Source organism: Pseudomonas sp. 008 (assembly GCF_016861935.1).
Lineage (GTDB): Bacteria > Pseudomonadota > Gammaproteobacteria > Pseudomonadales > Pseudomonadaceae > Aquipseudomonas.
Window position 1 is genome coordinate 169,418 of the sequence record NZ_BOMA01000007.1, and the last position, 57,245, is coordinate 226,662.

The 57,245-nt window shown below is 59.0% G+C and carries 54 protein-coding genes (2 of these 54 running past the window's edge); 31 read left to right on the forward strand and 23 right to left on the reverse strand.

Annotated elements, in window-relative coordinates; translation table 11 throughout:
• Positions 1–704, reverse strand: the start of a protein-coding gene (locus tag JUI81_RS16420; RefSeq protein ID WP_028939435.1) for an aldehyde dehydrogenase family protein. Its footprint begins 745 nt before the window's first position; the window shows 704 of its 1,449 coding nt (coding positions 1–704); the start codon lies at positions 702–704; its stop codon lies off the left edge, out of view.
• Positions 701–2,338 (reverse strand): 5-guanidino-2-oxopentanoate decarboxylase, encoded by a 1,638-nt coding sequence (locus JUI81_RS16425; RefSeq protein WP_019581524.1) that lies wholly within the window; start codon positions 2,336–2,338, stop codon positions 701–703. The genes JUI81_RS16420 and JUI81_RS16425 overlap by 4 nt, the downstream gene beginning before the upstream one ends.
• Positions 2,339–2,497: 159 nt before the next feature.
• Between JUI81_RS16425 and JUI81_RS16430 the strand changes: the two genes are divergently transcribed.
• A complete protein-coding gene (locus JUI81_RS16430) occupies positions 2,498–3,382 on the forward strand; it encodes a LysR substrate-binding domain-containing protein (RefSeq protein WP_204124668.1) in 885 nt (294 codons plus the stop codon).
• A gap of 12 nt (positions 3,383–3,394) precedes the next feature.
• On the opposite strand, the gene JUI81_RS16435 is transcribed toward JUI81_RS16430, so the two are convergent.
• From JUI81_RS16435 to JUI81_RS16450, 4 genes are all read right to left on the reverse strand, one after another.
• Positions 3,395–4,417: an alpha-xenorhabdolysin family binary toxin subunit B gene (locus JUI81_RS16435; protein WP_169342485.1), complete on the reverse strand. Its 1,023-nt coding sequence runs from the start codon at positions 4,415–4,417 to the stop codon at positions 3,395–3,397.
• A gap of 34 nt (positions 4,418–4,451) precedes the next feature.
• The gene (locus JUI81_RS16440) at positions 4,452–5,750 is read right to left on the reverse strand and encodes an alpha-xenorhabdolysin family binary toxin subunit A (RefSeq protein WP_204124669.1); all 1,299 of its coding nucleotides are present in this window, start codon (positions 5,748–5,750) and stop codon (positions 4,452–4,454) included.
• Positions 5,751–6,063: 313 nt separating this feature from the next.
• Positions 6,064–6,678, reverse strand: coding sequence for an NAD(P)-dependent oxidoreductase (locus tag JUI81_RS16445; RefSeq protein WP_204124670.1), 615 nt, complete (start codon positions 6,676–6,678; stop codon positions 6,064–6,066).
• A 190-nt stretch (positions 6,679–6,868) separates the two neighbouring features.
• Positions 6,869–7,750 (reverse strand): MBL fold metallo-hydrolase, encoded by an 882-nt coding sequence (locus JUI81_RS16450; RefSeq protein WP_204124671.1) that lies wholly within the window; start codon positions 7,748–7,750, stop codon positions 6,869–6,871.
• Positions 7,751–7,864: 114 nt separating this feature from the next.
• Between JUI81_RS16450 and JUI81_RS16455 the strand changes: the two genes are divergently transcribed.
• Together JUI81_RS16455 and JUI81_RS16460 are read left to right on the forward strand one after the other, a co-directional pair.
• Entirely contained in the window at positions 7,865–8,770 is a 906-nt protein-coding gene (locus JUI81_RS16455) for a LysR family transcriptional regulator (RefSeq protein ID WP_019581528.1), read from the forward strand.
• Positions 8,771–8,864: 94 nt separating this feature from the next.
• Complete coding sequence (locus JUI81_RS16460) at positions 8,865–9,041, forward strand: hypothetical protein (protein WP_167331182.1); 177 nt, start codon at positions 8,865–8,867, stop codon at positions 9,039–9,041.
• 148 nt (positions 9,042–9,189) lie between these two features.
• Here JUI81_RS16460 and JUI81_RS16465 read toward each other — a convergent pair whose 3' ends face one another.
• A complete protein-coding gene (locus JUI81_RS16465) occupies positions 9,190–10,101 on the reverse strand; it encodes a helix-turn-helix domain-containing protein (RefSeq protein WP_019581529.1) in 912 nt (303 codons plus the stop codon).
• A 179-nt stretch (positions 10,102–10,280) separates the two neighbouring features.
• Here JUI81_RS16465 and pobA point away from each other — a divergent pair, with 179 nt between their 5' ends.
• Both pobA and JUI81_RS16475 read left to right on the forward strand, forming a co-directional pair.
• Complete coding sequence (gene pobA / locus JUI81_RS16470) at positions 10,281–11,474, forward strand: 4-hydroxybenzoate 3-monooxygenase (protein ID WP_204124672.1); 1,194 nt, start codon at positions 10,281–10,283, stop codon at positions 11,472–11,474.
• Between the two features lie 78 nt (positions 11,475–11,552).
• Positions 11,553–13,070, forward strand: a complete 1,518-nt coding sequence (locus JUI81_RS16475) for an MDR family MFS transporter (RefSeq protein WP_204124673.1) — start codon at positions 11,553–11,555, stop codon at positions 13,068–13,070.
• A 277-nt stretch (positions 13,071–13,347) separates the two neighbouring features.
• Here the strand turns inward: JUI81_RS16475 and JUI81_RS16480 are convergent, their stop codons facing one another.
• From JUI81_RS16480 to JUI81_RS16490, 3 genes are all read right to left on the reverse strand, one after another.
• The gene (locus tag JUI81_RS16480) at positions 13,348–14,217 is read right to left on the reverse strand and encodes a hypothetical protein (RefSeq protein WP_019581532.1); all 870 of its coding nucleotides are present in this window, start codon (positions 14,215–14,217) and stop codon (positions 13,348–13,350) included.
• 116 nt (positions 14,218–14,333) lie between these two features.
• Positions 14,334–15,326: an NAD(P)-dependent oxidoreductase gene (locus tag JUI81_RS16485; RefSeq protein WP_204124674.1), complete on the reverse strand. Its 993-nt coding sequence runs from the start codon at positions 15,324–15,326 to the stop codon at positions 14,334–14,336.
• Between the two features lie 61 nt (positions 15,327–15,387).
• Positions 15,388–16,281, reverse strand: coding sequence for a LysR family transcriptional regulator ArgP (locus JUI81_RS16490; protein ID WP_018926572.1), 894 nt, complete (start codon positions 16,279–16,281; stop codon positions 15,388–15,390).
• 96 nt (positions 16,282–16,377) lie between these two features.
• On the opposite strand from JUI81_RS16490, the gene JUI81_RS16495 reads away from it, so the two are divergent.
• The 10 genes from JUI81_RS16495 to JUI81_RS16540 all read left to right on the forward strand — a co-directional run bounded on the left by JUI81_RS16495 (position 16,378) and on the right by JUI81_RS16540 (position 30,399).
• Positions 16,378–16,779, forward strand: coding sequence for an ACT domain-containing protein (locus tag JUI81_RS16495; RefSeq protein ID WP_018926573.1), 402 nt, complete (start codon positions 16,378–16,380; stop codon positions 16,777–16,779).
• Positions 16,780–16,786: 7 nt separating this feature from the next.
• The gene (locus tag JUI81_RS16500; RefSeq protein ID WP_019581534.1) at positions 16,787–17,389 is read left to right on the forward strand and encodes a LysE/ArgO family amino acid transporter; all 603 of its coding nucleotides are present in this window, start codon (positions 16,787–16,789) and stop codon (positions 17,387–17,389) included.
• 176 nt (positions 17,390–17,565) lie between these two features.
• Positions 17,566–18,162 carry a superoxide dismutase gene (locus tag JUI81_RS16505; RefSeq protein ID WP_007938876.1) on the forward strand — a complete coding sequence of 199 codons (597 nt, stop codon included), beginning with the start codon at positions 17,566–17,568 and terminating at the stop codon, positions 18,160–18,162.
• 340 nt (positions 18,163–18,502) lie between these two features.
• The gene (locus JUI81_RS16510) at positions 18,503–20,554 is read left to right on the forward strand and encodes a bifunctional diguanylate cyclase/phosphodiesterase (protein WP_018926575.1); all 2,052 of its coding nucleotides are present in this window, start codon (positions 18,503–18,505) and stop codon (positions 20,552–20,554) included.
• Between the two features lie 204 nt (positions 20,555–20,758).
• The gene (locus tag JUI81_RS16515; RefSeq protein WP_204124675.1) at positions 20,759–22,093 is read left to right on the forward strand and encodes an imelysin family protein; all 1,335 of its coding nucleotides are present in this window, start codon (positions 20,759–20,761) and stop codon (positions 22,091–22,093) included.
• Positions 22,094–22,364: 271 nt separating this feature from the next.
• Positions 22,365–23,792 carry a di-heme oxidoredictase family protein gene (locus JUI81_RS16520; protein WP_028939446.1) on the forward strand — a complete coding sequence of 476 codons (1,428 nt, stop codon included), beginning with the start codon at positions 22,365–22,367 and terminating at the stop codon, positions 23,790–23,792.
• A 27-nt stretch (positions 23,793–23,819) separates the two neighbouring features.
• Positions 23,820–24,884: an imelysin family protein gene (locus JUI81_RS16525; RefSeq protein WP_018926578.1), complete on the forward strand. Its 1,065-nt coding sequence runs from the start codon at positions 23,820–23,822 to the stop codon at positions 24,882–24,884.
• Positions 24,885–24,898: 14 nt separating this feature from the next.
• On the forward strand, positions 24,899–25,996 hold the full coding sequence (locus JUI81_RS16530) for a DUF1513 domain-containing protein (RefSeq protein ID WP_096480987.1): 1,098 nt from the start codon (positions 24,899–24,901) through the stop codon (positions 25,994–25,996).
• Positions 25,997–26,210: 214 nt separating this feature from the next.
• Positions 26,211–27,359, forward strand: a complete 1,149-nt coding sequence (locus tag JUI81_RS16535) for an efflux RND transporter periplasmic adaptor subunit (RefSeq protein WP_204124676.1) — start codon at positions 26,211–26,213, stop codon at positions 27,357–27,359.
• A 13-nt stretch (positions 27,360–27,372) separates the two neighbouring features.
• The gene (locus JUI81_RS16540) at positions 27,373–30,399 is read left to right on the forward strand and encodes a multidrug efflux RND transporter permease subunit (protein ID WP_018926581.1); all 3,027 of its coding nucleotides are present in this window, start codon (positions 27,373–27,375) and stop codon (positions 30,397–30,399) included.
• Between the two features lie 57 nt (positions 30,400–30,456).
• Here JUI81_RS16540 and JUI81_RS16545 read toward each other — a convergent pair whose 3' ends face one another.
• From JUI81_RS16545 to colR, 4 genes are all read right to left on the reverse strand, one after another.
• Entirely contained in the window at positions 30,457–30,684 is a 228-nt protein-coding gene (locus JUI81_RS16545; protein WP_026331876.1) for a hypothetical protein, read from the reverse strand.
• A gap of 141 nt (positions 30,685–30,825) precedes the next feature.
• Positions 30,826–31,494, reverse strand: coding sequence for a class I SAM-dependent methyltransferase (locus JUI81_RS16550; protein WP_019581540.1), 669 nt, complete (start codon positions 31,492–31,494; stop codon positions 30,826–30,828).
• Positions 31,495–31,623: 129 nt separating this feature from the next.
• Positions 31,624–32,904, reverse strand: a complete 1,281-nt coding sequence (locus JUI81_RS16555; RefSeq protein ID WP_028939449.1) for a HAMP domain-containing sensor histidine kinase — start codon at positions 32,902–32,904, stop codon at positions 31,624–31,626.
• Positions 32,894–33,577, reverse strand: coding sequence for a two-component system response regulator ColR (gene colR / locus JUI81_RS16560; RefSeq protein WP_007938890.1), 684 nt, complete (start codon positions 33,575–33,577; stop codon positions 32,894–32,896). The genes JUI81_RS16555 and colR overlap by 11 nt, the downstream gene beginning before the upstream one ends.
• A 199-nt stretch (positions 33,578–33,776) precedes the next feature.
• Between colR and JUI81_RS16565 the strand changes: the two genes are divergently transcribed.
• Together JUI81_RS16565 and JUI81_RS16570 are read left to right on the forward strand one after the other, a co-directional pair.
• A complete protein-coding gene (locus JUI81_RS16565; RefSeq protein ID WP_204124677.1) occupies positions 33,777–35,726 on the forward strand; it encodes an LTA synthase family protein in 1,950 nt (649 codons plus the stop codon).
• A gap of 53 nt (positions 35,727–35,779) precedes the next feature.
• Positions 35,780–36,523 carry a phosphatase PAP2 family protein gene (locus JUI81_RS16570; protein WP_019581543.1) on the forward strand — a complete coding sequence of 248 codons (744 nt, stop codon included), beginning with the start codon at positions 35,780–35,782 and terminating at the stop codon, positions 36,521–36,523.
• Between the two features lie 175 nt (positions 36,524–36,698).
• On the opposite strand, the gene groL is transcribed toward JUI81_RS16570, so the two are convergent.
• From groL to JUI81_RS16590, 4 genes are all read right to left on the reverse strand, one after another.
• The gene (gene groL / locus JUI81_RS16575) at positions 36,699–38,345 is read right to left on the reverse strand and encodes a chaperonin GroEL (RefSeq protein WP_019581544.1); all 1,647 of its coding nucleotides are present in this window, start codon (positions 38,343–38,345) and stop codon (positions 36,699–36,701) included.
• 49 nt (positions 38,346–38,394) lie between these two features.
• Positions 38,395–38,688, reverse strand: a complete 294-nt coding sequence (locus JUI81_RS16580) for a co-chaperone GroES (protein ID WP_018926588.1) — start codon at positions 38,686–38,688, stop codon at positions 38,395–38,397.
• A 245-nt stretch (positions 38,689–38,933) separates the two neighbouring features.
• The gene (locus JUI81_RS16585) at positions 38,934–39,410 is read right to left on the reverse strand and encodes an FxsA family protein (protein ID WP_018926589.1); all 477 of its coding nucleotides are present in this window, start codon (positions 39,408–39,410) and stop codon (positions 38,934–38,936) included.
• Positions 39,411–39,476: 66 nt separating this feature from the next.
• Complete coding sequence (locus JUI81_RS16590) at positions 39,477–40,208, reverse strand: HugZ family protein (RefSeq protein ID WP_026286457.1); 732 nt, start codon at positions 40,206–40,208, stop codon at positions 39,477–39,479.
• A 165-nt stretch (positions 40,209–40,373) separates the two neighbouring features.
• On the opposite strand from JUI81_RS16590, the gene JUI81_RS16595 reads away from it, so the two are divergent.
• Positions 40,374–41,132, forward strand: coding sequence for an SDR family oxidoreductase (locus tag JUI81_RS16595; RefSeq protein WP_018926591.1), 759 nt, complete (start codon positions 40,374–40,376; stop codon positions 41,130–41,132).
• A gap of 110 nt (positions 41,133–41,242) precedes the next feature.
• Here JUI81_RS16595 and apbC read toward each other — a convergent pair whose 3' ends face one another.
• A complete protein-coding gene (gene apbC / locus JUI81_RS16600) occupies positions 41,243–42,337 on the reverse strand; it encodes an iron-sulfur cluster carrier protein ApbC (protein ID WP_204124678.1) in 1,095 nt (364 codons plus the stop codon).
• Positions 42,338–42,535: 198 nt separating this feature from the next.
• On the opposite strand from apbC, the gene metG reads away from it, so the two are divergent.
• The 8 genes from metG to JUI81_RS16640 all read left to right on the forward strand — a co-directional run bounded on the left by metG (position 42,536) and on the right by JUI81_RS16640 (position 49,449).
• Entirely contained in the window at positions 42,536–44,590 is a 2,055-nt protein-coding gene (gene metG, locus JUI81_RS16605) for a methionine--tRNA ligase (protein ID WP_028939451.1), read from the forward strand.
• Positions 44,591–44,762: 172 nt separating this feature from the next.
• Positions 44,763–45,332, forward strand: coding sequence for an electron transport complex protein RnfA (locus tag JUI81_RS16610; RefSeq protein ID WP_028939452.1), 570 nt, complete (start codon positions 44,763–44,765; stop codon positions 45,330–45,332).
• Positions 45,329–46,333 (forward strand): electron transport complex subunit RsxB, encoded by a 1,005-nt coding sequence (gene rsxB / locus JUI81_RS16615; RefSeq protein ID WP_019581550.1) that lies wholly within the window; start codon positions 45,329–45,331, stop codon positions 46,331–46,333. Before JUI81_RS16610 ends, rsxB begins: the two co-directional genes overlap by 4 nt.
• Positions 46,320–47,312, forward strand: coding sequence for an RnfABCDGE type electron transport complex subunit D (locus tag JUI81_RS16620; protein WP_204124679.1), 993 nt, complete (start codon positions 46,320–46,322; stop codon positions 47,310–47,312). Before rsxB ends, JUI81_RS16620 begins: the two co-directional genes overlap by 14 nt.
• Positions 47,309–47,920, forward strand: coding sequence for an RnfABCDGE type electron transport complex subunit G (locus tag JUI81_RS16625; protein WP_019581552.1), 612 nt, complete (start codon positions 47,309–47,311; stop codon positions 47,918–47,920). The genes JUI81_RS16620 and JUI81_RS16625 overlap by 4 nt, the downstream gene beginning before the upstream one ends.
• Positions 47,913–48,527, forward strand: a complete 615-nt coding sequence (locus tag JUI81_RS16630) for an Rnf-Nqr domain containing protein (protein ID WP_019581553.1) — start codon at positions 47,913–47,915, stop codon at positions 48,525–48,527. The genes JUI81_RS16625 and JUI81_RS16630 overlap by 8 nt, the downstream gene beginning before the upstream one ends.
• Entirely contained in the window at positions 48,524–49,162 is a 639-nt protein-coding gene (gene nth / locus JUI81_RS16635; RefSeq protein WP_018926600.1) for an endonuclease III, read from the forward strand. Before JUI81_RS16630 ends, nth begins: the two co-directional genes overlap by 4 nt.
• A 107-nt stretch (positions 49,163–49,269) precedes the next feature.
• The gene (locus tag JUI81_RS16640; RefSeq protein WP_007898493.1) at positions 49,270–49,449 is read left to right on the forward strand and encodes a PA3496 family putative envelope integrity protein; all 180 of its coding nucleotides are present in this window, start codon (positions 49,270–49,272) and stop codon (positions 49,447–49,449) included.
• A gap of 91 nt (positions 49,450–49,540) precedes the next feature.
• Here JUI81_RS16640 and JUI81_RS16645 read toward each other — a convergent pair whose 3' ends face one another.
• Complete coding sequence (locus tag JUI81_RS16645) at positions 49,541–50,167, reverse strand: response regulator transcription factor (protein WP_018926602.1); 627 nt, start codon at positions 50,165–50,167, stop codon at positions 49,541–49,543.
• Between the two features lie 563 nt (positions 50,168–50,730).
• Between JUI81_RS16645 and JUI81_RS16650 the strand changes: the two genes are divergently transcribed.
• Positions 50,731–51,312 carry a hypothetical protein gene (locus JUI81_RS16650; RefSeq protein WP_018926603.1) on the forward strand — a complete coding sequence of 194 codons (582 nt, stop codon included), beginning with the start codon at positions 50,731–50,733 and terminating at the stop codon, positions 51,310–51,312.
• A gap of 174 nt (positions 51,313–51,486) precedes the next feature.
• Here the strand turns inward: JUI81_RS16650 and JUI81_RS16655 are convergent, their stop codons facing one another.
• Entirely contained in the window at positions 51,487–52,704 is a 1,218-nt protein-coding gene (locus JUI81_RS16655; protein ID WP_007938916.1) for an argininosuccinate synthase, read from the reverse strand.
• 129 nt (positions 52,705–52,833) lie between these two features.
• Complete coding sequence (locus JUI81_RS16660; protein ID WP_018926605.1) at positions 52,834–53,742, reverse strand: OmpA family protein; 909 nt, start codon at positions 53,740–53,742, stop codon at positions 52,834–52,836.
• Positions 53,743–53,899: 157 nt separating this feature from the next.
• On the opposite strand from JUI81_RS16660, the gene pyrC reads away from it, so the two are divergent.
• Both pyrC and rnt read left to right on the forward strand, forming a co-directional pair.
• Positions 53,900–54,946, forward strand: coding sequence for a dihydroorotase (pyrC, locus tag JUI81_RS16665; protein WP_018926606.1), 1,047 nt, complete (start codon positions 53,900–53,902; stop codon positions 54,944–54,946).
• Positions 54,943–55,620 (forward strand): ribonuclease T, encoded by a 678-nt coding sequence (rnt, locus tag JUI81_RS16670; protein ID WP_007938919.1) that lies wholly within the window; start codon positions 54,943–54,945, stop codon positions 55,618–55,620. Before pyrC ends, rnt begins: the two co-directional genes overlap by 4 nt.
• Before the next feature lie 72 nt (positions 55,621–55,692).
• Here the strand turns inward: rnt and JUI81_RS16675 are convergent, their stop codons facing one another.
• Positions 55,693–56,295 carry a peroxiredoxin gene (locus JUI81_RS16675; RefSeq protein ID WP_007938920.1) on the reverse strand — a complete coding sequence of 201 codons (603 nt, stop codon included), beginning with the start codon at positions 56,293–56,295 and terminating at the stop codon, positions 55,693–55,695.
• A gap of 314 nt (positions 56,296–56,609) precedes the next feature.
• Between JUI81_RS16675 and JUI81_RS16680 the strand changes: the two genes are divergently transcribed.
• Both JUI81_RS16680 and bfr read left to right on the forward strand, forming a co-directional pair.
• On the forward strand, positions 56,610–56,828 hold the full coding sequence (locus JUI81_RS16680) for a bacterioferritin-associated ferredoxin (protein WP_018926608.1): 219 nt from the start codon (positions 56,610–56,612) through the stop codon (positions 56,826–56,828).
• Between the two features lie 200 nt (positions 56,829–57,028).
• On the forward strand, positions 57,029–57,245 hold the start of the coding sequence (gene bfr / locus JUI81_RS16685; RefSeq protein ID WP_019581554.1) for a bacterioferritin. The gene runs 257 nt beyond the window's last position; only the first 217 of its 474 coding nucleotides appear in the window; it begins with the start codon at positions 57,029–57,031; the stop codon falls past the right edge of the window.

Sequence of the window (57,245 nt, forward strand, 5' to 3'; positions counted from 1 at the left end):
ACCGCGTTGCTGCCGGTGAAGGAAATCTTGGCGATGCGCGGGTCAGCCGACAGCGGTGCGCCGACCGCAAGGCCGGTGCCGCAGACCAGGTTGAACACACCGTTTGGCACACCGGCCTCGGCAATGATCGTCGCCAGTTCCAGCTCCGGCAGCGGCGTCACTTCAGACGGTTTGAGCACCACGCAGCAACCGGCGGCCAGGGCCGGGGCGAGTTTCCAGGCGGTGGTGACCATCGGGAAATTCCACGGCACGATCAGCCCCACCACACCGCACGGTTCGCGGCGCAAACGGGCGCTGAAATCGTCGCTCGGCAATGCCACGGCGCTGTCTTGTTTCGCGTCCAGGCCTTCAGCCAGACCGGCGTAATACTCGAAGGTGGCGATCACGTCGTCGACGTCGATGGCCGCTTCGAACAGCGGTTTGCCGTTGTTGCTCGACTGCAACTTCATCAACTGTTCCCGCCCGGCCTGCACGCCCGCGGCGATTCTGCGCAGGATCGCCCCGCGCTCGGCACCGGTGGTTTTCGACCATTGCTTGAAAGCGTTGGCCGCAGCGGTGACGGCCTGATCGACAGCGCGTGCATCGCCGCCGTTAACGGTGGTTAGCAGGGCTTCGGTCGCCGGGTTGATCACACGCAGATGTTCGTTGCCAGCGGACCATTGGCCGTCGATGAACAGGCCATCAAGAGTGGTAGGAAAACTCATTGCGACACCGCCTTCATCCACTGGGTCTGGTCGACTTCAATCAGGGTCGGGCCCTGACGATCGGTGGCCAGGCGCAACGCATCACGCAATCCGTCAACACTGCTGACCGCTTCGGCCGCACAGCCCAGCGCTTTGGCCACACCGATGAAATCGGGGGTGTAGATGTCCACGCCCACCGGCTCGATGGCGCGGTTGACCATGTATTTCTTGATCTCTTCGTAGCCCTGGTTATTCCACAGCAACACGATCACCGGCGTACGCGCTTCCACCGCACTGGCCAGTTCCGGCAGGGTGAATTGCAGGCCGCCGTCGCCGATCAGGCACACCACCGGCGGACGCGTGCCGCCTTCGACGCTGCCACCGAGCCAGGCGCCAATCGCCGCCGGCAAGGCGTAACCGAGGGTGCCGTAACCGGTGGACGAGTTGAACCAGCGACGCGGACGCTCCGGGTTGAAGGTCAGGTTGCCGGTGTACACCGGTTGGGTCGAATCGCCGACGAACACCGCGTTCGGCAATTCGTACAGCACGGTTTCCAGGAAGCGGGTCTGGGCCAGGGTCGGGGCGTCCCAGGTCGCGGCGAGTTCTTCTCGCAAGCGAGCGGCGCGCACCTGGCCCCAGTCGTTGCGGCGTTCGGCCAGCGACTTGTGGGACAGCGCGCTCAGCAGGGCCTGGGCGGCATTGCGCGAGTCGGCCACCAACGCCACCTTCGGCGGGTAATTACGCACGGTCTGGTCTGGGTCAATGTCCACGCGCAGCAGCACGCCCGGGATTTCGAAGCCGCCGGCAAAGGTGACGTCGTAATCGGTTTCGGCCAGTTCGGTGCCGATGGCCAGCACCACGTCGGCCTCGGCCACCAGCGCGCGGGTGGCCACCAGGCTTTGGGTCGAACCGATCAGCAGCGGATGGCTGGATTCGAGCATGCCTTTGGCATTGATGGTCAAGGCCACTGGCGCATCCAGCAGCTCGGCCAGTTCAGTCAGCTCGGCCGCCGCATCGATGGCGCCGCCACCCGCGAGAATCAATGGGCGTTTGGCACCGGCCAGCAGGTCGGTCATGCGGCTGATCGCGCTGGGCGAGGCACCGGCACGATCGATGTTCACCGGCACGCTGGCGAGCAGATCATCGGCCTCTTCGACCAGTACGTCCAACGGGATTTCGATGTGCACCGGACGCGGGCGACCGGCCTGGAACAGCGCGAAGGCCCGCGCCAACACGCCCGGCAATTCCGCCGCCGACATCAAGGTATGGGAGAACGCCGCCACGCCGCCGACCAGTGCGCTCTGGTTCGGCAGCTCATGCAGCTTGCCGCGCCCACCGCCCAATTGGCTGCGTGTTTGCACGCTAGAGATCACCAGCATCGGGATCGAGTCGGCGTAAGCCTGGCCCATGGCGGTGGTGATGTTGGTCATGCCGGGGCCGGTGATGATGAAGCACACGCCCGGTTTGCCGCTGGTGCGGGCATAACCGTCGGCCATGAAACCGGCGCCCTGTTCGTGACGTGGAGTGACGTGGTTGATGCTCGAACGGGCCAGCCCGCGATACAGCTCCACGGTATGCACCCCGGGAATGCCGAACACCTGCTCGACCCCGTAATCTTCGAGTAACTTGACCAATACTTCGCCGCACGTCGCCATGTGTTTGCCCTTTTTGTTCGTTTGAGACGCCGGGCCTGCGCAGTGTTTATGATGGATTGGCAGGCCCGGGAATGGCCTCATTGGAACGGGCGACACGTAGCCGCAACAATGGATAAAAAGTCATACTAGCCATGTCCTCACGTCATACCTTGGATCCCAATGAAACGACTGCCTCCCCTGCCGGCGCTGCACACTTTTCTGATCACCGCGCAGTGCTGCAACTTCACCCGGGCCGCCGAACAGCTGCACATCACCCAAGGCGCGGTGAGCCGGCAGATCGCCGGGCTGGAAGATCATCTGGGTTATGAGCTGTTCATTCGCCAGGCGCGGGGCTTGAGCCTGACCGCCGAAGGACGTGAGTGGTTGCCACGGGTGCAGCAGATTTTCGGCCTGATCGACGAGGCCGTGGAGCAGATCGGCGAGAAGCGCGAAACCTTGCAACTCAAGGCGCCGACCTGCGTGATGCGCTGGCTGTTGCCGCGCCTGTTGCAGTGGCAAAAGGAACGTCCGGATGTGCCGGTGGAGTTGACCACCACGGTGAAACACGGCGTGGATTTTCATCGCGAGCAGTTCGATGCGGCGGTGATGTACGGCGCGCCGCCGGACAGCTCGCTGGCCTCCCATCATTTGTTCGATGAGCAACTGACGCCGGTTTGCTCCCGTCCTCTGCTGGAAGGTCCCGTGCCACTTTTAACCCCCGATGATCTGGAGCACCATCTGTTGCTGCATCCGACTCGCGATGAAAGGGACTGGAAAGCCTGGCTCAAAACTGCCGACGTTCACTTAAGCAATGTCGGCAAGGGGCAGCATTTCGAAACCCTGGATCTGGCCATGTCGATGGCTTCTCAGGGCACAGGTGTAGCGATCGGAGATTGGTCGTTGATTGGCGATGACTTGCGCGCCGGGCGGTTGGTGATGCCGTTTGCACTGAAAGTACGTACAGGATTGGCCTACTACCTTGTCCACCCTCAACGACCGGCCCCGAGCGCTCCGTTGGCTGAGCTGCTCGATTGGCTGCAAGCTCAGGCGCGTGCTACGTCATAGGCGAGCAGCCACTCAACGCCAGGCAATTGCACCCAGGTAATTCAGCATGGCCGTATAGCGCCCGGCCATTGCCTGAATCGACAGCACATCACGAATCAATTGCGGCTCGTTCGTTTGTAAAAAGTGCTCGTACGCCGTCAATAGTTTTTGTGCTTCTTGCACCCAGTTTCGAGTGACCTGATCGAGCGATGCAATGGCTTCAAGTTTCTGCAGGCGACTGCCCGCATCCTGGATCTGGGCCTCGGTATCTGTCAGCGCCTTTTGCACCTCATCCAGTCGGGTTCGAACACCGTCTCGAGCCTGTGTCAGGTTGGAGTAGCGGCGTCCATTCTCAATCCCTTCCAGATTGCCTTTGAGGCGTGCGAGCACCAGTTCAAGGAATTCACGATCCGGCTTTTTGGTGGTCACCAGTTTGATTGCCGACTCGATTTCCCGTGCACTAGGGATCAGGCTATCAAAAATATCCAGCCAACCCGGGGCCTGGAAATGCTCAATCTGAGCATCAATGGTACGCTTTTCCTCCTGAAGCTTTGCCTGATCTTCCCTGTACCCGGCACCTGCCTGCTCCACGCGTATGCGTCGATCCGTTTCGATCCGGACCAGATCGATACCATCTTCGGCAAAACGGATGGCCTCCAGATTGCCCAATCCCTGATGTAAATACTGGGTGGCAGTCTGTATCGGCCCCCGCGTACTCTCAACACGACGCGCGCAGTATTTCACCAGCTCAATGAGCTTCTCTTCACGCAGGCTGGCCGTTGCGGAGGGATGACTCTGAATCTCTTCAAGGCGCGCCAGCACGCTGGCGAACCCGACGTTACCCAGCGACGCAACGGCCCTTTTTATATGGTCGCCTATGTGCTGATCATCGGTATTGAGCTGAGCACGCAGGCGCAAAGTCTTGTCCATTACCGCCGGCAAAAAGGCAAACGTATTATCGGCCACCAAGGTATTGAAGTGGCTTTGGCTCGCCTTCATCACCTGCCGGTCGGGTGTCGCGTAATCAGGAGCGCCGTTAACAGCATTGTTCATCATGAACATTTCATCCTTGAAATATTAAAAATAGAATTTAACCAACCACTTCATTGAAAACCTTTGACAGGGCTCTGGCATGCCCTTGAATAACATCCCAAGGCTCGACCACCGTCTGCAAGTCCAAAACCAATATATTTAAATCAAATGCATTATCGACTTGAGCCAAACGGATAGCAGACTCCTGAACATTGACCCACAGGATCGCCCATACATCCTCCAGATTCTTCGCGCCTTTCTCTGCATCCACCATCAGCGACTTTATATTACTCAATTGCCCAGCCAGACCGCTCAACAACGTCGAAAGAGTTGCCCCTTCCATTCCTTTCAGCAATTCGGCCCGACGCTCGTTCAAGGTATTTTTCAGACCTCTGACAGTTTCCGCCTTCGATCCGAATATACCTCCGGTAACAGCAACACCGATAGGGCCGAACACCAACCCCGTAAAGGCATACCCGACCAGGCTATCGTACTCCGCGACTTTCTCTGCAATCTGTTGATCCAAGTCTTTAATCTGATCTCTTAGATTTTTAAGCCGCTTGGGCTCTTCGATACCAGCCTTTTCAATATTGCCCAGTTTGGCATCGACTATTGGTATGAGATCTGCTGAAATCTTGCGGGAAAATTCGACGGCCAACGCTTTGACGGCCGTTATGCGGGTATAAAAAACTTCAATATCACTTTTCATTCTCCCGAGATACCTGACCAGACTTTGTACCTTCTCTGTGTCGGAGTTCCCCATCGGGATAGCCATCAATACCGCACGTTCCGCGTCCGATAAGGTATCGATCGTGCCGCTTAAATCCTTGTACCCGCTGAATTTCTCCAGATGACCGATCACCAGCCGTCCGGTGTTGATGAACCCCTTGGCAAAAAGATCCAGCCGTGTCCCCAGGTCTTTGGTATCGCGCTCCAGCGTTGCCCAGGAAAGCGCATGCTGATGAATTTTCTGATGCAAATTCTGAATGTCACGAGGCTCCAGTCCATCCACATTGATCGGGGTATAACCGAGCAGTTTTTCTACGGCGCTCAGGTCAACCGGTTGGAGAAGGCTCTGGCTGACATACTTTCTGATGGCAACGATATTTTCCTTTTTAACAATAAAGGTTCCATCCTGGTAATGAGGTGCATCGTAACCCGCCATAACACCAAAATATTGAACAGGTACATATTTTGCCGCTTCCGTGACCGTATCCACGCCTTGTAGTTCTGCAACCGCTTCTAGCGCAACGCGCGTTAATTTAGTTTCAGTATCTTCTGCCGCATCCGCGCCTTGTAGTTCTACAAACGACTCCAGCGCAGCACGCCTTATCTCACTTCCCTGATCGTGACCCATAGTGCCATCCCTAACAGCTTCAGCTGACCGAGTTATATATCAATAAATTACAGGATTTACATTTCCCACCACGCATCGTGGCAGAACCCACGGTAACCTTCTAAATCCTCCTCATCAACTCTCCACATAAGGGCGCAGACTGTAGGAAATCAAACCCACGACACTGCCGATTTTTAACCTTACGAAAAAACCACAATACGCAAACACCCCACTAACTAACCCAAACTAGAAAAGTTACCGAAAGACACATTTTCAACACGCATAAAAAAGCACAAGTCACCGAAATAACTTGTGCTTCTTGTTTCGCGATATATCAGTAGCCGACGGTGAATCGCTGTCGCGCGTGGGACATACTTTCAACTTCATCCAGCATCGCGATTGCATAATCGGCAAAACTAATCCAGCTTCGCCCTTGTGCACTGACCAGTAAGTCGTTTTTGCCTAGCCGAAACTTGCCCGTACGCTCACCTTCGACAAACTCCGCCGACGGCGACAGGAAGGTCCAGTCCAGCTCCTTTTCCTGATGCAAGGTATTGAGGAACTCGGCACCGGCGCTGGCCTCAGCCTTGTACTCCGGCGGAAAGCCTTCACTGTCGATCACTCGAGTACCGTCCGGCAGCAACAGCGAACCGGCACCGCCCACCACCAGCAGACGTTTGACACCGGCCTTCTTCACCGGCTCGATAACCGCGCTGGCGGGGATGGTAGAGAAATGCGCCGCGCTGATCACCACGTCATGGCCGGCTACTGCCGCTTGCAAAGCCACGGCATCGAGCACGTCGACGTTTTTGCTGACGACACCGGCACGCTGGCCGATTTTCGAGGTGTCGCGGGCGATGGCGGTGACGCTGTGACCGCGACGCAGGGCTTCTTCCAACAGTTGGCTACCGGCACGACCGGTGGCACCGATGATTGCGATTTTGCTCATGACGTTCTCCAGTTGGCTTGGGTGAATCTGTATTGATGTGTATGGCACGGGGCGACGAAAATCCTGTGGTGCGAGGCTTGCCCGCGAAGAAGGCGCCGCGGTTTTTTCAGGGATTACGCGTCATCGTTCTTCGCGGGCAAGCCTCGCTCCTACAGGTTCTGCGTCGCCCCCCTCGCCACTGTTCAGCGGATTACCACTTCATCTCGCCCTTGGCGACTTTGGCACTCAGCTCCAACGAGCTTTCTTCGCCCAGGGTCGGGTAGCGTTTTTTCATCGCGCCGATCAGTTCGGCTGAATCTTTCGCCTTGGCGGTTTCTTCGTCGAAAGCCTTGATGTAATCAGCGGTGAACTGCACAGCCGCCAGAGAGCGAGCGCTCTCACCGAGGTAGTGACCCGGCACGATGGTGTTCGGCTTCAAGGCTTCGATCGTGTGCAACGTCGTCAGCCAATCGGCATGAGACTGCGGGGTCTGGGTATCAGCCATCCACACATGAATGTTCTCGGCGACAACCACGCCACCGACCACTGCCTTGATCGACGGTATCCACACAAAGCTGCGATCCGGTTGCTTGCCATCCAGGCCGAGCACCTGCAGTTTCTGCCCTTCCAGCATCAGGCTATCGCCCTTGAGCACGTGCGGCACGATGGTTTTGTTCGGCACGTCGGCGCCCATTTTCGGACCCCAGAACGCCAGTTTGCCGTCGACGGTTTTCTTGATGTGATCAACGGTCGGTTGCGAGGCCAGCACTTTGGCTTTCGGGAACGCCTGGGTGATGGTGTCGAGGCCGAAGTAGTAATCCGGGTCACCGTGGCTGATGTAGATGGTGGTCAGTTGCTTGCCGCTGGCGCGGATTTTTTCCACCACTTGTTCGGCCTGGGATTTGCCGAATTGTGCGTCCACCAGAATCGCTTCCTTCTCGCCACTGACCAGTACCGAGGTCACCGGGAAGATTGCGTTGGTGCCCGGGTTGTAGACGTCCAGGGTCAGGGTCGACGCCGCAGCGGCATGGGCCGCGAAGCCCAGTGCCGCGGTTGTCAGAAGAATGCGTTTGATTGAAGTGAAGCCGATCATCTGTTGCTCCGTTGTCCGAATGCCGTGCTTGGCGATGGGACAGAGCTTAGTTGCCTGGTTCGATACAAAAAATGCGATGCTTGAACATAGTTTGTTTCTGAAAGCGGGCAAATCATGGATCGTCTACAAGCAATGCGGGTGTTCGTTACGGTGGTGGACCTGGGCAGCCAATCGGCCGCCGCCGATCACCTGGACCTGTCGCGGCCGGTGGTTTCACGGTATCTGGCGGAGCTGGAAGATTGGGTCGGCGCACGCCTGATGCACCGCACCACGCGCAAATTGAGCCTGACCGCCGCCGGCAGCGAAATCCTGCCCCGGTGCCGGCAGATGCTCGATTTATCCAGCGACATGCAAGCCGCCGTCAGCGAGCCGGACGACGCACCGCGCGGCCTGCTGCGGATCAGCGTCAGCACCTCGTTCGGCCAGGCGCAACTGGCGGATGCCATGGCCGCCTACGTCAAACGTTACCCCGGCGTAAGCATCGATCTGCAAATGCTCGACCGCACGGTGAACCTGGTGGATGAGCGCATCGACCTGGCCATCCGCACCAGCAACGACCTGGACCCGAATCTGATCGCCCGGCGCCTGACGGTGTGCCGCTCGGTGATCTGCGCCTCCCCCGCTTACCTGCGCGAGCACCCGGCGCCGCAGCGGGTCGAAGACCTGAGCCTGCACAATTGCCTGACCCACTCCTACTTCGGCAAAAGCCTCTGGCATTTCGAGCAGGATGGCGAACCGGTCTCGGTGCCGGTGCAGGGCAACATCAGCGCCAACGAAGCCAGCACGCTGTTGCGCGCGGCGATGGCCGGGGCCGGCGTGGCGATGCTGCCCAGTTACCTGGCCGGCATGCATATCCACAGCGGCGAACTGATCCGCCTGCTGCCCCAGGCCGAGCCCCGTCAGATGAACATCTATGCGGTGTATGCCTCACGCAAGCACATGCCGGTGGCGTTGCGCAGCATGCTGGATTTTCTGGTGCTCAGATTTCCCGAAGAGCCGGCGTGGGATGTGGGCCTTTAACCGGAGCGAATGTGGGGTGGTTTTGATGGCAACTCACCGGCGCTGACCTATGCTCAAAGCAGTACCCAAGGGTATTCGTTCAGAGGTCAACGCCATGAACATCAAAACAAGAAGATACCTCGCCATTTTCATCACCTGCGCGGCGACGCTGGCGCTGTATGGCACAGCCGCCTGGCGTGTCGAACAGTTGCGCAAAGTGCCCCATGACTTCGCGAGCTGCAACTTCGAGCGCTGCATCCCCCACAGCGCAAGCCTCAACGCCCTCCGGTAACGAACACCTTGTGGTGAGGGGGCTTGTCGGAACGCCGCACCGCCCCGTTCGGCTGCGCAGCAGTCGTAATTCGGTGAATGCGGTGTTCTCATTGAAATGCCGGGGCCGCTTCGCGACCCAACGGGGGCAAGCCCCCTCGCCACAGGGGTCAGGCCTCGCTCTTCTGATCGGCAGCGTCCTGATCGGCCTTCAAGCGGTCGCGAAAAGCCTTGGGCGAGATCCCCACCCGACGTCGGAACAAGCGTGTGAAGTTGGTCGGATCGGAAAACCCCAGCACATCGGACATTTCGTAAATGGTCATGCTGGTGTAGGTCAGCAAGCGCTTGGCCTCCAGCAACTGACGCTCGTGCATGATCTGCAACGCCGGCTGCCCCGCCAGTTCACGGCATGTGCCGTTGAGGTGGGACACGGAGATCCCCAGCCGATGGGCCAGGTCCTCGACCTTGACGTGCTGGCGATAGGTTTCTTCCACCAACTGAATAAAACCGTTGAGGTATTCCCGGGCACGCTGCGGACGCTGATTGGCAGCGCGGCGCTGAATCACCTGACGGCTGACCCACACCATGATCACGCTGACCAGCGAATGCATGAGCATTTCCCGCGCTGGTTGATGGCCGGTGTATTCGCTTTGCAGCGCTGAAAACAGGCTGTTGAGGTACTCGCTGTCCTTGCCCGCCGGGTAGCTTTCGGCTTGGGCCAGGGCATTTACCGAATTGCCCAACTGCGCCTGAAGATGGGCGACCAGCGGCGCGGCCAGGGTGACGACGAACCCTTCGACGTCCTCGGAAAACCGATAACCATGCACCGATAACGGCGGCAGAATGATGATTGCCGGCTCAGCCAATTGTGAGCGTTTCCCTTCGATCTCAAGCTCTGCCTGACCTTTGAAGACGAAGAGCAACTGACACAAATCAGCGTGGCGATGGGGTTTTATTTCCCATTGATGTTCGCGGCTGCGTTTTGAAATGGTTTCACAGTGGAGCAAATCGGGGGTCGGCCAATCCAGGCTTTCACCGTAGAGTTTGAACACCGGAATCGATGGCAGGGCGGGCTTGTTCATCACTTCAATCCAGGCCTCGAAGGTAACGGGGCGATAATCGCACCGATTGGCAGAATGTACAGGTATCGGCTCAGTTTTCACCTTCAATTGACAGACCCGCAAGTGAAAAATGCAAGCACTCGATCCATAAAAATCATCCACCGGCGTTGGTCGCGTGGAGCTTGCGAGTCATAAAAACAATGAAAACACTAAGAACACAAATCGCCATCATCGGCGCCGGCCCCTCTGGTTTGCTACTCGGCCAATTGCTGCATAACGCCGGCATCGACACCCTGATTCTCGAACGCCAGACCCCGGACTATGTGCTGGGACGCATCCGTGCCGGTGTCCTCGAACAAGGCATGGTAGAGCTGTTGCGTCAGGCCGGAGTGGGCCAGCGCATGGACGCCGAAGGGCTGGTCCACACAGGCTTCGAACTGGCCCTGGACGGGCGCCGGGTACACATCGATCTGCAGACCTTGACCGGTGGAAAAACCGTGATGGTGTATGGCCAGACCGAGGTCACCCGCGACCTGATGGCCGCTCGTCGGGACACTGGCGCGCAGACAATTTATTCGGCCGGCAACGTCGTCCCCCACGGCATGAAAAGCGCTGAACCCTATGTGACCTTCGACAAGGACGGCGAAACGTATCGACTCGATTGTGACTACATCGCCGGTTGCGACGGTTTCCATGGCGTGGCGCGGCAGTCGATTCCTGCCGACTGCCTGAAGGTGTTCGAGCGGGTGTATCCGTTCGGCTGGCTGGGGATTCTCGCTGACACTCCGCCAGTTCACGAGGAGTTGGTCTACGCGCGGCATGAACGGGGCTTTGCGTTGTGTAGCATGCGTTCGCCGACACGCACCCGTTATTACCTTCAGGTACCGGCCCAGGATCAGGTCGATGACTGGTCCGACCAACGCTTCTGGGACGAACTCAAATCCCGTCTGCCGGCGGCCCTCGCCGATTTGCTGGTGACCGGCCCGTCGATCGAGAAAAGCATCGCGCCGCTGCGCAGTTTCGTGGTCGAGCCGATGCAGTACGGGCGGATGTTCCTGGTCGGCGACGCCGCGCACATCGTCCCGCCCACCGGTGCCAAAGGCCTGAACCTGGCGGCCAGCGACGTCAGCACGTTGTTCAATATTCTGCTGAAGGTTTACCGCGAAGGCCGTGTTGATTTGCTGGAGAAGTATTCAGAAATCTGCCTGCGGCGGGTGTGGAAAGCCGAACGGTTTTCCTGGTGGATGACCTCGATGTTGCATCGCTTCGACGAGCACGACGCGTTCAGTCAGCGCATCAGCGAATCGGAGCTGGCCTATTTCGTTGACTCCGAGGCGGGCCGAAAAACCATCGCGGAAAACTACGTCGGCCTTCCATACGAGGCTATCGAATAGGCTCCTATCGACTTACACTGGCGAGCACTCCCGCTCGCCTTGCCTCTTGCGGGTCCATCACTGCCCGCAGGTTTTACCGTGACCAATCTCAACCGGCCTGAAACGCCCAAACCGGCCATTCGCAGCGTGCTGATCGCCCTGATGCTGGCGATCTTTCTGGGCGCGCTGGACCAGACCATCGTCGCGGTGTCGATGCCGGCGATTTCCGCGCAGTTCAAGGACGTCAGCCTGCTGGCCTGGGTCATTTCCGGCTACATGGTGGCGATGACCGTGGCGGTGCCGATCTACGGCAAGCTCGGCGATCTGTATGGCCGCCGCCGGTTGATGCTGTTCGGCATGGGCTTGTTCACCCTGGCTTCATTGTTTTGCGGGATGGCGCAAAGCATGGAGCAACTGGTGCTGGCGCGGATCTTTCAAGGCATCGGCGCCGGCGGGATGATTTCGGTGAGCCAGGCGATCATCGGTGACATCGTTCCACCGCGCGAACGCGGTCGCTATCAGGGCTACTTCAGCAGCATGTACGCGGTGGCCAGCGTGGCCGGCCCGGTACTCGGTGGCTACATGACCGAATACCTGTCCTGGCGCTGGGTATTCCTGATCAACCTGCCGTTGGGCCTGGGTGCCTGGTGGGTGGCTTATCGCACGCTGGTAGGGCTGCCGGTGCCGCAGCGCAAGCCGATCATCGACTACCTCGGTACGTTGCTGATGATCATTGGCCTGACGGCGTTGTTGCTGGGCATCACTCAGGTTGGCCAGGGGCATTCGTGGCGCAGTCCCGAAGTGGTGGGTTTGCTCGGTTGTGCGGTGGTGGTGCTGGCCGTGTTCGTCTGGCATGAACGGCGGGCGCGGGAACCGTTGCTGCCGATGCATTTGTTCGCCAACCGCAATGCGATCCTTTGTTGGTGCACGATTTTCTTCACCAGTTTCCAGGCGATTTCCCTGATCGTGCTGATGCCGCTGCGCTTCCAGAGCGTCACCGGCGCCGGGGCCGACAGCGCGGCACTGCACCTGTTGCCGCTGGCCATGGGCTTGCCGATAGGCGCCTTTTTCGCCGGGCGCCGGACCTCGGTGACCGGTCGTTACAAACCGATGATCCTGACCGGCGCGTTGCTCATGCCGTTGGCGATTCTCGGCATGGCGTTCAGTGCGCCGCAGGCGTTTGTGCTGAGCAGCCTGTTCATGTTGCTTTGCGGAATCGCTGGCGGCATGCAGTTCCCGACGTCGTTGGTGGGCACGCAAAACTCGGTGGATCAACGGGACATTGGCGTTGCCACCAGCACCACCAATCTGTTCCGCGCTCTGGGCGGTGCAGTGGGCGTGGCGTTGATGTCGGCACTGTTGCTGGCGTTGTTGCAGGATTCCAGTTTCGCGCACCTGGCCGGCTCGTCGCTGATTGCCGAGGGTCGTTCGGGGAATGTCTTGCTCGATGGTTTGAACGCCGCGCCGGGGGATGCGCAAAACGCCTTGCGCGCCGAGTTGCTGCTGACCTTCAGGCATTTGCTGATGGTCAGCGCGGCGGTGTCGCTGCTGGGGCTGGCGGCGGCGATTGCCATGCCGAACAGGGTGTTGCGCGGGCGGGAAGACAAGGTTCGGTAGAAAGACCGAGTCGCCTGCATTCGCGAGCAAGCCCTGTGGCCAGTGTAGTGAGAGGGATTATCTGTGGTGGGCGGATTATCTGTGGCGAGGGGGCTTGCCCCCGTTCGGCTGCGCAGCAGTCGCAAATCAGGCACCACGGACTATCTGAAAGCCGTGGTGAATGGAGATGGGGCGGCTACGCCACCCAACGGGGGCAAGCCCCCTCGCCACAAGCAAGCTCCCTCGCCACAAAAGTCCCACTCCACAGGCCCACTCCACACAACATCACTGCATCGGGCTATTGAGTCCGGGCGTGCAGCTGTTGTTGCAGGTTCTGGATCTGCGCCTGCAGGGTGTTGATGTTGCGGGTGACCTGGCCACGGAAGGCGTCGAACTCGGCGGTATTGTTGCCACCTTGCGCTGCGGCCGGGCGGTTGTCCTGTTGGCTTTTGAGCACGATCATGTCTTGCTCCAGACGCTCGACGGCAGCGCTCGGGTTACCTTGCCGCTTCAGTGCAGCGATATCGGCGCCAAGGCTTTTGAGTTGGGCGTCGACTTTGCTGGTATCGGCCGGTGCGCTCTTCAACGCGGCCAGTTCGCCGCTCAAGGCTTTGACCTGGGCCTGCAACTGAGCATTGGCGGCTTGTTGTTCGCTGGCCTGCGTGGTCATTTGCGCCAGGCGCTTGTCCAGATCGGAGGTCTGGCCGAGCACGCCTTGCTGCTGTTTGCTCTGATCCTGGAGTTTGCTTTCCAGCTGTTTGCTCTGGTCCTGGAGCTTGCCTTCCAGTTGTTTGATCTGCAGCTTCAACGCTTCACTGCCGGTGTTGACCGTGGACTGGCTGGCCACGACCTTGCCGGAAATGTCCTGCAAGCGCCCCGCCGCTTCCTCACTGATACGGGCGAAACTTTCCTGGGTCGCCACCAGTTGTTGTTCCATCAGCGATATCTGCTGGAAACTCCACCAGGCAAGGCCAGCGAAGGCAAAGAACAACGCACCGACCAACGCCCATAACGGGCCGGTGCTCGGGCCTTTGACCTTGACTACCGGTGTGGTGCGCGAATGCACGGAAGTGCGCGCGGTGGTCGGAAAATCATCGTCGTCGAGGCTGTCGGCACGCAGGCTCGGTACATCGTCGAAGTCGTCGTTGGCATCGTTACGCATGGACATTGAGTCAACCTTTGTAAAACGCGGTGATGGCTTGATGGGGCGAAGTATAACCCTCGCTGCCGCACCGGTTGACCCTGAACCCTGAACTCGGTTCAGTGAGGGCCGGCCCTTGTGTGTCAGCGAATGTCCTGAGCCTTCCACCAGGCGCAAAATTCATCGAGGGCGGTCCAGAGACTGACTTTCGGATCGTAATCCAGATAATGCCGGGCGCGACTGATGTCCAGGGTGAAATTTTTGTTCATTACCTGCATGCCCAGCCGCGACAGGGTCGGCTCGGGACGACCCGGCCACAGCTTGCAAACACCCTCGTTGAGCACGGCAAGGCTGTAGGCCAAGCCGTAGGAACGGTAACGGGTCACCTGTGGCACATCCATTTTGCGCATCACGTAATTGACCACATCCCACAACGGCACCGGCGCTCCGTTGCTGATGTTGTAGGCCTTGCCCAAGGCCGAACCGCTGGCCAGCAAGCTGCTGAACAACGCTTCATTGAGGTTTTGCACGCTGGTGAAGTCAACCTTGTTCAGGCCATTGCCGATAATCGCCAACCGCCCTTTGCGCTGCATCTTCAGCAACCTGGGGAAAATGCTCATGTCGCCTGCGCCCGTCACGAAACGCGGGCGCAGGGCCAGGGTTTCGAGGCCGAACTCCTGCGCACCGAAAACTTTTTGCTCGGCCAGGTATTTGGTTGCGGCGTAAGGATGCTTGAAGCGCTTGGGCACCTGGTCTTCGGTCAACCCCAGATGATCGCGGCCATCGAAGTAAATCGATGGCGACGACAAGTGCACCAGGCGCCGCACCCGTTGTTTCAGGCAGGCCTCGACCACGTTCTCGGTGACCTCGACGTTGCCTTGATGGAAGTCCTGATAGCGCCCCCACAAACCGACAGCGCCGGCGCAATGGACCACGGCTTCGACGTCGGAACACAGGTCGCGCGCCAGTTGCGGGTCGCTCAAGTCGCCCTGGATGAACTCGGCACCACGGCGCACCAAATGCTCGACGCTCTCGGCCCGGCGACCGTTGACCCGCACATCCAGGCCCTGCTCCAGGGCAAAACGCGCAAAGCGTCCGCCAATGAAGCCGCTTGCGCCGGTGACCAGAATCTTCATGTATTGCTCCGAATATTTCGTTTTGCATATTGCGTAGGACGTGAGGTCTTGACGCCAGCCGTCAGTCCAACGGCACCAGCCATTGCTTCGACGAGCGCACCAATTGATCGGTGAGTAACCCCAACAGCTGACCGCCATTGCGCCAATGATGCCAGTACAGCGGCACATCGATCGGCTTATCTGGCAAAAGCTCCACCAATTGGCCGCGCGCCAGTTGCTCGCGCACCTGCAATTCAGGCACCAGGCCCCAGCCAAGCCCTGCTTCCGTGAGACGAAGAAAACCTTCGGAAGACGGGCATAAATGATGTTCGAAACCACCATTCACGCCGACTGACGCGAGGTAACGATGCTGCAGGAAATCGTCCGGGCCAAATACCAGCGCCGGGGTTCTGGCCAACTGATCGGCGCGCACACCTTGGGGAAAATGCCGGGCAATAAATGCAGGGCTGGCCAACGCACGGTAGCGCATCGCCCCCAACAGCACGCTGCGCGCACCGGCCACCGGCCGCTCGCTGGCGCACAGACACCCCGCCACTTCGCCTGCGCGCATGCGTTTGAGGCCGACGGTCTGGTCTTCCACCACCAGGTCGAGCAACAGATGCTCCTGCGCGCAAAAATCCCCCACCGCCGCAGCCCACCAGGTGGCCAGGCTGTCAGCGTTCAGCGCAATGCGCAGGCGTTCCGGCAGGCCTTCTTCGTCCAGCGCCGGCACCAGGCTTTGCAGATCGCGCTCCAGCAATCGCACCTGCTGCACATGGTTGAGCAATCGCCGGCCAATCTCCGTCGGAGCCGGAGGCGTGACCCGCACCAGCACCGGTTGGCCGACCCGCGCCTCGAGCAGTTTGATGCGCTGGGAGATGGCCGATTGGGACAAGCCCAAGACCTGCGCGGCGCGTTCGAATCCGGCCTGCTCGATCACGGCAGCGAGCGCGGACAGTAATTTGTAGTCGAACATCAGTTTTCCTAATGAGCGATCAGCACTATTGGTTTTTCTTATACAACTTCCCACCGGAGAATGGCCAGCAAGAACTCTTGAACAAGGATCACCGACATGGCTGGCGAAACCTCATTGGCAACCCTGCTGCGCAGCATGAGCCCGCAACTCAACGACGGCGAATACGTGTTCTGCACGTTGCCTGACGGCAAGCTGCCCGCAGGCCTTGAGATTGTCGGCAGCTTCCGCGAACAGGAAGGGCTGACGGTGATTCTGCAACGTTCCCACGCCGAGAAGGCCGGTTTCAGCTTCGACTACATCGCTGCCTGGATCACCTTGAACGTGCACTCAGCCCTTGAAGCCGTCGGCCTGACCGCCGCGTTCGCCACGGCACTGGGCCAGGCCGGCATCAGTTGCAACGTGATTGCCGGCTACTACCACGACCATTTGTTCGTCGGCCAGGCCGATGCCGAACGCGCCCTGCAGGTACTGCGGGATCTGGCGGCCAACGCGGAGTAAAAATCTTATGTGGCAAAGCTATGTGAACGGCCTGTTGGTGGCCGCCGGGCTGATCATGGCGATCGGCACTCAGAATGCGTTTGTGTTGGCGCAGAGCCTTCGACGTGAACATCACCTGCCGGTGGCGGCGCTCTGCGTAACCTGCGATGCGTTGCTGGTAGCCGCCGGGGTGTTCGGCCTGGCGACGTTGCTGGCGCAGAACCCGACTCTGTTGGCCATCGCTCGTTGGGGTGGCGCGGCGTTTCTGCTGTGGTATGGCAGCCTTGCGCTGCGTCGGGCCTGCTCGAAACAGAGCCTGCAACACGGCGAGAACCAGACCGTGCGCTCGTTACGGGCGGTGCTGCTCAGCGCTTTGGCGGTGACCTTGCTCAACCCGCACGTCTACCTGGACACCGTGTTGCTGATCGGCTCCCTTGGCGCACAACAGACCGAGCCCGGTGCTTATGTCGTGGGCGCGGCCAGTGCATCGTTGCTGTGGTTTTTTACCCTGGCCCTTGGCGCAGCGTGGTTGGCACCGTGGTTGGCACGGCCAAGCACTTGGCGAATCCTCGACCTTTTGGTGGCCGTAATGATGTTCACCGTAGCGTTCCAGTTGATCATCGCTTCATGATTTATTCCAAAAGGCTCTGGAACCTCTATTCCACACAGTTGTTGCGTGGTTATGCCGCACCCCCGGTGCTATGATCCGATCCCTGCGCCGCAAAGAGTACAAACTCCCCGGCGCATGTCTGGCCGCCCGTGATCGGCCTTGCGCTCACCGCAACTGACCTGATTAGGAGAATTATCATGGCTTTCGAATTGCCGCCGCTGCCTTACGCGCACAATGCCCTGCAGCCGCACATTTCAGAGGAAACTCTGCAATACCACCACGACAAGCACCACAACACCTATGTCGTGAACCTGAACAACCTGGTGCCAGGCACCGAGTTCGAAGGCAAGACCCTGGAAGAAATCGTCAAGACTTCCTCGGGCGGCATCTTCAACAACGCCGCTCAGGTCTGGAACCACACTTTCTACTGGAACTGCCTGGCGCCAAACGCCGGCGGTCAACCAACCGGCGCTCTGGCTGATGCCATCAACGCTGCTTTCGGTTCGTTCGACAAGTTCAAGGAAGAGTTCAGCAAAACCTCCATCGGCACCTTCGGTTCCGGTTGGGGCTGGCTGGTGAAAAAGGCTGACGGTTCCCTGGCCCTGGCCAGCACCATCGGCGCCGGCAACCCGCTGACCAGCGGCGATACCCCGCTGCTGACCTGCGACGTCTGGGAACACGCTTACTACATCGACTACCGTAACCTTCGTCCGAAGTACGTCGAAGCGTTCTGGAACCTGGTCAACTGGAAATTCGTGGCTGAGCAGTTCGAAGGCAAAACCTTCACCGCTTAAGCTTCGCGCCAGTCAAGAAACCCGGCTTTTATGCCGGGTTTTTTATGCCATCGAAAATCCGTACGTTGGCGTGCTTTCCCACAACGCAAGCCGCATTCGCCCTCTTGCCCCCGCAGCACAGCGGTCTAACATCAACACAAGGAAAAATTGCCTCAACCTCCTCAAGTTGAAGGCCCCGGCAACCGACACAGTGTTAATAGGGCAAATACTCCAAACAGCAGCATATCGGCCAAGCTACCGGCAATATCCCCTGGGTTGGATTGTCCCTTTGACTGCCATCACGGGATTGCCAATACTCATGGCAACTTGACGCTACCCGCACGGAACAAGGAATAACCCTTTGAAGCTGGAACTCAAGAACAGCTTGTCGGTGAAGTTACTCCGGGTCGTGCTCCTGTCAGCATTGATCGTCGGCGTGGTCTTGAGCTGCGCACAGATTGTTTTCGATGCCTATAAAACACGTCAGGCGGTTGCCAACGATGCCCAGCGCATCCTCGACATGTTCCGCGATCCCTCCACTCAGGCGGTCTACAGCCTGGATCGGGAAATGGGCATGCAGGTGATCGAAGGCCTGTTCCAGGATGACGCCGTGCGCATGGCCTCCATCGGCCACCCCCACGAAGCCATGCTCGCGCAAAAATCCCGCGAGCTGCAGCAGTCCCACAGCCGCTGGCTGACTGACCTGATCCTCGGCCAGGAACGCACGTTCACCACCCAACTGGTGGGTCGCGGTCCCTACAGCGAGTACTACGGCGACCTGAGCATTACCCTCGACACCGCCACCTACGGCCAGAGCTTCATCGTCAGTTCGGTGATCATCTTCATCTCTGGCGTCTTGCGCGCCCTGGCCATGAGCCTAGTGTTGTATCTGGTTTACCACTGGCTGCTGACCAAACCATTGTCGCGGATCATCGAACATCTGACTGAGATCAACCCGGACCGGCCCAGCGCCCACAAGATTCCGCAGCTCAAGGGCCATGAAAGAAACGAGCTGGGGGTCTGGATCAACACTGCCAACCAGCTGCTCGAATCCATTGAGCGCAACACTCACCTGCGCCATGAAGCGGAAAACAGCCTGCTGCGCATGGCCCAGTATGATTTTCTCACCGGTCTGCCGAACCGCCAGCAATTGCAGCAACAGCTGGACAAGATCCTTGTCGACGCCGGCAAATTGCAGCGTCGGGTCGCGGTGTTGTGTGTCGGGCTCGATGACTTCAAAGGCGTCAACGAACAGTTCAGCTACCAGACCGGCGACCAGCTGCTGCTGGCCCTGGCCGATCGCCTGCGGGCTCACAGCGGCCGCCTCGGCGCCCTCGCCCGCTTGGGTGGCGACCAGTTCGCGCTGGTCCAGGCCGACATCGAACAACCCTACGAAGCCGCCGAACTGGCCCAAAGCATTCTCGATGATCTGGAAGCGGCGTTCGCCCTCGATCATCAGGAAATCCGCCTGCGCGCCACCATCGGCATCACCCTGTTCCCCGAGGACGGTGACAGCACCGAGAAGCTGCTGCAAAAAGCCGAGCAGACCATGACCCTGGCCAAGACGCGCTCGCGCAACCGCTATCAGTTCTATATCGCCAGCGTCGACACGGAAATGCGTCGGCGTCGCGAGCTGGAAAAAGACCTGCGTGACGCCTTGATCCGTGACCAGTTCTACCTCGTCTACCAGCCGCAGATCAGCTACCGCGATCATCGCGTGGTCGGTGTCGAGGCGTTGATTCGCTGGCAGCATCCCGAGCATGGGCTGGTGCCGCCGGACCTGTTCATCCCGCTGGCCGAGCAGAACGGCACCATCATTGCCATTGGCGAATGGGTGCTGGACCAGGCCTGCAAACAACTGCGCGAGTGGCACGATCAGGGCTTCGTCGACCTGCGCATGGCGGTGAACCTGTCCACCGTGCAATTGCACCACGCCGAGTTGCCGCGGGTGGTCAATAACCTGCTGCAGATCTACCGACTGCCACCGCGCAGCCTGGAGCTGGAAGTCACCGAAACCGGCCTGATGGAAGACATCAGCACCGCCGCCCAGCACTTGCTGAGCCTGCGTCGCTCCGGCGCGCTGATCGCCATCGACGACTTCGGCACCGGTTATTCGTCATTGAGTTACCTGAAAAGCCTGCCGCTGGACAAGATCAAGATCGACAAGAGCTTCGTTCAAGACCTGCTCGATGACGACGACGATGCGACCATCGTCCGGGCCATCATCCAGCTGGGCAAAAGCCTGGGCATGCAGGTGATTGCCGAAGGCGTGGAAACCGCCGAGCAAGAGGCCTACATCATCTCCGAAGGCTGCCACGAAGGTCAGGGTTATCACTACAGCAAACCGCTGCCGGCGCGGGAATTGAGCGTCTACCTCAAGCAGGCCCAGCGCAGTAACGCGGCCATTTTGTAAGGGCAAAAAGATCGCAGCCTCGTTTCACTGTAGGAGCTGTCGAGTGAAACGAGGCTGCGATCTTTTAACGCGCCCCACATCTTTGCGTGAATAAGAAATATTTACAGGCGCAACCCTTTACACATAATGCGAAAGATTTGCATTATGTGGCACTTTTGCGCGCCCCGTGTGCGCCCACTCCATCACCGAAGCAGGATGTTCGCCATGATTCGTATGCCTCTGGCCACCGCCAGTCTGCTGGCCATCGCTATTTCCCTCGCCGGTTGCGGCGAAGGCAAAGACAAGGCTGCCGCCCCACAAGCGCCGACCCCGGCTGCCAGCACAGCTGCGCCTGCTACCACCGCTAAAGTCGATGAAGCCGCCGCCAAGGCTGTGGTTGCGCATTACGCCGACATGGTCTTTGCCGTTTACAGCGATGCCGAATCCACCGCGAAAACCCTGCAAACCGCCGTCGACGCGTTCCTCGCCAAGCCGGACGCCGACACCCTCAAAGCCGCCAAGGCTGCCTGGGTCGCGGCCCGCGTGCCTTACCTGCAGAGCGAAGTGTTCCGCTTCGGCAACACCATCATCGACGACTGGGAAGGTCAGGTGAACTCTTGGCCACTGGACGAAGGCTTGATCGACTACGTCGACAAATCCTACGAACACGCACTGGGTAACCCGGGCGCCACTGCCAACATCATCGCCAACACCCAGATTCAGATTGGCGAAGACAAGGTCGACGTGAAAGACATCACCCCGGAAAAACTCGCCAGCCTGAACGAGCTGGGCGGTTCCGAGGCCAACGTCGCCACCGGCTACCACGCCATCGAATTCCTGCTCTGGGGCCAGGACCTGAACGGCACCGGCCCTGGTGCCGGCAACCGTCCAGCCTCCGACTACCTCGAAGGCAAAGGCGCTACCGGCGGTCACAATGATCGTCGTCGCGCTTACCTGAAATCCGTGACCCAACTGCTGGTCAACGACCTGGAAGAAATGGTCGGTAACTGGAAGCCGAACGTGGCCGACAACTACCGCGCCACCCTGGAAGCGGAACCGGCTGAATCCGGTCTGCGCAAAATGCTGTTCGGCATGGGCAGCCTGTCCTTGGGCGAACTGGCGGGCGAGCGCATGAAGGTTTCCCTGGAAGCCAACTCCCCGGAAGACGAACAGGATTGCTTCAGCGACAACACCCACAACTCGCACTTCTACGATGCCAAAGGCATTCGTAACGTGTACCTGGGCGAATACACCCGTGTCGACGGTACCAAAATGACCGGCGCCAGCCTGTCGTCCCTGGTGGCCAAGGCTGACCCTGCTGCCGACACCACGCTGAAAGCCGACCTGGCTGCGACCGAAGCCAAGATCCAGATCATGGTCGATCACGCCAACAAGGGTGAGCACTACGACCAACTGATCGCTGCCGGTAACACCGCTGGCAATCAGATCGTGCGCGACGCCATTGCTTCCCTGGTCAAGCAGACCGGTTCGATCGAAGCCGCTGCCGGCAAACTGGGCATCAGCGACCTGAACCCGGACAACGCTGATCACGAATTCTGATCAACGCTGGCTGAGCGAATACAAAGGCGACCTTCGGGTCGCCTTTTTCATGCCTGTCTTTTGGGTGATGCTGATGGCCTCATCGCGGGCAAGCCACGCTCCCACGGGGTCAGCGCAAAACCCTGTGGGAGCGTGGCTTGCCCGCGATGGCCGCGACGCGGTCTGACATCAAACCCTGCCTCACATCAACCAAACGATAATTCCTCTTATTCAAACTCCCCTGCCCTGTTAGACTTTGCGCCCTTGTTTTGCTCGTCTTGCAGGATGTCCGATGCCCACGCTGCCTCTTCGCTTGTCTGCACTGTTGCTGGCCCTGGGCCTGAGTGCCTGCGATGACGCCCCGCGTTTTACCCAGGCCGAACCCGGTGAAGCCCGGTCCGGTGGCAGCGCGACAGTGCGCAAGACCGACAAGAACGCATTCTCCTTGCCCTCCGCCAATCTGCCGCCGTCACGGCGCGTCGACTTCAGCGTCGGCAATAGCTTCTTTCGCAGCCCCTGGGTGATCGCGCCGTCGACCACCACCGCCCGCGATGGCCTCGGCCCGTTGTTCAATACCAACGCCTGCCAGAACTGCCACATCAAGGACGGGCGCGGTCATCCGCCAACGCCCGATGCGCCGAATGCGGTGTCGATGCTGGTACGCCTGTCGATCCCCAATGCCCCCGCCTACGCCAAGGTCATCGAACAACTGGGCGTGGTGCCGGAGCCGGTCTACGGCGGCCAGTTCCAGGACATGGCGGTGCCCGGCGTCGCCCCGGAAGGCAAGGTGCGCGTCGATTACACGCCGGTCCCGGTACGCTTCAAGGACGGCAGCGAAATCGAGTTGCGTAAACCAATCTTGCAGATGACCCAACTCGGCTACGGCCCGATGCACCCGGACACACGTTTCTCGGCGCGCATCGCACCGCCGATGATTGGCCTGGGCTTGCTCGAAGCGATTCCCGACGAGGCCATCCTGGCCAACGCCGAGGCTCAGGCCCGAGAGAAAAACGGCATCGCCGGACGACCGAACCGGGTCTGGGACGACGCGCAGCAGAAGACTGTTCTCGGGCGATTTGGCTGGAAAGCCGGGCAACCGAACCTCAATCAGCAAAATGTTCATGCGTTCTCTGGTGATATGGGCCTCACGACCAGCCTGAAACCCATTGATGACTGCACCGACGCCCAAACCGCTTGCAAACAGGCGCCCAACGGCAATGGCCCGGATGGCGAGCCGGAAGTCAGCGACAACATTTTGCGTCTGGTGCTGTTCTACAGCCGTAACCTCGCCGTGCCGGCCCGTCGCGATGTTGGCGCACCTGAGGTGCTGGCCGGCAAGAATCTGTTTTTCCAGGCCGGATGCCAGTCCTGTCACACCCCTCAATTCACCACCGCCGCCAACGCCGCGGAACCTGAATTGGCCAATCAAGTGATTCGCCCTTACAGCGATCTGCTGCTGCACGACATGGGCGACGGTCTGGCCGACAACCGCACCGAGTTCCAGGCCAGTGGCCGCGACTGGCGTACGCCGCCGTTGTGGGGCATCGGCCTGACGCAGACGGTCAGCGGCCACACCCAGTTTTTGCACGACGGTCGCGCCCGCAACCTGCTCGAAGCCGTGCTCTGGCATGGCGGTGAGGCAAAAGCGGCGCAGCAACAGGTTTTGTCTTTCAACGCCGAACAACGCGCGGCGTTGCTGGCGTTTTTGAATTCCCTTTAATACGTATTCCTTCAGCGGGAGCCCGACATGTTCCGTCCCAAATTGTTGTTCACCAGCCTTGCCGCCCTCGCCCTGGGCGCCTGTTCGCCCCAGGATCCGCAAGCGGTCACCTCGGCGGCGATCGCCAAGCAAGTGATCCTGCCGAGCTACAGTCGTTGGGTGGAAGCCGACCGGCAATTGGCGGTCAGCGCCCTGGCGTTCTGCCAAGGCAAGGAAACCCTGGACACCGCTCGCGCCGACTTCCTGCACGCGCAGAAAGCCTGGGCCGAGTTGCAACCGCTGCTGATCGGGCCGCTGGCCGAGGGCAACCGTTCGTGGCAGGTGCAGTTCTGGCCGGACAAGAAAAACCTCGTCGGCCGTCAAGTCGAGCAACTGGTCACTGCGCAGCCGCAGATCGATGCTGCCGCCCTGGCCAAGTCCAGCGTCGTGGTGCAAGGCCTCTCGGCTTATGAATACATCCTGTTCGACAGCAAGATCGACATGGCCGACAGCGCTCAGAAAGCCAAATACTGCCCGCTGCTGACCGCCATTGGCGAGCGTCAGAAGCAACTGGCCGAAGAGATCCTGTCGCGCTGGAACACCAACGACGGCATGCTCGCGCAGATGAGCAAATTCCCCAACCAGCGCTACGCCGACTCACACGAAGCGATCGCCGATCTGCTGCGTGTGCAAGTGACTGCGCTGGACACCCTGAAGAAAAAACTCGGCACGCCGATGGGCCGTCAGAGCAAGGGTACGCCACAGCCATTCCAGGCCGATGCCTGGCGCAGCCAATCGTCGCTCAAAGGCATGGAAGCAAGCCTGAGCGCTGCGCAAACCGTCTGGGTGGGTGTCGACAACAAAGGCCTGCGCGGTCTGTTGCCGAGCGAGCAAAAACCGTTGGCCGACAAGATCGACGCGGCCTACGCAGCGTCCCTGAAACTGCTTGCCGGCAACCAGCGCTCGCTGACCGACATGCTCACCGACGATGCCGGTCGCCAGCAGCTGAACGACATCTATGACAGCCTCAACGTTGTCCACCGCTTGCACGAAGGCGAACTGGCCAAGGCGCTGGGCATCCAATTGGGCTTCAACGCCAACGACGGCGACTGATGAGGGCAAGTGCCATGCTGCGACGCCAGGCTCTGACGTTAGGGAGTTTGCTGCTGGGTGCGGTGACACTGGGCGGCTGGACGCTGTTCAAGCAAAAGGACAAAAGCCCGCTGCTGCTCTCGGCGCGGGACGACGGTGACGGCAAGCACTATGCCGTCGGTTATCGACTGGACGGCACCCGGGTGTTTGCCACCCAGGTCGGTCAGCGCTGCCATGACATCATCAACCACCCGACATTGCCGATTGCGCTATTCGTCGCTCGGCGTCCGGGCACCGAGAGCTACCTGATCGACCTGCGCGACGGCACGCTGTTGCAAACCGTGGTGTCGCAGCCGAACCGGCACTTCTACGGTCACGCGGTGATTCACCAGAGCGGTGACTGGTTGTACGCCACCGAGAACGACACCTCCGATCCGGGCCGTGGCCTGCTTGGTGTGTATAAGTTCGAAGGTGAGCGACTGGTGCACAGCGGCGAAATTTCCACCCACGGCGTCGGCCCGCATCAGGTGTCGTGGATGCCCGATGGCGAGACGCTGGTGGTGGCCAACGGCGGTATTCGTACCGAGGCCGAAAGCCGGGTCGAGATGAACCTCAATGCCATGGAACCGAGCCTGGTGCTGATGAAGCGTGACGGCACGCTGTTGAGCAAGGAAACACTGGCCCAGCAGATGAACAGCGTGCGGCACTTGGGTATCGCCAGTGACGGCACCATCGTCGCCGGTCAGCAGTTCATGGGCGATGCTCACGAGTCATCGGAACTGCTGGCAATCAAGCGTCCCGGCCAACCGTTCGTGGCCTTCCCGGTGCCCGAGCATCAGTTGCAGGCCATGGGGCATTACACCGCCAGCGTTGCCGTACACAGCGAACTGCGCCTGGTCGCCCTGACCGCGCCGCGGGGCAACCGCTTTTTTATCTGGGACCTGGACAGCGGTGAAGTACGCCTGGATGCACCGCTTCCCGATTGCGCCGGGGTCGGGGCCGTGGCCGACGGGTTTGTCGTGACCTCGGGTCAAGGCCGTTGCCGGTTCTACGATTGCCGCCAGACAAACCTTGTTGCAAAACCTCTGGAATTGCCTGCGGGGCTCTGGGACAACCACCTTCATCTGATCTGAACACGCAACCTGTAGCTGCTGGCGCAGCCTGCGTCCGGCTGCGCAGCAGTCGTGAAATCAGACACCGAGTTATATCAGACAAACCGCGGTGTCTGGATTACGACTGCTTCGCAGCCGAACGCAGGCTGCGCCAGCTGCTACAGTTGGAATCCCCTTCGCAGTGGGAGTAATGTTTCCGCCTGTCTCACCTGATTTTCTCCAAGGAAATGGAAATATGCTGCGTCGCCGCATGCTGATCATGTTGGGTGTTGTCCTGCTAATCGTGCTGGTCCTGGCCGGTTACAAAGCCTTCTCCATCTATACGATGATGAAGGGCTTCTCTGTGCCGAAACCACCGATCAGTGTCGCCGTGGCCACCGCCACCGAACGTCCGTGGCAAAGCCGTTTGCCAACGGTCGGCACCCTTACGGCGCTGCAAGGGGTCGATCTGAGCCTGGAGGTCGACGGCACCGTCAAGGAAGTTCAGTTCGAGTCAGGACAGAAGGTCAAGGTCGGTCAGCCGCTGCTGCAACTCGACAGCGCCGTGGAAACCGCCCTGCTGGCAACCGCCCAGGCCGACCTGGGACTGGCGCAACTGGATTACGGTCGCGGCAGCCAACTGGTAGGCAGCCAGGCTATTTCCAAAGGTGAGTTCGACCGACTCTCGGCGGTACTGCAAAAGAGCCGGGCCACGGTCAATCAGCTCAAGGCGGCGCTGGAAAGAAAACGTATCCTCGCACCGTTCAGCGGGACCATCGGTATTCGACGGGTAGACGTCGGCGACTACGTGGCCAGCGGCACGATGATCGCCACCCTGCAAGACCTCAGCAGCCTCTACGTCGACTTCTTTGTACCCGAGCAGGACGTGCCGAAGATCATCCTCGGCCAATCGGTACAGGTCATTGTCTCGGCCTACCCGACGGAGACTTTCCCCGGCACCGTCAGCGCCATCAACCCGAAGGTAGAAAGCAGCACCCGCAACGTGCTGGTGCGCGCGACCCTGGCCAACCCCGATGGCAAACTCCTGCCGGGGATGTTTGCCAGCCTGCAGGTGTTATTGCCTGACCCGCAGCTGCACATCGTGGTGCCGGAAAGCGCGATCAGCTACACCCTTTATGGCAACTCGCTGTATGTCGTCGCGCAGAAAAAGGCCGAAGATGGCAGCCTCGAAAAAGACGACAAGGGCGAACCGGTTCTGATCGCCGAACGACGCTTCGTCGAAACCGGCGAGCGCCGCGACGGGATGGTCATGATCACCAAAGGCGTGCAGAACGGCGAAAAAGTGGTCACGGCTGGTCAGCTCAAACTGGACCACGGCGTGCACGTTGCCATCAGCGACGACAAGACCCTGGCTGAGAAGAACAGTCAGCCGCGCGCTGACTGATCAAGGAATCCCCATGGCTTTTACCGATCCGTTCATCCGCCGCCCGGTGCTCGCCACCGTGGTCAGCCTGTTGATAGTGCTGCTGGGCTTCCAGGCCTGGAGCAAGTTACCGCTGCGCCAATACCCACAAATGGAAAACGCCCTGATCACGGTGACCACCGCTTATCCCGGAGCCAACGCCGAGACCATCCAGGGCTATATCACCCAACCGATGCAGCATAGCTTGGCCAGCGCCGAGGGCATCGACTACATGACCTCGGTCAGTCGCCAGAACTTCTCGGTGATCTCGATCTACGCGCGCATCGGTTCCAACACCGACCGCCTGTTCACCGAACTGCTGGCCAAGGCCAACGAGGTCAAGAACCAGCTGCCCCAGGACGCCGAAGACCCGGTGCTGAGCAAGGAAGCCACCGGCGCCTCGGCGCTGATGTACATCAGTTTCTTCAGCAACGAGCTGAGTAACCCGCAGATCACCGACTACCTGTCCCGGGTTATCCAGCCGAAACTGGCGACCCTGCCGGGCATGGCCGAAGCCGAGATTCTCGGCAACCAGGTGTTCGCCATGCGCCTATGGCTGGACCCGGTGAAGCTCGCCGGTTTCGGCCTGAGCGCCAGCGATGTGACCAACGCCGTGCGCCAGTACAACTTCCTCTCCGCCGCCGGCGAAGTGAAAGGCGAGTACGTGGTCACCAGCATCAACGCCAACACCGAACTCAAATCCGCCGAGGCCTTTGGCGCAATTCCGCTCAAGGTCGACGGTGACAGTCGTGTGCTGTTGCGAGACGTGGCGCGGGTCGAGATGGGCGCGGAGAACTACAACACCATCAGCTCCTTCGGCGGTACACCCTCGGTGTACATCGGCATCAAGGCCACACCCGGCGCCAACCCGCTGGACGTGATCAAGGAAGTGCGCAAGATCATGCCGGACCTGGAAGCCCAGTTGCCGCCAAACCTCAAGGGCGAAATCGCCTACGACGCCACGCTGTTCATCCAGGCCTCCATCGACGAAGTGTTGAAAACCCTGTTCGAAGCGGTGCTGATCGTGATCGTGGTGGTGTTCCTGTTCCTCGGCGCCCTGCGTTCGGTGGTGATCCCGGTGGTGACCATTCCGCTGTCGATGATCGGCGTGATGTTCTTCATGCAGATGATGGGCTACTCGATCAACCTGCTGACCTTGCTGGCGATGGTCTTGGCCATTGGGCTGGTGGTGGACGACGCCATCGTGGTGGTGGAAAACATCCACCGGCACATCGAAGAAGGCAAGACACCGTTGGATGCCGCGATTGAGGGCGCACGGGAGATCGCCATGCCGGTGGTGTCGATGACCATCACCCTGGCGGCGGTCTATGCGCCGATCGGCTTCCTGACCGGCCTGACGGGGGCGTTGTTCAAGGAGTTCGCCCTGACCCTGGCCGGGGCGGTGGTGATTTCCGGTGTCGTCGCCCTGACGCTGTCGCCGATGATGTGCGCCATGCTGCTGCGCCACGATGAAAACCCCAGCGGCCTGGCCCATCGCCTGGACGTGATCTTCGAAGGCCTCAAGCGCCGCTACCAGCGCGTGCTTCACGGCACTCTCAACACCCGGCCGGTAGTGCTGGTGTTCGCGGTGATCGTGCTGTGCCTGATCCCGGTACTGCTCAAGTTCACCAAGTCGGAACTGGCGCCGGACGAAGACCAGGGCGTGATCTTCATGATGGCCAACGCCCCGCAACCAGCCAACCTCGACTACATGAACGCCTACACCGACGAGTTCGTCGCCATTTTCAAGGAGTTTCCCGAGTACTACTCCTCGTTCCAGATCAACGGCTTCAACGGCGTGCAATCGGGAATCGGCGGCTTCCTGCTCAAACCCTGGAATGAACGCCACCGGACCCAGATGCAGATCCTGCCGCTGGTCCAGAGCAAACTGGAAAGCATTCCCGGGCTGCAAATATTCGGCTTCAACCTGCCGTCCCTGCCAGGCACCGGCGAGGGCTTGCCGTTTCAATTCGTGATCAACTCGGCTAACAGCTACGAGGCGCTGTTGCAGGTGATGGACCGGGTGAAAAAAAGAGCGATGGAATCTGGCAAGTTTGCTTTTGTCGACGTCGATCTGGCCTTCGACAAGCCCGAAGTCGTGGTGGATATCGATCGCGCCAAGGCTGCACAGATGGGTGTGTCCATGCAGGACCTGGGCGGGACGCTGGCGACGATGCTGGGCGAGGCGGAGATCAACCGGTTCACCATCGAAGGTCGCAGCTACAAGGTCATCGCTCAGGTGGAACGGCCCTACCGCGATAACCCTGACTGGCTGAACCATTATTACGTCAGGAACACCAAGGGCGAACTGCTGCCCCTGTCGACCCTGATCACCGTGACTGACCGCGCGCGGCCGCGTCAGTTGAACCAGTTCCAGCAACTCAACTCGGCGATTCTTTCCGGGGTCCCGCTGGTCAGCATGGGTGAAGCCATCGACACCGTGCGCCAGATCGCCCGGGAAGAGGCACCGACGGGTTACGCCGTTGACTATGCCGGTGTCTCACGGCAATACGTTCAGGAAGGCAGCGCGCTGTGGGTCACCTTCGCCCTGGCCTTGGCGATCATCTTCCTGGTGCTGGCGGCCCAGTTCGAAAGCTTCCGCGATCCTCTGGTGATTCTGGTGACTGTGCCGCTGTCGATCTGTGGCGCATTGATCCCGTTGTTCCTCGGCTGGTCGAGCATGAACATCTATACCCAGGTGGGGCTGGTGACGTTGATCGGACTGATCAGCAAGCACGGGATCCTGATCGTCGAGTTCGCCAACCAGTTACGCAAGGAGAAAGGCCTGACACCTCGCGAAGCGGTGGAGGAAGCGGCGGCCATTCGCCTGCGCCCGGTATTGATGACCACGGCGGCAATGGTGTTCGGCATGGTGCCGTTGATCATCGCCACGGGCGCGGGGGCCGTCAGCCGGTTCGACATCGGCACGGTGATCGCAACGGGGATGTCGATCGGGACGCTGTTCACCTTGTTTGTGCTGCCGTGTATTTACACATTGCTGGCCAAACCCGATAAACCTTAACGTCAAAAAGCAAAAGGCCTCGCAACTGCGAGGCCTTTTATTTGGGCTTCAATCTGTTCAACTCTGTGGCCTCAGTCCCTGAGAGAGTCCGAACATGAACAGTAACAAGTCATGATCGGGTTGAGTGGCCACGGGTGCTTTGGCTACCCGGGGCAACGGACAATGTGCGTCGCCGTGCACGGAACTGAGGACCTGCGTGCGGGGCTGCTCCCAGGCAGCCACCGCCAAAGAAGCAACTGCCAAGGCTCCGGCTAAAAACAAACCTCGTGCAATTTCGAGTTTCATTGCGATAAGCCTTTGATAGCGCTGCCAAACGCCTTGTTATAAAAGTAGACGAGTTTTTTCCAGTCTGTATCGCTGAACGACGAGTGGCGACGCCCTTGCTTCAGGTCATGGGGCGCAGCTGCAAAGTGCACTGTCATTCTGTTACCTCTTGCGTAATACATAGACCCGCCACATGGCATAGAGCGGTAAAAAATCCATTTGCCCCTGAATATGGAAACCCGCCTGCTCGAACTCCTTTTCAATCGTAGCAGCCGGTAACACAAATCGAGTCTGGTAACCTTCCTGCCCACGCTGCCTCTCGGCGCGCTTGCGTTTCCAAGCCTTGAAATTGCCGTCGACCCATAACGAAACGATCACGCTGTCGCGGGTGACACGCTCGAATTCGCGCAGGATGGTCAGTCGTTGCTCGGCTTCACCGATGTGATGGAGCAGACGCATACAGAAAATGCTGTCGACCGCGTTATCGGGCAAGGCAATGTCGAATGCAGACGTGTGCAAGGGTTGTACCCTTTTGACCACGTCGGCGGGTTGCGTGCGCATGGCAGTCTTGAGCATGGACACCGAGTTGTCGGCCCCGATGATGACACGGTTGTGCTTTTCCGCGAGCAACGGCCAGAAACGCCCGGCACCGCAGGGCAAATCGAGGACCAGGCCAGGTTCACCGGCCAACGCCAGGGCCTTTCGCGCCAGGTGTTCATCACGCCATTGGGACAGCCGGCGACCGAGCCCCACCTGGTGCTTGCGCACATTTTGCTGTGCGGGTTGATCGTCGTATTTTTCGGAGAAGCCGAGCTTTATCGGGCCAGCCATGACTGCAATCTCCTGAGCTTCTGATAACAACCACCTTAAGTTGCGGGGTGTCAGCGTCAGGTCATGCCTTGGTGAAAATTTCGTCAGGTAAAACCCGAAATCATTTCAGGGTTTTACCTGACGACCCAATCAGACTCGGGACGGCCCCAACTCCACCTGAAAACGGCAGCCATTGGGTTCCATATTCGTCAGGCTGACACTCCAGCCCTGGTTCTCGCAGATCCGCTGCACCAGCGACAGTCCCAGCCCCAAGCCCTCGCCACGCTTTTCGCTGCCGCGCACGAAAGGCTCGAACATCGCCTCGCGTTTTTCTTCGGGAATGCCTACACCACTGTCCTCGACCACGAACCCTGTATCCGTCAGGGCCAAGCGGATAAACCCATGCTCGGTGTAATGCAGCGCATTGCGCAACAGGTTGCCCATCACCGCGTGCAGAAGCGTCGCGTTATAGCGAGTGTCCGGCGGGTTACCCAACTCGACGTTCAACGTCAGGCCCTTGGCTTCGATCGGTTCGCGCCATTGGGAAAGCAGCCCGTCGGCCACCTGACTGAGGCTCTGCTGGGGGCCCATGCTGGCGTCTTCATGCTGAGCGCGGGCCAGCATGAGGAAGGTCTGCACCAACTCGCGCATCTCTGCGCAAGCCCGGGCGATCCGCTCAACCTGGGCACGCCCGCGCTGATCGATGCAGGGGTTTTCCAGCAACAACTCACAGGAACTGGCCAACACCATCAATGGCGTGCGCAGTTCGTGGCTGACGTCACTGGTGAACAATCGCTCACGGGTCAACGCCTGACGCAAGCGCCCGAGAGTGGCGTCGAAGGCCACGGCCAATTCGCCCACTTCATCGGCGGCATAATCCGGTGCCAGTGGCGGCGCCAAGCCCAACAACTGATCGCGGTGGCGCACCTGACGGGCCAGTCGCACCACCGGCGCCATCACCTTGCGCGCCAGCACCCAGCCCAGAAATACCGCCAGCGCCAGGCTCAGCACGAAACCTACCAGCACTACGGCAAACAGCACCCGTTCACGCTCTTCGAAATCGCTCTGGTCCTGCAGCAGCACATAACGCCGTCCGTCGACGATTTCGACCATTGCGTGATACGACAGATGGTCGCGAAATACTTCATGAAAACCTGAGTCCAGATGCCGCAAATCCTTGGGCAACTCAAAATCGCCCGGCCCGCCGCTGAAATAGAACAGTTGGTCCGGCTCGGGGCGGTGGCTCCAGTCCGTCACGCTGTCCATCAGCAACAGGCGTTGCAAATCGCCACCCAGACCTGACGAAATCAGTTTCTCTTCCACCAGGTGCACGGTCGCGATGATGCCTATCGCGAAGGCTCCCGCGACCAATGCGCTCATCAACGCAAAGGCAATGATGATCCGTTGCGAAAGGCTCTGCTTAAACTCCATCACGGCCCTCGGCCAAGCGATAACCGACGCCGTGCACCGTGTGCAGCAAGGGTTTGGCGAACGGCTTGTCGATCACCTGGCGCAATTGATGGACGTGGCTGCGCAGGCTGTCGCTGTCCGGGCAGTCGTCGCCCCACAGGGCCTCTTCGAGAATTTCCCGGCGCAGCACGTGCGGGCTTTTCTGCATCAACACCGCCAGCAACTTCAGGCCCACCGGGTTGAGTTTCAGCAGGCGGCCTTCGCGCGTCACCTCCAGGGTATCGAGGTCGTAGCTCAGATCGCCAACCTGCAAGGCACGGCGACCGCCACCTTGGGCACGGCGCATGACCGCCTCGATGCGCGCCGCCAGTTCGGACAGGGCAAAGGGTTTGATCAGGTAATCATCAGCGCCGGACTTGAAGCCTTGCAGGCGGTCGTCCAATTGATCGCGCGCGGTGAGCATGATCACCGGCGTATCACGGCGGGCGTCTTCGCGCAGGCGTTTGCACAGGGTGTAGCCATCGATGCCGGGCAGCATGATATCGAGTACGATCAGGTCATAATGCTCGGTGGCCGCCAGGTGCAGGCCCGATAAACCGTCCTGCGCGCAATCCACGGTGTAACCTTTAAGCCCCAGATAATCGGCCAGGTTGGCCAGGATATCGCGGTTGTCTTCAACCAATAGAATTCGCATCGGCACCTTCTCCGTATACAGTAACGGCCGTCTTGGCGCGCAGCTTAAGGCCAAGTGTGGCTCAGGGCTAGGGCGGCCGGTCTAAGAATCGATTCGCTCAACCAAATAATGGTGATAACAAGTTTTTCACTATCGATTCACAACCTGACTACAGCGCTCAATAGAAGCTATCGCGCCATTTATATAGGGAATGTAGATAATGGATTGTTTGAAGACGGCGCCAATGCGCTTTTTGCTACTGATAACCGGCTCCTGGCTGGTCATTTTTCTCCTGACCCGAAGCGTCCTGCTCCTCACTCATCTGGATGAGGCCGGCAGCGGATTCCTGCCAGTGTTTGGCATCGGCCTGCTTTATGACCTGGGGTTCATTGCCTACGCGGCGCTGCCCATGGGCCTCTATCTGCTGCTATGTCCGCCGGCCTTGTGGCGCCGCCGTGGCCATCGCTGGTTTCTTCAGGGACTGCTGACCGTCAGCCTGTTTGCCATGCTGTTCACGTCCGTGGCCGAATGGCTGTTCTGGGATGAGTTCGGTGTGCGTTTCAACTTCATCGCCGTCGATTACCTGGTGTACTCCGACGAAGTGCTGAATAACCTGCTGGAGTCGTACCCGATCGGCAAGCTGCTGGGCCTGCTCGCGGTGCTGGCCGTGGTCCTGAGCTTTGCGCTGCGTAAATCCTTCAACGCTGCGCTGGACGCACCATTGCCTGCCATGCGCGGACGTCTGCTCAATGCAGTCGGCCTGCTGATCGTCGCGGGCCTGAGCGCGCAACTGCTCAGCCAGGATGCGCCGCGCGCTCAGGGCGGCAATGCCTATCAGAACGAACTGGCGAGCAATGGCCCGTACCAGTTCTTCGCCGCCTTTCGCAATAACGAACTGGATTACCCGCAGTTCTACAGCACCCTGCCGACCTCCGTCGTCGCGCAACAGATTCGCGCTGAACTGACCGAGCCCAATGCTCGCTTCATCGGCGAGGATCCACAGGACATCCGCCGGATGATCGATAATCCCGGCACCGAACGAAAACCCAACATCGTGCTGGTCACCATCGAAAGCTTCAGCGCCAAGTACATGGGCAGCAATGGCGACGACCGCAACCTGACACCAAACCTCGATGCCTTGCGCAAACAAAGCCTGTACTTCAATAATTTCTACGCCACCGGCACCCGCACTGATCGCGGTCTGGAGGCAATCACCCTGGCCATTCCACCGACGCCGGGGCGCTCGATCGTCAAGCGCGTGGGTCGTGAAAGCGGTTTCGCCAGCCTCGGCCAGCAACTCAGCGCCGTGGGTTACGACAGCGTATTCGTGTATGGCGGGCGCGGTTACTTCGACAACATGAACGCGTTCTTCAGCGGCAACGGCTATCGCGTTGTCGACCAGAGCAGCGTCGATGAATCAGAGATTCACTTCAAGAACGCCTGGGGAATGGCTGACGAAGACCTTTACAACCAGACCCTGAAACTGGCCGACGCCGACTACGCCAGGCAACAGCCGTTTCTACTGCAACTGATGACCACCTCCAACCATCGCCCCTACACCTACCCGGATAACCGGATCGATATCAAATCCGGTAACGGACGCGACGGTGCAGTGAAGTACACCGACTTCGCCATTGGTCAGTTCCTCGATCAGGCGCGCAAAAAACCCTGGTTCGATAATACAATCTTCGTCTTCGTTGCCGATCACACGGCTGGCAGCGCTGGCAAAGAAGATTTGCCGATCAGCAACTATCAGATTCCGCTGTTCATCTATGCACCGAAGCTGATCGACGCTCGGGAAACCGCACAGCTGGCCAGTCAGATCGACCTTGCGCCAACGTTGCTCGGGCTGCTGAACCTGGATTACCAGTCGACGTTCTTCGGTCGCAACCTGTTGCAGGACAATCCACTGCCACCGCGAGTGGTGGTTGGCAACTATCAACATCTGGGCTTGTTCGACGGTAAGGATTTAGCGATCCTGAGCCCGCGTGAGGGTCTGCGTCGCCACGACGATGCACTGACCGACAGTCGCGAATCACGGGCCACCACCGTTGATCCGTTGATCACCCGCGCAATTACTTATTACCAAACTGCCAGTCATGGCTTCAAGCAACAGCTGCTCGGCTGGAAAGCGCCCACGGAGGGCACCCGCCAAGTCAGCGAACGTTAATCGAATGGCCCCGGGCTGATGCCCCGGGGTTTTTCCATTCATCAGGATCCACCATGTCATCAACTGCTGTCCGTCCCACCTCCCGCCCGCTCAACTTCTGGCTGTGCCTGGGAGTGCCCGCCATTGCGGCGATCACCCTGATGCTGCTCGAGTTGACGTCCCTGGACATGGACCTTGCCAAGCTGTTCTATGATCCGGTCGCCGGTGCATTCATCGGGCGCCACAGTTATTTCCTGGAAGACATCCTGCATGACCGGGCCAAGCAAGTGGTCATTGCCTTTTCGGTGTTCTCAATCCTGGGCTTTGTCGGCTCCTTTTTCATTGAAAGGCTCAAACCGTTCAAACGTGAAATGGGTTGCCTGGTGTTATCTCTGGCGTTGGCAACCTCCTTTGTCACTCCGCTCAAAGCGGCAACGGCGGTGCAATGCCCATGGAGCCTGGAACAATTTGGCGGGCACGAAACCTACAGCGAACTGCTGAGCCCTCGCCCGCATACCGACAAGCCAGGCCGTTGCTGGCCCGGTGGTCATGCGGCAACCGGTTTCACCCTGTTTGCGTTGTTCTTTGTGTTGCGTGACCGACGCCCACGACTGGCACGCTATGCGTTTATCTTCGCTTTCACGTTGGGCTCGGTGTTTTCCATCGGCCGGATGATGCAGGGCGCGCACTTCTTCTCGCACAACGTGTGGACGGCGATTTTCTGCTGGCTGTTTTGCCTGGGGGCGTACTACTACATCCTGTACCGGCCGGCCTCCAAGACTGAACAGGCGAACGAGGCAAAACCGGTCAGCGCCTGAACCGACGCCATCGCGGGCAAGCCCCGCTCCCACAGGTTTACGCAATCCACTGTGGGATCGTGGCTTGCCCGCGATGGATGACCGCGACGCGATCTGCGGACCTACCAAAATGAAGGCAATAAAAAGCCCCGCCTGCTCAACGCAGGCGGGGCTTTTTTATAGGGGTAAGGCTGGCTTACATCATGCCGCCCATGCCACCCATACCGCCCATGTCTGGCATACCGCCGCCAGCTGCGCCTTCTTTCTTCGGTGCTTCGGCAACAGCGGCCTCGGTGGTCAGGATCAGACCGCCAATCGAGGATGCAGCTTGCAGAGCCGAACGGGTCACCTTGGTTGGGTCCAGGATGCCCATTTCGATCATGTCGCCGTATTCGCTGGTGGCAGCGTTGTAACCGAAGTTACCCGCACCTTGCTTGACCTTGTCGACAACCACGCTTGGCTCGTCGCCGGAGTTGGCAACGATCTGACGCAGTGGCGCTTCGACCGCACGACGCAGAACAGCGATACCAACGTCCTGATCGGCGTTGTCGCCTTTCAGTTCGCTGATGGCTTGCAGGGCACGGATCAGTGCCACGCCGCCGCCAGGTACCACGCCTTCTTCAACGGCTGCACGGGTAGCGTGCAGGGCGTCTTCAACGCGGGCTTTCTTCTCTTTCATTTCAACTTCGGAACCAGCACCAACCTTGATCACTGCAACGCCGCCGGACAGTTTGGCCAGGCGCTCTTGCAGTTTTTCACGGTCGTAGTCGGACGAAGTGTCGGCCACTTGCTGACGGATCTGGGTCACGCGAGCCTGGATATCAGCCTCAACGCCGGCGCCGTCGATCACGGTGGTGTTTTCTTTGGACAGGATCACGCGCTTGGCATTACCCAGGTGTTCCAGGGTAGTGCTTTCCAGGCTCAGACCGATCTCTTCGGAGATCACGGTACCGCCGGTCAGAACAGCGATGTCCTGCAGCATGGCCTTGCGACGGTCGCCGAAGCCTGGAGCCTTGACGGCTGCGACTTTAACGATGCCACGCATGTTGTTCACAACCAGAGTCGCCAAGGCTTCGCCTTCAACGTCTTCGGCCACGATCAGCAGTGGACGGCCGGCTTTGGCAACGGCTTCCAGTACTGGCAGCATTTCGCGGATGTTCGAGATCTTTTTGTCGACCAGCAGGATCAGCGGACCGTCCAGCTCGGCAGTCATGGTCTCTGGCTTGTTGACGAAGTACGGGGACAGGTAGCCACGGTCGAACTGCATGCCTTCAACAACCGACAGTTCGTTTTCCAGGCCCGAGCCTTCTTCAACGGTGATCACGCCTTCTTTACCGACTTTTTCCATGGCTTCGGCAATGATGTCGCCGATGGAGTTGTCGGAGTTGGCCGAGATGGTACCTACCTGAGCGATTGCCTTGGTGTCAGCGCAAGGCTTGGACAGGTTCTTCAGCTCTTTGACGATAGCGATGGTCGCTTTGTCGATACCGCGCTTCAGGTCCATCGGGTTCATGCCGGCAGCGACGGCTTTCAGGCCTTCGTTGACGATCGACTGAGCCAGAACGGTAGCGGTGGTGGTGCCGTCGCCTGCGTCATCGTTGGCACGGGAGGCAACGTCTTTGACCAGCTGCGCGCCCATGTTTTCGAAGCGGTCTTCGAGTTCGATTTCTTTGGCTACGGAAACGCCGTCCTTGGTGATGGTCGGAGCGCCGAAGCTCTTCTCGATGATCACGTTACGGCCTTTCGGGCCCAGGGTCGCTTTTACTGCGTCAGCCAGAACGTTGACACCGGTGAGCATTTTCTTGCGGGCGGAGTCGCCGAATTTAACTTCTTTAGCAGCCATGATCGATATTCCTTAAATACTTTGTAGTAGCGGGAAAATGAGCGGGGAATCAGCCTTCGACAACAGCGAGAATCTCGTTCTCAGCCATGATCACCAGGTCTTCGCCATCGACTTTCACAGTGTTGCTGCCGGAGTACGGGCCGAACACCACCTTGTCACCCACTTTCACGGACAGTGCACGCACTTCGCCGTTGTCCAGCACTTTGCCTGGGCCTACAGCTAGGACTTCACCCTGGTTTGGCTTCTCAGCAGCCGAACCTGGCAGGACGATACCGCCAGCGGTTTTCTTTTCTTCTTCGCTGCGACGGATAACGACGCGGTCATGCAGAGGACGAAGCTTCATTGTCGATCTCTCCTAATTGTGGTTTTCATCGGCCGGTGTAGTCCCGGCGGGTTTAACAAATCCGGCGGCGCCGGGTGCGGTTCGTCGAGCGAACCGCGGAAGTCTGTCTGGCGCAATTGCCAGAAACCTTGCGGTGACCGTTACATAAGGGCGCGCGAGCCTATTTCAAGGGCCGAGAGCGAAATTTTTACGTCGATACCCTGAAAATGAACACGGCACCCAAAGGTGCCGTGTCGATGGACATGTTACTTGGAGTCGCGGTGTTCGAACTCGCCTTCGATCACGTTAGGCTCACGGCCCAACGGCTGACGTGGAGCAGGACCGCCCCGCGGCTGAAGGTCATCGGCAAACGCACGCTGGCGCATCGCTTGTTCCTCGGCGCGCTGGCGCATTTTATTGGCCAGCAGTCGACGAGAGATCGGCAGCAACATAATCAGACCCAGCACGTCGGTGACGAAGCCCGGCAGAATCAGCAGACCACCCGCCAGGGCCAGCATCAGGCCTTCGAGCATGGTCTGGGCCGGCAACTCGCCGCGGCTCAAGCTTTCACGAGCGCGCAGCGCAGTAGCCAGACCGGCGATACGCAGCACGAACACGCCGAGCATCGAGCCGAGAATGATCAGCAGCAGGGCCGGGAAAAACCCGATCGCTGCGCTGACCTTGACGAATACGAACAGCTCCAACACCGGAAACAGTACAAAGAGCAACAAAAAAGGGCGCATCAAATGGTTCCTCAACGCAAGTAAGCCTTGCCAGTGTTCCTTAGATGACGTCGCCGTTTCGTGAATTCAAGCATCGGCCACTTGATTTTTCGGCCAATGTTCGGCGTGAGCCAGGAAAACCAAGGCTTCCCGGACTTGTGTCGGCGTATTACAAGGCGCTTGAAACGGCAGCCAGTAGAGCCCCTGGCCGATGCGCAAGTGCATGCCTTCGCTGTCGATGCCGACCAATTGCGCCGGCACGGTTTTCGGCAAGCCCGCCAGGTCGACATAGTGGGCGATGGCTTTGGCGTGATCGGCATTCATGTGCTCGACCATGCTCACTTCGGCCTTGCCGGCGAACGGGTTGGCGAGGGTCAGTTGGTCGACCCAGTGAATCGCGCCGAAGCCGCCGATGTAACGGTGGCGTACCGGTTTGAGCACCCAGAAATCGAAATCGTGGGCCTTGTGATAGTTCTGCGAATCCGGGAAATAGCGGTAGTAACGCTCGGCTGCTGCTTCGATGGCTGCGGTGTCCTCGAGTTTTTCCCCTTCGGCCAGGTAGGTCAGCCGACCAACGGCTTGCACGTCTTCGGCCTCGCGTTCACCCACCAGCAGCGAGCATTTCGGATCCTTCAGCAGGTTGTGAGTGTGCTGTGCGATGCGGCTGATAAGGATCAGCGGCCGGCCCTGTTCGTCCAGACAGTACGGAACCACGGAGCCAAACGGGAAACCGGGCATCGCTTTGGAGTGCGTCGAGAGCACTCCACGGTATTCCTTGAGAAGCAATTCTCGGGCATGCTTAGCCACTACAACGCTCAATTTATGACTCCTTATATAGATTCCGTCGAAAAAACGGACAGGCGTCTGGGTGAAAGTTCCAGTACGCCACAGGGGCAGTTCTCATGTGCAGCCAGGCCACATCAGGCTCAGATCGAGAGGCCCTCTAGAAGGAGAAACACTCCGATCGGCTATGGGGCTATGCGAATGCAACTCACTGACAAAGTAATCATTATCACCGGCGGTTGCCAGGGTTTAGGCCGCTCCATGGCCGAGTATCTTGCAGGTCGTGGCGCCAAGCTGGCCCTGGTGGACCTGAACCAGGAAAAACTCGACGCCGCCGTCGCCGCTTGCAAGGCCAAGGGTGTCGAGGCCCGTGCCTACTTGTGCAACGTCGCCGATGAAGAGCAAGTGACCCACATGGTCAGCCAGGTGGCCGACGATTTCGGCGCGATCCATGGCCTGATCAACAACGCCGGCATTTTGCGTGACGGCCTGTTGCTGAAGGTCAAGGATGGCGAAATGACCAAGATGAGCCTGGCCCAATGGCAAGCGGTGATCGACGTCAATCTGACCGGCGTGTTCCTGTGCACCCGTGAAGTCGCGGCAAAAATGGTCGAGCTGAACAACAGCGGCGCGATCATCAATATCTCGTCGATCTCACGCGCCGGCAATATCGGCCAGACCAACTACTCCGCCGCCAAGGCCGGTGTCGCTGCGGCGACCGTGACCTGGGCCAAGGAACTGGCGCGCTACGGGATTCGCGTGGCGGGCATTGCGCCGGGCTTCATCGAAACTGAAATGACCCTGAGCATGAAACCTGAAGCGCTGGAAAAGATGACTTCCGGGATTCCGCTCAAGCGCATGGGCAAACCCGAAGAGATCGCCCAGTCGGCGGCCTACATTTTCGAGAATGACTACTACACCGGTCGGATTCTGGAGCTGGATGGCGGGTTGCGTATCTAAAGCAATATCAAAAGATCGCAGCCTCGCTTCGCTCGACAGCTCCTACATGGATTGGCTTACACCTGTAGGAACTGTCGAGCGAAGCGAGGCTGCGATCTCTTTTCAGTGATTTAATCGTCGCTGACGGTAATGTTCGGCATCGCCGGCGTCGCGGCTTCCTGCAACACGATCCGCGCGCCGACATGACGGGCCAGTTCCTGGTAAACCATCGCAATCTGGCTGTCAGGCTCGGCGATCACCGTTGGCTTGCCGCCATCGGCCTGTTCGCGGATCAGCATCGACAGCGGCAACGAAGCCAACAGTTCGACACCATACTGGTTGGCCAGCTTCACACCGCCGCCCTCACCGAACAAATGCTCGGCATGCCCGCAGTTGGAGCAGATGTGCACGGCCATGTTTTCGACCACACCCAGCACCGGGATGTTGACCTTGCGGAACATTTCCACGCCCTTGCGCGCATCCAGCAATGCCAGATCCTGCGGGGTGGTCACGATCACCGCACCGGCCACCGGGACTTTTTGCGCCAGGGTCAACTGGATGTCGCCGGTGCCTGGCGGCATGTCGATGACCAGGTAATCCAGGTCGCCCCAGGCCGTTTGCGTGACCAGTTGCAACAAGGCGCCGGACACCATCGGCCCACGCCAGACCATCGGCGTGTTGTCGTCGGTCAGGAAGGCCATGGACATCACTTCGACGCCATGAGACTCGATCGGAATGAACCATTTCTGATCCTTGACCTGAGGACGGGTGCCTTCAGGGATGCCGAACATGATGCCCTGGCTCGGACCGTAGATGTCCGCGTCGAGAATCCCCACTTTGGCACCTTCACGAGCCAACGCGAGCGCCAGGTTGGCGGCCGTGGTGGATTTGCCCACGCCCCCCTTGCCAGACGCCACGGCCACCACGTTTTTGACGTTGGCCAACCCCGGAATCTGTGCCTGGGCCTTGTGCGCGGTAATCACGCTGGTGATCTCGACGCGGGCAGTGACCACGCCGTCCAGGCCCTCGATGGCCAGCTGCAACAACTGCGCCCAGCCACTCTTGAACAGACCGGCGGCGTAACCCAGCTCCAGCTGGACGCTGACGCGATCGCCCTGGATATCGATGCTGCGCACGCACCCGGCGCTGACCGGGTCCTGGTTCAGATAAGGGTCGGTGTATTGGCGAAGGACGGCTTCCACCGCTGCGCGATTGACGGCGCTCATGGGCAACTCCGATAGCAAGACTGGAAAATCAGGCGGGTATCCTAACCGTTCTATCGCCTGGACGGGATGCTTTCAGAATATGACAAATATCTTATGGCCGGCGGGTACAAAGGTCCGTGGAGGCTGGCCGTGGGGGTGAAAAATATGCGCCGGCGCTTTATAGTGGCCGACCTCCGTTTCATCAAGTAGCCGAGCCCCATGTCCGAGCCACGCAAGATCCTCGTCACCAGCGCCCTGCCCTATGCCAATGGTTCGATCCACCTCGGCCATATGCTGGAATACATCCAGACCGATATGTGGGTGCGCTTCCAGAAGCATCGCGGTAACCAATGCATTTATGTCTGCGCCGACGACGCCCACGGTTCGGCCATCATGCTGCGCGCAGAAAAGGAAGGCATCACCCCGGAACAACTGATCGCCAACGTCCAGGCTGAACACAGCGCCGACTTTGCCGAGTTCCTGGTGGACTTCGACAACTTCCACTCCACTCACGCCGAAGAAAACCGTGAGCTGTCGAGCCAGATCTACCTGAAGCTGCGCGACGCCGGGCACATCGCCACGCGCTCGATCACGCAGTACTTCGACCCGGAAAAGAAAATGTTCCTGGCCGACCGCTTCATCAAGGGCACCTGCCCGAAATGCGGCACCGAAGACCAGTACGGCGACAACTGCGAAAAATGCGGTGCAACCTACGCGCCGACCGACCTCAAAGATCCGAAGTCGGCAATCTCCGGCGCCACGCCGGTGCTCAAGGATTCCCAGCACTTCTTCTTCAAGCTGCCGGACTTCCAGGAAATGCTGCAAGCCTGGACCCGCAGCGGCACGTTGCAAGATGCCGTGGCCAACAAGATCGCCGAATGGCTGGACGCCGGCCTGCAACAGTGGGACATCTCCCGCGATGCGCCGTACTTCGGCTTCGAAATTCCTGATGAGCCAGGCAAGTACTTCTACGTGTGGCTGGACGCGCCGATCGGCTACATGGCCAGCTTCAAGAACCTGTGCAACCGTACGCCTGCACTTGATTTCGACGCGTTCTGGGGCAAGGACTCCACCGCCGAGCTGTACCACTTCATCGGCAAGGACATCGTCAACTTCCACGCCCTGTTCTGGCCAGCGATGCTCGAAGGCGCCGGTTTCCGTAAACCGACCGGCATCAACGTGCACGGCTACCTGACCGTCAACGGTCAGAAGATGTCCAAGTCCCGCGGCACCTTCATCAAGGCCCGGACCTATCTGGATCACCTGTCGCCGGAATACCTGCGCTACTACTACGCAGCCAAGCTGAGCCGTGGCGTCGATGACCTGGACCTGAACCTCGAAGACTTCGTGCAGAAGGTCAACTCGGACCTGGTCGGCAAAGTCGTCAACATCGCCAGCCGTTGCGCCGGTTTCATCAACAAAGGCAACGCTGGCGTGCTGGTGGCCGGCAACGCCGCGCCGGAGCTGACCGAAGCGTTCCTGGCCGCAGCACCGAGCATCGCCGAAGCCTACGAGGCGCGTGACTTCGCCCGGGCCATGCGCGAAATCATGGGCCTGGCCGACCGAGCCAACGCCTGGATCGCCGACAAGGCACCGTGGTCGCTGAACAAACAGGAAGGCAAGCAGGATGAAGTCCAGGCCATCTGCGCCTTGGGCATCAACCTGTTCCGCCAACTGGTGATTTTCCTCAAGCCGGTGCTGCCGCTGCTGGCCGCCGATGCCGAGGCGTTCCTCAACGTCGCACCGCTGACCTGGAACGACCACGCCACCTTGCTCAGCAACCATCAGCTGAACGAGTTCAAACCGTTGATGACCCGCATCGACCCGGTAAAAGTGCAAGCCATGACCGACGCCTCGAAAGAAGACCTGACCGCCAGCCAGACCGACACCGGCGAAGCTGCCGCGCCTCAAGGCAACGGCGAACTGGCCAAGGATCCGCTGTCGCCGGAGATCGAGTTCGATACCTTTGCCGCGGTCGACCTGCGCGTCGCCCTGATCCTCAAGGCCGAAGCCGTCGAAGGGGCCGACAAACTGCTGCGCCTGACCCTGGACATCGGTGACGAGCAACGCAACGTGCTCTCCGGAATCAAGAGCGCCTACCCGGACCCGGCCAAGCTTGAAGGTCGCCTGACCATGATGATTGCCAACCTCAAGCCGCGCAAAATGAAATTCGGGATCTCCGAAGGCATGGTGATGGCGGCCGGCCCTGGTGGCGAAGAAATCTACCTGCTGAGCCCCGACAGTGGCGCCAAGCCAGGTCAGCGCATCAAGTAAGGTCCTGCGCTAAACCGATCCCACAGTCGTGCCCGGCGCGACTGTGGGATTTTCATATCTGGCCCACCCTCCTTCCTTGCCGGATAATGCCTAATCTCTTTTTAGAGAGTTCTTTTTAGAGAGCCCTTTCTAGAGAGCCCCTTAAGAAAGCCCTGTTCTTACCGGCACGATCATGACCGAACTGCTTCTTACGCTTATCAGCGCTGCCCTGATCAACAACCTCGTGTTGCACTGGCCGCTGGGCGTCGATCCGGTGCTGGGCAGCGAGCGGCGACAGGTGCATGCATTGGGCATCGCGACGACGTGCCTGATGCTGATCGTCGGCACGCTCGGCCATGCGCTCTACCACTGGCTGCTGGTGCCGCTGGGGCTGACGTCGCTGCGACTGTTTGTATTCCTGCCGCTGAGCGTTCTGCTGATCGGCCCGCTGCTGAAGCTGCTTCCACGGTTATTCGCCAAGCTTTCATTCGAGGGGCTCTGGCCCCTGCTGCTGGGCAATGCCGGCGTGCTTGGGCTGACGTTGCTCAATGCTCAGGACGACAAGGGATTTTTCCACGCCATAGCCCTGAGCCTCGGTGCCGGGCTGGGTTTCTGGCTGGTGCTGAGCCTGTTCAGCGACTTGCGCCAACGCACACTCGATAACGATGTCCCCCTGCCCTTTCGCGGCCTGCCGATCGAATTGATCAGCGCCGGATTGATCGCGGTGGTTTTTCTCGGATTCAGCGGGTTGATCAAAACATGAGTCTGATTCAACGCATCGATGCCCTCTTGCCGCAGACTCAATGCGGCAAGTGTGGCCACCCCGGATGCAAACCCTACGCCGAAGGCATCGCCAGCGGCGAGCCGATCAACAAGTGCCCTCCGGGCGGCAGCGAAACCATCGCGGCCCTGGCCGAGCTGCTGAAAGTGCCGGTGCTGGAACTGGACGTCAGTCGCGGCTCGGCACCGGCGCAAATCGCGTACATCCGCGAGGCCGAATGCATCGGCTGCACCAAATGCATTCAGGCCTGCCCAGTCGACGCGATTGTCGGCGCGGCGAAATTCATGCACACGGTCATCGTCGACGAATGCACCGGTTGCGACCTCTGCGTGGCGCCCTGCCCGGTGGATTGCATCGAGATGCATCCGCTACCGCTGGCCACGCTGCCGATTGTCGGTGGGCTGGCGTTCAGCCTGGAGGAGCAACAGGCCCGGGCCGCCAAGCGCAACCGCGCGCGACGTCGCTTCGAACAGCGCAATGCCCGCCTACATCGCGAAGAGCAACAGAAACTCGCCGAACGTCAGGCCCGCGCCCAACGCGCCGTGCAGCACAGTGAAGTGACGCTCGACCCGGTTCAGGCCGCGCTCGAGCGCGTGCGGGCGCAGAAGGCCGCCAATGCCGATGCGGCGCTGAAAAAGGCCAAGGTCGATCTGGCCATGAGTCGAGCGCAGTTGAACAAGTCGCTCAAGGCCTTCGGGCATCCACCGACCTTCGAACAGCAATCGCAACTGATCGTGCTGCAACAGCAGTTCGAAGCTGCCGAGCAGGCGCTGTTGCTGCTGGAAAGCAGTGCACCGGTGGTAGCTACTCCACCTGTTCCGACTAACGATGCCGAGCTGAAACGGGCGAAGATCCAGTTGGCCATGCGCCGCGCCGAACTCAAGAAGGCTCAAACAAACGAAGCGTCGGCCGAACAGATCGCAGCATTGCAACATGCGCTCAGCGAAGCCGAGCGGCAGGTGGATGCCTATGCCGCCCCTTGAATCGGTGGACGAACGCCTTCAGCAGGCCATGAAGCTGGTGTTGCTGGCCACCCTGCCGGGAATGCTGATGTTGTTCTGGCTGTACGGTTGGGGCGTGTTGATCAACCTGATTCTGACGGCAGCTACCGCGCTGGCCGTTGAAGCAGCGGTGTTGCAGCTGCGCAAGCAACCTGTAAAACCGACAGTGAGCGATGGCAGTGCGCTGGTCAGCGCGACCCTGTTGGCCCTGGCCTTGCCGCCTTATTGCCCGTGGTGGCTGACGGTCAGCGCTGCGGCATTCGGACTTTTTTTCGGCAAGCACCTGTATGGCGGCGTCGGCAGGAATCCGTTCAACCCGGCGATGCTCGGTTTCGCCCTGGCTTTAGTGACATTTCCCCAGCAAATGACCCATTGGCCGTCGTCCCATGGCATGGACTTTCTCGCTGGCCTGCAACAAGTGTTCGGCTTCAACCTCGGCCAGACGCCAGACGCGTGGGCCCAGGCCACCGCGCTGGACAGCCTGCGAATCAACAAAAGCCTGACCATGGACGAACTGTTTACCGGCAACCCGGCATTCGGCCATTTCGGCGGCCGGGGCGTGGAATGGGTCAACCTGGCCTTCCTGGCTGGCGGCGCGTTTCTGCTGCAACGACGGGTGTTCAGCTGGCATGCGCCGGTCGGCATGCTCGCCAGCCTGTTCGTCATCAGCCTGTTGTGCTGGAACGGTTCGGGCTCCGATTCCCATGGCTCGCCACTCTTCCATCTGCTCACCGGCGCGAGCATGCTGGGTGCCTTCTTCATCGTGACGGAACCGGTATCCGGCGCAAAACCCCCCACGGCCCGGTTGCTGTTCGGCGCCGGAGTGGGGCTGCTGACTTACCTGATCCGCACGTGGGGCGGCTATCCCGACGGGGTGGCCTTTGCCGTCCTGCTGATGAACCTCTGTGTACCGGCGCTGGAGCGGTTTGCTGCCTCCAGACAAGCGCAGGTCAGCCCATGAACCGAGCAACCAGCGTTGTGACCCTGGTATTACTGGCAGGCCTGGGGACAGGCGCGACTTACCTCGCGCAGCACACCAGCGCCGCACGCATTGCCGCCGAACAACGCCTGATCGACAGCCGCAATTTGCTGGATCTGCTAGCGCCCGACAGCTACGACAATCAGCCACTGGAACACCCCCTCAGCGTCGAAAAAACTCGCCTGCCCAACAGCACGCTGCTAAATGGCTACCTGGCGTCCAAGGCCGGCCAACCGAGCGCCGTGTTGCTGCGCAGCCAGACACTGGGCTACGCCGGCGCCATCGATTTGCTGATCGCCATCGACCCCCATGGCACGTTGCTGGGGGTCAAAACCCTCAAGCAATCGGAAACCCCGGGGCTGGGCGGCAAGCTCGCCGACTGGCCCAATGCCTGGCTGCAAGTGTTTACCGGCAAGTCTCTAGGCGAACCAGGCGACACTGGCTGGGCCTTGAAAAAGGACCAAGGGCAATTCGATCAGATCGCGGGCGCGACCATCACCTCAAGAGCGGTGATCAATGCCACCCACGATGCATTGCGTTACTTCGATGAACACCGGCAACCGCTGATCGGGAGCAGTGCCCATGAATAAGTCATCGACCCTGCAGAACTCGCTGATGCTTGCGCCTCTGATCGGCGTCACTGATTCGTTGGTAACGGCCCTGGGCCTGTGGCTGATGTTCGCTCTGGTGCTCAGTGTCTATGACGTGAGCATGGGTATCTTGCGCTCACGACTGATTCCGGCAACCCATTTACTGGCCTGCCTCCTGCTGGCTGCCACACTGACCAGTTGTGCGGAACTCGCCACGCAAGCCTGGTCGCTTCAATGGCACCAGCATCTGGGGTTCTATACCGGATTGATCGCCTTGCAATGCGTGGTGCTGGAACATAACGGTTTTTTCCAGGGCACAAGGCGTGACCGCCTGCGCCTGTGCGGCCTGTTTGGCGCCTTGATGATTGGCCTGGGCCTGCTGCGCGAGCTCATCGGCAACGGGACACTGGGTAGCCATCTGCCCTGGCTGACCGGTGCTGTACAACCGGACTGGCAAGGTTGGGTGCTCACCGCTGACGGAGGCCTGCGCTTGGCCACGCTGGCCCCCGGCGGGTTTATTCTGCTGGGGCTGCTGATCGCCGCACGTCAGGCCTGGACCCGCCCCACCCCCACATTGACCTCCTTCGAGGAAACGCATCGCCCATGAATGCCGCAAAACGTCTGGAAATTTTCCGCAGGTTTCACGAAGACAATCCTGAACCGAAGACCGAGCTGGCCTATTCCTCGCCGTTCGAACTGCTGATCGCCGTGATTCTCTCGGCGCAATCGACCGATGTCGGCGTCAACAAGGCCACCGCCAAACTGTTTCCGGTGGCCAATACGCCGGCGGCGATTTATGCCTTGGGCGTCGAAGGATTGTCGGAGTACATCAAGACCATCGGCCTGTATAACAGCAAAGCAAAAAACGTGATCGAAACCTGTCGCTTGCTGGTAGAGCGCCATGGCGGTGAGGTGCCGCAGACCCGCGAAGCGCTGGAAGCGTTGCCCGGCGTCGGCCGCAAGACCGCCAATGTGGTGCTCAATACCGCCTTTCGTCAGCTGACCATGGCCGTGGACACCCACATTTTCCGGGTCAGCAACCGTACCGGCATTGCTCCGGGCAAGAATGTGGTCGAGGTGGAGCAGAAACTGATGAAATTCGTGCCGAAGGAGTATCTGCTCGACGCCCATCACTGGCTGATTCTCCACGGACGCTACGTTTGCCTGGCCCGCAAGCCGCGTTGTGGCAGCTGCCGGATCGAGGACTTATGCGAATACAAGCAAAAGACCTCGGACGATTGAGGCTCTATTAGTTTTATTGATTAGCCGATTGAAAAAATCTTTTTTACCCGCCGGGAAATTGTCGATATAAGGAGCGCCAAAGGCAGTCTTAGCCTGGAGTTAACCTTATGAGCACTGGCAAAGAGCAATTGGACGTAGAAGACGACTTCACCCCCGTTGAGGCCGATGACGCAGAACCGGTGGTGGAAGTAGCGAAGACCAACCTGAGCAAACGCCGCACCATCGACAATCTGCTGGAGGAGCGCCGACTGCAAAAGCAATTGGCCGATTACGATTTTGACCTATGACACCTAAAAGCCTCCCGAAACGGAGGCTTTTTACTAAGTGCCCATCCCCGACAAACGCCCGCTCATCGCCCCTCGTCAAACGCTGGCGTACTCATACCAGGCCATTACGTTGAGCCAATTCAATAAGATCGACCAGTGAGCGAGCATTGAGCTTTAGCAACAGGCGAGTCTTGTAAGTACTGACGGTTTTATTGCTGAGGAACATCCCATCGGCGATTTCCTTGTTTGTCTTACCTCGGGCCAACTGCTGCAGGACCATCATTTCCCGCCCGGACAAACGATCCACCATATCGGCCTCACTGGCATTCCCAAGACTGGAGCGCACAGTATGCAGCGCCTGATTAGGGAAGTAGCTATAACCTGACAGTACCGCCTTTATTGCACTGAGCAACTCAGTAAGGTCCTGTTGTTTACAGACATATCCGGCGGCACCCGATTGCATACAGCGCATGGAAAAATGCCCTGGAGCCTGGGACGTCAATATCAGCACTTTAAGAGGCATCGCCGCTGATGTCAGGCGCGCGATAACTTCCAACCCATCCAGCTTCGGTATTCCAATATCCAGGATAACGATATCCGGCATAAGTTCACGAGCAAGTTGCAATGCATCCACGCCATTGTCTGTTTCTGCAATGACTTCGTAGCCATGACGCTCCATTAGCATACGTACCGCAAGACGAATGACGGGGTGATCATCCACGATCAGCACTTTATTCATGGGCAAGTCCAATTTTCGCTGTTCGAATTTTTAGAGCCCGCACCATAGCCTAGTCGTTTCACCCATGGCATGCCGTCCCCCTCGACCACTCGCACCGAGAGACATCACCTACAAACAACACGGATTATTCCTACAAGAAATCATTGCACACGATGAGCCAGAGATTTTATTGGCCGAACACTGCTAATCGCCTCGACAGTTTCTTTGTAACAATTCACACCCCAAAAAACAGGGTTCAACGCCCTTGGTCCGACAGACCGCGACTATTAAGCTACCCTTAAAGGTAACGAGTATCTTGCAGAATCTTACATAACCCGGCCCGAACGGCTCGAAAAACCTTACACACAGCAACACTTCAGAAGCCAAACAAACCCACGCAACTTTAAAACAAATAAACAGACATACCCAGACCCAGAACAATGCAGCTACTATATCAATTTCAACCACACAACAAAAAAACTTAAAATAACAAAAACAAAAACAACACATCCATACATGCATCACCGCCAAAACACACCCTATAAACCAACAGAGAAAAAGATAATATCTAATGAGTAAAAAACATGATAAAACTCAAAAAAAGAATCACCAACCCCATGACAATCATTGCAATATTTGCAGCACTGTCCGAAACATCAGCTGCTGTATCGCTGCCCTTTCTTGACCACAAGGAGAGAGAACTCTACATCTGGTTTCTGATCAGCTTTCCCTTTTATTTGCTTTTTCTTTTCTTCGCCACACTTAACTTCAATTATCGATCGCTTTACGCGCCCTCCGATTTCGAGAAGGGAAAGCATTTTATAAAAGTCATGGACAACGCTGATCACTCTGGAAACAGCACTTCCAGTGTGTCGCCTGAACGCTCGGTCCAACACCATGTGCAGTTGCCCGCACCGCTAAAGGATCTGCACATCATTGATGCACGCTGGATAACCAAAAAAATGGGGTTCAGCGCCCTGATGGAGAGTATCCAGCACGCTCCGGATAATCCTGCACACGTGATCGTATTTCTCACGTGCGCCGATTCGGAGGTAGTGCTGAAGGACAGCGCGCTCAAACACTGGAAACAACTAAAGAAACGCAGCAACGCAACGTTCTGTGTTTCTTACAATTTGAGCTCACATGGCGTGACGATCATGGGCTAGGTTTTGACCCGTCGCACAGAGCAAGGCAGCCCTTGAAGTGAGATCAAAGGCAGGCAGCAGAGGGAACGGTTAGAAGAAACCAGCAGAAAGCGAAACGTAATATGCAGCAGCCCTTTTTCAGAACTGTGGCCTTGTCATCGACAAGGCCACAGTTCCATTACCGCATCAAAGGTCTCAGAACAGCTTGCGGCCTTTGTTCGCCGCGATACGCATGCGCAAGGCGTTGAGCTTGATGAAGCCCGCCGCATCGGCCTGGTTGTAGGCACCGCCATCTTCCTCGAAGGTCGCGATGTTGGCGTCGAACAACGACTCGTCGGACTTGCGTCCGGTGACGATCACGTTGCCCTTGTACAGTTTCAGGCGCACTACGCCGTTCACGTGGGCCTGGGAAGCATCGATCATCTGTTGCAGCATCAGACGCTCTGGGCTCCACCAGTAACCGGTGTAGATCAGACTGGCGTATTTAGGCATCAGCTCGTCTTTGAGGTGAGCCACTTCGCGGTCCAGGGTGATCGATTCGATCGCACGGTGAGCGCGCAGCATGATGGTGCCGCCAGGCGTCTCATAGCAGCCACGGGACTTCATGCCCACATAGCGGTTCTCGACGATATCCAGACGGCCGATACCATGTTCGCCACCGATACGGTTCAAGGTCGCCAGCACGGTGGCCGGGGTCATTTCGACGCCGTCCAGCGCAACGATGTCGCCGTTACGGTAGGTCAGTTCCAGGTACTGTGGTTTGTCAGGAGCGTTCTCCGGGGAGACGGTCCAGCGCCACATGTCTTCTTCGTGCTCGGTCCAGGTGTCTTCCAGCACGCCACCTTCATAGGAGATGTGCAGCAGGTTGGCATCCATCGAGTACGGGGATTTTTTCTTGCCGTGACGCTCGATCGGAATCGCGTGCTTCTCGGCGTAGTCCATCAGCTTCTCACGGGACAGCAGGTCCCATTCGCGCCATGGAGCGATCACTTTCACGCCTGGCTTCAAGGCGTAGGCGCCCAGTTCGAAACGAACCTGGTCGTTGCCCTTGCCGGTCGCGCCGTGGGAAATGGCGTCAGCACCGGTTTCGTTGGCGATTTCGATCAGACGTTTGGCGATCAACGGACGAGCGATGGAAGTACCCAGCAGGTACTCGCCTTCGTAAACGGTATTGGCGCGGAACATCGGGAACACGAAATCACGCACGAATTCTTCGCGCAGATCGTCGATATAGATTTCTTTTACGCCCATGGCCTGTGCCTTGGCGCGGGCCGGCTCGACCTCTTCGCCCTGACCCAGGTCAGCGGTGAAGGTCACTACTTCACAGTTATATGTATCCTGCAGCCACTTGAGGATCACCGAAGTGTCCAGGCCGCCGGAATACGCCAGAACGACCTTGTTTACGTCCGCCATGCCATCACTCCACGGGGTTCTACGGAAAGCTGTCAAGTCTACCGCTCATGCAGGATAATTTACAGAGGCGCGACAGCTTATGACGACGAAGCGACAGATTATGTCGAGCGAGCGACGAATTCAGCAGGTTCAGGAGGTCGTCGCGCTGCTCGCGGCGGCGGTGGCTTGAGGCGCAGGCTTCTCGGTCGGTGCGACCCGTTCGAGGCGTACGGCAACCCGGCGATTCTTAGCCCGGTTGGCGGCATTGTTGTTGGGCGCCAGCGGATAGCGCTCACCGTGAAAACGCAGGGTGATCTGCGATTCCTGCACACCATTGGCCTTGAAGAAATCCATCACCGCCAGCGCCCGGCGTCGTGACAGTTCACGGTTGGTCAGGCGGTTGCCACTGTTATCGGAATGGCCGTCGAGTTCAATGTGGTTGACCGTCGGATCGGCCTTCATGAACTCCAGCATGACCTGCAACTGGGCCTTGGCCCTGGCATCGAGATCGATACCCTCCCCCGGGAAGCCGACCTCGGATTGCTTCACTTGCTCGAAATTCTGTGGCAACAACTTGGCGACGCAACCCTGATAGTCACCATAGGCCTTGCTGAACTTGACCGGCAGCAGACGCACTTCAGACACCCGACCGTCGCCCGATGAGTGTCGAACGACCGGGCTGCGCCCCTCCATCAACCCGCTGATCAGGCGCCCGGCCTGCACTTGCGAGCTGTTGAACAGCACGTTGCCACTACCGATTCTCACCGACCCCAGGTTAATGTCGCCACGCCCCGGCTGCCATGGCGCAGCCGCCGCCAGCAAGGTGGCGGAACCCCCACCGATCATTGAGTTGTACGCCTTCAGACGAAATGTCGCCTGCTCTCCGGCGCGCCGCACAAACTCACCCGAACCGAAATCAGTGATCGGTTGAGTCAGGCGGCATTCGAACTTGTCACCTTCGACCGTCCACTCGATGCTCTCCAGGCGAGTCTGGAAAGTGAGCGCCATCGCGGGAAGGCTGGCAAACACACTGAGCAAGGCTAAATAACGCTGGCGCACGGGAGGCTCCACTGGCTTCTACGACAAAAAGACCGACACACATATTCACGGCCTGCCTGTTGGGTATCGGAAGCTTGCCGTAAAACTTGATAGCGAGTGCCTGGAAGAGTCTTTTCCGGTAGCATTCCCCTGAGTTTGACCCGCCTGGAATTCCCTCATGTCCGACCGCCTGACCCTGCTGCGTCCCGACGACTGGCACATTCATCTTCGCGATGGTGCCGTGTTGACCAATACCGTCGCGGATGTCGCGCGCACCTTTGGTCGCGCCATCATCATGCCCAACCTGGTACCTCCGGTGCGCAACGCTGCTGAAGCCGATGGCTATCGCCAGCGGATTCTCGCCGCACGTCCGGCCGGCAGCCGTTTCGAACCGCTGATGGTTCTGTACCTGACCGACCGCACCCAGCCCGAAGAAATTCGTGAGGCCAAGGCCAGCGGTTTCATTCACGCCGCCAAGCTGTACCCGGCCGGCGCGACCACCAACTCGGACTCTGGCGTCACCAGCATCGACAAGATTTTCCCTGCACTGGAGGCCATGGCCGAAGTCGGGATGCCCTTGCTGGTTCACGGTGAAGTCACCCGTGGCGATATCGACGTTTTCGATCGGGAAAAAATCTTCATCGATGAGCACATGCGTCGCGTGGTCGAGCGTTTCCCGACGCTCAAAGTGGTGTTCGAACACATCACCACCGCCGATGCCGTGCAGTTCGTCAACGCGGCTTCGGCCAACGTTGGCGCCACCATCACCGCGCATCACCTGCTGTACAACCGCAACCACATGCTGGTGGGCGGGATTCGGCCGCACTTCTACTGCCTGCCGATCCTCAAGCGCAATACCCACCAGGAAGCGCTGCTCGACGCCGCCACCAGTGGCAGCGACAAGTTCTTCCTCGGCACCGACTCGGCCCCCCATGCCCAGCACGCCAAAGAAGCGGCTTGCGGCTGTGCCGGTTGCTACACCGCTTATGCCGCGATCGAGATGTATGCCGAAGCCTTCGAACAGCGTAATGCGCTGGACAAGCTCGAAGCCTTCGCCAGCCTCAATGGCCCGCGTTTCTATGGTCTGCCGGCGAACACCGATCGCATCACCCTGGTCCGCGAAGAGTGGACCGCCCCAACCAGCCTGCCATTTGGCGAGCTGACCGTTATCCCGCTGCGCGCCGGTGAAAAACTGCGCTGGCGCCTGCTGGAGGAACACGCGTGAGTGAAGACCATTTCGACGACGAACAGGACGGTCAAGGCGGTGGAGGTGGTCCTCGTCATCCAATGGCTGCCAGATTCCGTGGTTACCTGCCGGTTGTCGTCGACGTAGAGACCGGTGGCTTCAACTCGGCCACCGACGCCCTGCTGGAAATTGCTGCAACCACCATCGCCATGGATGAAAAAGGGTTTGTGTACCCCGATCACACCTACTTCTTCCGGGTAGAGCCATTCGAAGGCGCCAACATCGAAGCAGCAGCCTTGGAGTTCACCGGGATCAAGCTCGATCACCCGTTGCGCATGGCAGTGAGTGAAGAAGCGGCGCTGACCGATATCTTCCGCGGCATTCGCAAGGCCCTGAAGGCCAACGGTTGCAAACGGGCGATTCTGGTCGGCCACAACAGCAGCTTCGACCTGGGTTTCCTTAACGCGGCAGTCGCGCGCCTGGACATGAAACGTAACCCGTTTCACCCGTTCTCCAGCTTCGACACCGCGACCCTTGCCGGTCTGGCCTATGGCCAAACCGTACTGGCCAAGGCCTGTCAGGCAGCGGACATCGACTTCGACGGTCGCGAGGCTCATTCGGCTCGCTACGATACCGAGAAAACCGCCGAGCTGTTCTGCGGCATCGTCAATCGCTGGAAACAGATGGGCGGCTGGGAAGACTACAACGACTGAGTCTGGTCGCCGGTTTATCTCGCCCATAAAAAAACCGGCCTCAGGCCGGTTTTTTATTGCCGGACGCCTGGCTTACAGCGCAGCAGCGTGCTCGGTCAGGTAAGCCGCAACGCCTTCTGGCGAAGCGTTCATGCCTTTGTCGCCTTTTTTCCAGTTGGCAGGGCAAACTTCGCCGTGCTCTTCGTGGAATTGCAGAGCGTCAACCAGACGGATCAGCTCTTCCATGTTACGGCCCAGCGGCAGGTCGTTGATGATCTGCGAGCGGACAACGCCTTTGTCGTCGATCAGGAACGCACCACGGAAAGCCACGCCGTCAGCGGACTGAACGTCGTAAGCCTTCATGATTTCCTGCTTGATGTCAGCAGCCATGGTGTAACGAACCTGGCCGATACCGCCATTGTTCACCGGGGTGTTGCGCCACGCGTTGTGGGTGAAGTGCGAGTCGATCGAAACGGCGACCACTTCAACGTTGCGTGCCTTGAAGTCAGCCATGCGGTTGTCCAGAGCGATCAGCTCGGACGGGCAAACGAAGGTGAAGTCCAGTGGGTAGAAGAACACCAGGCCGTATTTGCCTTTGATGGCCGAGGACAGGGTGAAGCTGTCTACGATTTCGCCATTGCCGAGTACGGCCGGTACGGTGAAGTCAGGGGCTTGTTTGCCTACGAGTACGCTCATTGGATATCTCCTGGTGTAATAACGTTGAAGAACAGGGCTCATGCCAGCCTGTCACCCTCAGGCGACAGCCCTGTGACACGAACCTCCTTCGCAAAAGGCCGACCATCATACACCGCGTTTTTCGCCTGTCCTTAGCGGTTTTTTTCTGGCGGGCAAAATGGCCGCTGCTATTTTTTTTCACAAGGCGCGAGAGGAAACCGTTCGTCAGTCAAAGGCCCTTATGACAAAAAGCCTTCAGAAACCACTTTGACAATCATTCTCGTTAACATTAAGATCCATCGCAATTGAGTCACAACCAGCGACGGTTCTCACTTATGTATGTCTGCCTCTGCACTGGCGTCACCGACGGTCAAATCCGCGATGCAATCTATGAAGGTTGCTGCAGCTACAAAGAAGTCCGTCTGGCTACCGGCGTAGCCGGCCAATGCGGCAAATGCGCTTGCCTGGCCAAGGAAGTAGTGCGTGAAACACTGGGCAAACTGCAAACGGCCCAGGCGGCGATCCCCTACCCCGTAGAATTTACAGCTGCATAACTACCGTATTTCGAAGAACCGGACTTGATGTCCGGTTTTTTTATGTCTGGAAATCAATCGCTTAGGGCCTAGACGCGGAACACAAACATTCTTATTCCGATTAATTTTCATTTAAGTTTCAATAACTTAGGTTTGACACTGTTAATTACGCGGCTCAAACTCCGCCTTATATACAGCTAATACAGGGCAGGACTCCCACCATGAAAGGCGACGTTACAGTCATCCAGCATCTCAACAAAATCCTTGGCAATGAACTGGTCGCGATCAATCAGTATTTCCTGCATGCGCGCATGTATGAAGATTGGGGCCTGAACAAGCTCGGCAAGCACGAGTACCACGAATCCATCGACGAGATGAAGCACGCTGACAAGCTGATCAAGCGCATCCTGTTCCTTGAAGGCCTGCCGAACGTCCAGG

Coding starts and splice junctions, on each gene's coding strand:
- JUI81_RS16595 (WP_018926591.1), top strand. CDS start 40,374: ATGCAACTCACTGACAAAGTAATCATTATCACCGGCGGTTGCCAGGGT.
- JUI81_RS16545 (WP_026331876.1), bottom strand. CDS start 30,684: ATGAAACTCGAAATTGCACGAGGTTTGTTTTTAGCCGGAGCCTTGGCA.
- metG (WP_028939451.1), top strand. CDS start 42,536: ATGTCCGAGCCACGCAAGATCCTCGTCACCAGCGCCCTGCCCTATGCC.
- JUI81_RS16655 (WP_007938916.1), bottom strand. CDS start 52,704: ATGGCGGACGTAAACAAGGTCGTTCTGGCGTATTCCGGCGGCCTGGAC.
- JUI81_RS16485 (WP_204124674.1), bottom strand. CDS start 15,326: ATGAAGATTCTGGTCACCGGCGCAAGCGGCTTCATTGGCGGACGCTTT.
- groL (WP_019581544.1), bottom strand. CDS start 38,345: ATGGCTGCTAAAGAAGTTAAATTCGGCGACTCCGCCCGCAAGAAAATG.
- JUI81_RS16645 (WP_018926602.1), bottom strand. CDS start 50,167: ATGAATAAAGTGCTGATCGTGGATGATCACCCCGTCATTCGTCTTGCG.
- JUI81_RS16520 (WP_028939446.1), top strand. CDS start 22,365: ATGCCCACGCTGCCTCTTCGCTTGTCTGCACTGTTGCTGGCCCTGGGC.
- JUI81_RS16480 (WP_019581532.1), bottom strand. CDS start 14,217: ATGTCCATGCGTAACGATGCCAACGACGACTTCGACGATGTACCGAGC.
- JUI81_RS16580 (WP_018926588.1), bottom strand. CDS start 38,688: ATGAAGCTTCGTCCTCTGCATGACCGCGTCGTTATCCGTCGCAGCGAA.
- JUI81_RS16550 (WP_019581540.1), bottom strand. CDS start 31,494: ATGGCTGGCCCGATAAAGCTCGGCTTCTCCGAAAAATACGACGATCAA.
- pyrC (WP_018926606.1), top strand. CDS start 53,900: ATGTCCGACCGCCTGACCCTGCTGCGTCCCGACGACTGGCACATTCAT.
- apbC (WP_204124678.1), bottom strand. CDS start 42,337: ATGAGCGCCGTCAATCGCGCAGCGGTGGAAGCCGTCCTTCGCCAATAC.
- JUI81_RS16460 (WP_167331182.1), top strand. CDS start 8,865: ATGAACATCAAAACAAGAAGATACCTCGCCATTTTCATCACCTGCGCG.
- JUI81_RS16445 (WP_204124670.1), bottom strand. CDS start 6,678: ATGAGCAAAATCGCAATCATCGGTGCCACCGGTCGTGCCGGTAGCCAA.
- JUI81_RS16530 (WP_096480987.1), top strand. CDS start 24,899: ATGCTGCGACGCCAGGCTCTGACGTTAGGGAGTTTGCTGCTGGGTGCG.
- JUI81_RS16425 (WP_019581524.1), bottom strand. CDS start 2,338: ATGGCGACGTGCGGCGAAGTATTGGTCAAGTTACTCGAAGATTACGGG.
- JUI81_RS16585 (WP_018926589.1), bottom strand. CDS start 39,410: ATGCGCCCTTTTTTGTTGCTCTTTGTACTGTTTCCGGTGTTGGAGCTG.
- JUI81_RS16455 (WP_019581528.1), top strand. CDS start 7,865: ATGGATCGTCTACAAGCAATGCGGGTGTTCGTTACGGTGGTGGACCTG.
- JUI81_RS16535 (WP_204124676.1), top strand. CDS start 26,211: ATGCTGCGTCGCCGCATGCTGATCATGTTGGGTGTTGTCCTGCTAATC.
- JUI81_RS16640 (WP_007898493.1), top strand. CDS start 49,270: ATGAGCACTGGCAAAGAGCAATTGGACGTAGAAGACGACTTCACCCCC.
- JUI81_RS16570 (WP_019581543.1), top strand. CDS start 35,780: ATGTCATCAACTGCTGTCCGTCCCACCTCCCGCCCGCTCAACTTCTGG.
- JUI81_RS16440 (WP_204124669.1), bottom strand. CDS start 5,750: ATGGGTCACGATCAGGGAAGTGAGATAAGGCGTGCTGCGCTGGAGTCG.
- rsxB (WP_019581550.1), top strand. CDS start 45,329: ATGAGTCTGATTCAACGCATCGATGCCCTCTTGCCGCAGACTCAATGC.
- JUI81_RS16650 (WP_018926603.1), top strand. CDS start 50,731: ATGATAAAACTCAAAAAAAGAATCACCAACCCCATGACAATCATTGCA.
- JUI81_RS16675 (WP_007938920.1), bottom strand. CDS start 56,295: ATGAGCGTACTCGTAGGCAAACAAGCCCCTGACTTCACCGTACCGGCC.
- JUI81_RS16565 (WP_204124677.1), top strand. CDS start 33,777: ATGGATTGTTTGAAGACGGCGCCAATGCGCTTTTTGCTACTGATAACC.
- JUI81_RS16450 (WP_204124671.1), bottom strand. CDS start 7,750: ATGATCGGCTTCACTTCAATCAAACGCATTCTTCTGACAACCGCGGCA.
- colR (WP_007938890.1), bottom strand. CDS start 33,577: ATGCGAATTCTATTGGTTGAAGACAACCGCGATATCCTGGCCAACCTG.
- JUI81_RS16435 (WP_169342485.1), bottom strand. CDS start 4,417: ATGATGAACAATGCTGTTAACGGCGCTCCTGATTACGCGACACCCGAC.
- pobA (WP_204124672.1), top strand. CDS start 10,281: ATGAAAACACTAAGAACACAAATCGCCATCATCGGCGCCGGCCCCTCT.
- JUI81_RS16625 (WP_019581552.1), top strand. CDS start 47,309: ATGAACCGAGCAACCAGCGTTGTGACCCTGGTATTACTGGCAGGCCTG.
- JUI81_RS16630 (WP_019581553.1), top strand. CDS start 47,913: ATGAATAAGTCATCGACCCTGCAGAACTCGCTGATGCTTGCGCCTCTG.
- JUI81_RS16680 (WP_018926608.1), top strand. CDS start 56,610: ATGTATGTCTGCCTCTGCACTGGCGTCACCGACGGTCAAATCCGCGAT.
- JUI81_RS16555 (WP_028939449.1), bottom strand. CDS start 32,904: ATGGAGTTTAAGCAGAGCCTTTCGCAACGGATCATCATTGCCTTTGCG.
- JUI81_RS16610 (WP_028939452.1), top strand. CDS start 44,763: ATGACCGAACTGCTTCTTACGCTTATCAGCGCTGCCCTGATCAACAAC.
- JUI81_RS16505 (WP_007938876.1), top strand. CDS start 17,566: ATGGCTTTCGAATTGCCGCCGCTGCCTTACGCGCACAATGCCCTGCAG.
- JUI81_RS16620 (WP_204124679.1), top strand. CDS start 46,320: ATGCCGCCCCTTGAATCGGTGGACGAACGCCTTCAGCAGGCCATGAAG.
- JUI81_RS16495 (WP_018926573.1), top strand. CDS start 16,378: ATGGCTGGCGAAACCTCATTGGCAACCCTGCTGCGCAGCATGAGCCCG.
- JUI81_RS16430 (WP_204124668.1), top strand. CDS start 2,498: ATGAAACGACTGCCTCCCCTGCCGGCGCTGCACACTTTTCTGATCACC.
- nth (WP_018926600.1), top strand. CDS start 48,524: ATGAATGCCGCAAAACGTCTGGAAATTTTCCGCAGGTTTCACGAAGAC.
- JUI81_RS16515 (WP_204124675.1), top strand. CDS start 20,759: ATGATTCGTATGCCTCTGGCCACCGCCAGTCTGCTGGCCATCGCTATT.
- JUI81_RS16540 (WP_018926581.1), top strand. CDS start 27,373: ATGGCTTTTACCGATCCGTTCATCCGCCGCCCGGTGCTCGCCACCGTG.
- JUI81_RS16525 (WP_018926578.1), top strand. CDS start 23,820: ATGTTCCGTCCCAAATTGTTGTTCACCAGCCTTGCCGCCCTCGCCCTG.
- JUI81_RS16490 (WP_018926572.1), bottom strand. CDS start 16,281: ATGTTCGACTACAAATTACTGTCCGCGCTCGCTGCCGTGATCGAGCAG.
- JUI81_RS16500 (WP_019581534.1), top strand. CDS start 16,787: ATGTGGCAAAGCTATGTGAACGGCCTGTTGGTGGCCGCCGGGCTGATC.
- JUI81_RS16465 (WP_019581529.1), bottom strand. CDS start 10,101: ATGAACAAGCCCGCCCTGCCATCGATTCCGGTGTTCAAACTCTACGGT.